Origin of the sequence: Roseovarius sp. CAU 1744 (assembly GCF_039839345.1) — a bacterium.
In the GTDB taxonomy this organism is placed as follows: domain Bacteria; phylum Pseudomonadota; class Alphaproteobacteria; order Rhodobacterales; family Rhodobacteraceae; genus Roseovarius.
Genome location: NZ_JBDOQV010000006.1, coordinates 167,364 through 222,738 on the forward strand (window position 1 = coordinate 167,364; position 55,375 = coordinate 222,738).

At 60.1% G+C, this 55,375-nt stretch carries 59 protein-coding genes, 1 tRNA gene and 2 pseudogenes (2 of these 62 only partly in view); 17 read left to right on the forward strand and 45 right to left on the reverse strand.

Features of this window, described 5'->3' with window-relative positions; genetic code table 11:
* The 13 genes from AAFO92_RS13655 to AAFO92_RS13715 all read right to left on the reverse strand — a co-directional run.
* A protein-coding gene (locus AAFO92_RS13655) for a secondary thiamine-phosphate synthase enzyme YjbQ (RefSeq protein ID WP_347536021.1) crosses the window boundary here: on the reverse strand, positions 1-119 show its start. 295 nt of this gene lie to the left of the window's left edge; only the first 119 of its 414 coding nucleotides appear in the window; the start codon lies at positions 117-119; its stop codon lies beyond the left edge, outside the window.
* 81 nt (positions 120-200) lie between these two features.
* Positions 201-737, reverse strand: a complete 537-nt coding sequence (locus AAFO92_RS13660) for a DUF4166 domain-containing protein (protein WP_347536023.1) — start codon at positions 735-737, stop codon at positions 201-203.
* Positions 734-1,201, reverse strand: coding sequence for a DCC1-like thiol-disulfide oxidoreductase family protein (locus AAFO92_RS13665; protein WP_347536025.1), 468 nt, complete (start codon positions 1,199-1,201; stop codon positions 734-736). The genes AAFO92_RS13660 and AAFO92_RS13665 overlap by 4 nt, the downstream gene beginning before the upstream one ends.
* Positions 1,202-1,288: 87 nt before the next feature.
* Positions 1,289-1,546: a type II toxin-antitoxin system Phd/YefM family antitoxin gene (locus AAFO92_RS13670; RefSeq protein WP_347536027.1), complete on the reverse strand. Its 258-nt coding sequence runs from the start codon at positions 1,544-1,546 to the stop codon at positions 1,289-1,291.
* A gap of 240 nt (positions 1,547-1,786) precedes the next feature.
* A complete protein-coding gene (gene rpoD / locus AAFO92_RS13675; protein ID WP_347536029.1) occupies positions 1,787-3,763 on the reverse strand; it encodes an RNA polymerase sigma factor RpoD in 1,977 nt (658 codons plus the stop codon).
* 121 nt (positions 3,764-3,884) lie between these two features.
* Entirely contained in the window at positions 3,885-5,834 is a 1,950-nt protein-coding gene (gene dnaG / locus AAFO92_RS13680; RefSeq protein ID WP_347536031.1) for a DNA primase, read from the reverse strand.
* A 65-nt stretch (positions 5,835-5,899) separates the two neighbouring features.
* Positions 5,900-6,202 carry a DNA primase gene (locus AAFO92_RS13685; protein ID WP_347536033.1) on the reverse strand — a complete coding sequence of 101 codons (303 nt, stop codon included), beginning with the start codon at positions 6,200-6,202 and terminating at the stop codon, positions 5,900-5,902.
* A gap of 141 nt (positions 6,203-6,343) precedes the next feature.
* Positions 6,344-6,892, reverse strand: a complete 549-nt coding sequence (locus AAFO92_RS13690) for a sarcosine oxidase subunit gamma (RefSeq protein WP_347536035.1) — start codon at positions 6,890-6,892, stop codon at positions 6,344-6,346.
* Positions 6,885-9,815: a sarcosine oxidase subunit alpha family protein gene (locus AAFO92_RS13695; RefSeq protein ID WP_347536037.1), complete on the reverse strand. Its 2,931-nt coding sequence runs from the start codon at positions 9,813-9,815 to the stop codon at positions 6,885-6,887. Before AAFO92_RS13695 ends, AAFO92_RS13690 begins: the two co-directional genes overlap by 8 nt.
* Complete coding sequence (locus tag AAFO92_RS13700; RefSeq protein WP_347536039.1) at positions 9,805-10,083, reverse strand: sarcosine oxidase subunit delta; 279 nt, start codon at positions 10,081-10,083, stop codon at positions 9,805-9,807. Before AAFO92_RS13700 ends, AAFO92_RS13695 begins: the two co-directional genes overlap by 11 nt.
* A 62-nt stretch (positions 10,084-10,145) precedes the next feature.
* Positions 10,146-11,399, reverse strand: coding sequence for a sarcosine oxidase subunit beta family protein (locus AAFO92_RS13705; RefSeq protein WP_347536041.1), 1,254 nt, complete (start codon positions 11,397-11,399; stop codon positions 10,146-10,148).
* Between the two features lie 169 nt (positions 11,400-11,568).
* The gene (locus AAFO92_RS13710; protein WP_347536043.1) at positions 11,569-12,195 is read right to left on the reverse strand and encodes a DUF6151 family protein; all 627 of its coding nucleotides are present in this window, start codon (positions 12,193-12,195) and stop codon (positions 11,569-11,571) included.
* Positions 12,192-13,622, reverse strand: a complete 1,431-nt coding sequence (locus AAFO92_RS13715; protein ID WP_347536045.1) for a Glu/Leu/Phe/Val dehydrogenase — start codon at positions 13,620-13,622, stop codon at positions 12,192-12,194. Before AAFO92_RS13715 ends, AAFO92_RS13710 begins: the two co-directional genes overlap by 4 nt.
* Positions 13,623-13,959: 337 nt before the next feature.
* Here AAFO92_RS13715 and AAFO92_RS13720 point away from each other — a divergent pair, with 337 nt between their 5' ends.
* Genes AAFO92_RS13720 through AAFO92_RS13730 form a run of 3 tightly spaced genes read left to right on the forward strand, consistent with a single transcriptional unit; the run spans position 13,960 to position 16,912 of the window.
* Positions 13,960-15,762: a pilus assembly protein TadG-related protein gene (locus AAFO92_RS13720; protein WP_347536047.1), complete on the forward strand. Its 1,803-nt coding sequence runs from the start codon at positions 13,960-13,962 to the stop codon at positions 15,760-15,762.
* Complete coding sequence (locus tag AAFO92_RS13725) at positions 15,759-16,304, forward strand: pilus assembly protein (RefSeq protein ID WP_347536049.1); 546 nt, start codon at positions 15,759-15,761, stop codon at positions 16,302-16,304. The genes AAFO92_RS13720 and AAFO92_RS13725 overlap by 4 nt, the downstream gene beginning before the upstream one ends.
* Entirely contained in the window at positions 16,301-16,912 is a 612-nt protein-coding gene (locus tag AAFO92_RS13730; protein ID WP_347536051.1) for a TadE/TadG family type IV pilus assembly protein, read from the forward strand. The genes AAFO92_RS13725 and AAFO92_RS13730 overlap by 4 nt, the downstream gene beginning before the upstream one ends.
* Here the strand turns inward: AAFO92_RS13730 and AAFO92_RS13735 are convergent.
* The 4 genes from AAFO92_RS13735 to AAFO92_RS13750 form a co-directional block, all read right to left on the reverse strand.
* A complete protein-coding gene (locus tag AAFO92_RS13735) occupies positions 16,894-17,382 on the reverse strand; it encodes a hypothetical protein (RefSeq protein ID WP_347536052.1) in 489 nt (162 codons plus the stop codon). The genes AAFO92_RS13730 and AAFO92_RS13735 overlap by 19 nt on opposite strands.
* Positions 17,383-17,451: 69 nt before the next feature.
* Positions 17,452-18,396 carry an NAD(P)-dependent oxidoreductase gene (locus AAFO92_RS13740; protein ID WP_347536054.1) on the reverse strand — a complete coding sequence of 315 codons (945 nt, stop codon included), beginning with the start codon at positions 18,394-18,396 and terminating at the stop codon, positions 17,452-17,454.
* Positions 18,397-18,486: 90 nt separating this feature from the next.
* A complete protein-coding gene (locus AAFO92_RS13745) occupies positions 18,487-19,689 on the reverse strand; it encodes a hypothetical protein (RefSeq protein ID WP_347536056.1) in 1,203 nt (400 codons plus the stop codon).
* A gap of 137 nt (positions 19,690-19,826) precedes the next feature.
* The gene (locus tag AAFO92_RS13750) at positions 19,827-20,414 is read right to left on the reverse strand and encodes a TetR/AcrR family transcriptional regulator (protein WP_347536058.1); all 588 of its coding nucleotides are present in this window, start codon (positions 20,412-20,414) and stop codon (positions 19,827-19,829) included.
* A gap of 107 nt (positions 20,415-20,521) precedes the next feature.
* Here AAFO92_RS13750 and AAFO92_RS13755 point away from each other — a divergent pair, with 107 nt between their 5' ends.
* The 5 genes from AAFO92_RS13755 to AAFO92_RS13775 all read left to right on the forward strand — a co-directional run bounded on the left by AAFO92_RS13755 (position 20,522) and on the right by AAFO92_RS13775 (position 25,251).
* Positions 20,522-20,809 (forward strand): hypothetical protein, encoded by a 288-nt coding sequence (locus AAFO92_RS13755; protein ID WP_347536060.1) that lies wholly within the window; start codon positions 20,522-20,524, stop codon positions 20,807-20,809.
* Positions 20,810-20,913: 104 nt separating this feature from the next.
* On the forward strand, positions 20,914-22,200 hold the full coding sequence (locus tag AAFO92_RS13760) for a homoserine dehydrogenase (protein ID WP_347536062.1): 1,287 nt from the start codon (positions 20,914-20,916) through the stop codon (positions 22,198-22,200).
* A 68-nt stretch (positions 22,201-22,268) separates the two neighbouring features.
* A complete protein-coding gene (glpX, locus tag AAFO92_RS13765; RefSeq protein ID WP_347536064.1) occupies positions 22,269-23,234 on the forward strand; it encodes a class II fructose-bisphosphatase in 966 nt (321 codons plus the stop codon).
* Positions 23,235-23,306: 72 nt separating this feature from the next.
* Positions 23,307-25,052, forward strand: coding sequence for a single-stranded-DNA-specific exonuclease RecJ (gene recJ / locus AAFO92_RS13770; protein ID WP_347536066.1), 1,746 nt, complete (start codon positions 23,307-23,309; stop codon positions 25,050-25,052).
* Between the two features lie 124 nt (positions 25,053-25,176).
* Positions 25,177-25,251, forward strand: a tRNA-Glu gene (locus AAFO92_RS13775).
* Positions 25,252-25,271: 20 nt separating this feature from the next.
* Here AAFO92_RS13775 and AAFO92_RS13780 read toward each other — a convergent pair.
* From AAFO92_RS13780 to AAFO92_RS13790, 3 genes are all read right to left on the reverse strand, one after another.
* Positions 25,272-26,342, reverse strand: a complete 1,071-nt coding sequence (locus AAFO92_RS13780; RefSeq protein ID WP_347536068.1) for a tyrosine-type recombinase/integrase — start codon at positions 26,340-26,342, stop codon at positions 25,272-25,274.
* Between the two features lie 175 nt (positions 26,343-26,517).
* Positions 26,518-26,982: a hypothetical protein gene (locus AAFO92_RS13785; protein ID WP_347536070.1), complete on the reverse strand. Its 465-nt coding sequence runs from the start codon at positions 26,980-26,982 to the stop codon at positions 26,518-26,520.
* A gap of 76 nt (positions 26,983-27,058) precedes the next feature.
* On the reverse strand, positions 27,059-27,496 hold the full coding sequence (locus tag AAFO92_RS13790) for a hypothetical protein (RefSeq protein WP_347536072.1): 438 nt from the start codon (positions 27,494-27,496) through the stop codon (positions 27,059-27,061).
* A 307-nt stretch (positions 27,497-27,803) separates the two neighbouring features.
* Here AAFO92_RS13790 and AAFO92_RS13795 point away from each other — a divergent pair, with 307 nt between their 5' ends.
* Positions 27,804-28,106: a hypothetical protein gene (locus AAFO92_RS13795; protein WP_347536074.1), complete on the forward strand. Its 303-nt coding sequence runs from the start codon at positions 27,804-27,806 to the stop codon at positions 28,104-28,106.
* A gap of 118 nt (positions 28,107-28,224) precedes the next feature.
* On the opposite strand, the gene AAFO92_RS13800 is transcribed toward AAFO92_RS13795, so the two are convergent.
* From AAFO92_RS13800 to AAFO92_RS13855, 12 genes and pseudogenes are all read right to left on the reverse strand, one after another.
* Positions 28,225-29,277, reverse strand: coding sequence for a hypothetical protein (locus AAFO92_RS13800; protein ID WP_347536075.1), 1,053 nt, complete (start codon positions 29,275-29,277; stop codon positions 28,225-28,227).
* A complete protein-coding gene (locus AAFO92_RS13805) occupies positions 29,274-29,828 on the reverse strand; it encodes a hypothetical protein (protein ID WP_347536077.1) in 555 nt (184 codons plus the stop codon). Before AAFO92_RS13805 ends, AAFO92_RS13800 begins: the two co-directional genes overlap by 4 nt.
* Position 29,829: 1 nt before the next feature.
* A complete protein-coding gene (locus tag AAFO92_RS13810) occupies positions 29,830-30,150 on the reverse strand; it encodes a hypothetical protein (RefSeq protein ID WP_347536079.1) in 321 nt (106 codons plus the stop codon).
* A gap of 2 nt (positions 30,151-30,152) precedes the next feature.
* Positions 30,153-30,767: an HK97 family phage prohead protease gene (locus AAFO92_RS13815; RefSeq protein ID WP_347536081.1), complete on the reverse strand. Its 615-nt coding sequence runs from the start codon at positions 30,765-30,767 to the stop codon at positions 30,153-30,155.
* Positions 30,767-32,020, reverse strand: a complete 1,254-nt coding sequence (locus AAFO92_RS13820) for a phage major capsid protein (RefSeq protein ID WP_347536083.1) — start codon at positions 32,018-32,020, stop codon at positions 30,767-30,769. Before AAFO92_RS13820 ends, AAFO92_RS13815 begins: the two co-directional genes overlap by 1 nt.
* Positions 32,021-32,023: 3 nt before the next feature.
* Positions 32,024-32,362, reverse strand: a complete 339-nt coding sequence (locus AAFO92_RS13825) for an HNH endonuclease signature motif containing protein (protein WP_347536085.1) — start codon at positions 32,360-32,362, stop codon at positions 32,024-32,026.
* Positions 32,353-33,867: a terminase TerL endonuclease subunit gene (locus AAFO92_RS13830; RefSeq protein WP_347536087.1), complete on the reverse strand. Its 1,515-nt coding sequence runs from the start codon at positions 33,865-33,867 to the stop codon at positions 32,353-32,355. The genes AAFO92_RS13825 and AAFO92_RS13830 overlap by 10 nt, the downstream gene beginning before the upstream one ends.
* Entirely contained in the window at positions 33,864-34,235 is a 372-nt protein-coding gene (locus tag AAFO92_RS13835) for an HK97 gp10 family phage protein (RefSeq protein WP_347536089.1), read from the reverse strand. The genes AAFO92_RS13830 and AAFO92_RS13835 overlap by 4 nt, the downstream gene beginning before the upstream one ends.
* Before the next feature lie 348 nt (positions 34,236-34,583).
* Positions 34,584-35,999 carry a helicase RepA family protein gene (locus AAFO92_RS13840; RefSeq protein WP_347536091.1) on the reverse strand — a complete coding sequence of 472 codons (1,416 nt, stop codon included), beginning with the start codon at positions 35,997-35,999 and terminating at the stop codon, positions 34,584-34,586.
* 618 nt (positions 36,000-36,617) lie between these two features.
* Positions 36,618-37,547: an alpha/beta fold hydrolase gene (locus tag AAFO92_RS13845; RefSeq protein WP_347536093.1), complete on the reverse strand. Its 930-nt coding sequence runs from the start codon at positions 37,545-37,547 to the stop codon at positions 36,618-36,620.
* Positions 37,548-38,017: 470 nt separating this feature from the next.
* Positions 38,018-38,761, reverse strand: a pseudogene (locus AAFO92_RS13850) (DUF4172 domain-containing protein); the annotation flags it as partial.
* Between the two features lie 211 nt (positions 38,762-38,972).
* Positions 38,973-39,905, reverse strand: a complete 933-nt coding sequence (locus tag AAFO92_RS13855) for a LysR family transcriptional regulator (protein WP_347536095.1) — start codon at positions 39,903-39,905, stop codon at positions 38,973-38,975.
* A 126-nt stretch (positions 39,906-40,031) separates the two neighbouring features.
* Here AAFO92_RS13855 and AAFO92_RS13860 point away from each other — a divergent pair, with 126 nt between their 5' ends.
* From AAFO92_RS13860 to AAFO92_RS13880, 5 genes are all read left to right on the forward strand, one after another.
* A complete protein-coding gene (locus AAFO92_RS13860; protein ID WP_347536097.1) occupies positions 40,032-40,673 on the forward strand; it encodes an NAD(P)H-dependent oxidoreductase in 642 nt (213 codons plus the stop codon).
* A 10-nt stretch (positions 40,674-40,683) separates the two neighbouring features.
* Positions 40,684-41,325, forward strand: coding sequence for a glutathione S-transferase family protein (locus AAFO92_RS13865; protein WP_347536099.1), 642 nt, complete (start codon positions 40,684-40,686; stop codon positions 41,323-41,325).
* A 156-nt stretch (positions 41,326-41,481) separates the two neighbouring features.
* Positions 41,482-42,126: a YceI family protein gene (locus tag AAFO92_RS13870; protein ID WP_347536101.1), complete on the forward strand. Its 645-nt coding sequence runs from the start codon at positions 41,482-41,484 to the stop codon at positions 42,124-42,126.
* A complete protein-coding gene (locus tag AAFO92_RS13875) occupies positions 42,123-42,890 on the forward strand; it encodes an SDR family oxidoreductase (RefSeq protein WP_347536102.1) in 768 nt (255 codons plus the stop codon). The genes AAFO92_RS13870 and AAFO92_RS13875 overlap by 4 nt, the downstream gene beginning before the upstream one ends.
* 105 nt (positions 42,891-42,995) lie before the next feature.
* Positions 42,996-43,181, forward strand: coding sequence for a hypothetical protein (locus AAFO92_RS13880; protein ID WP_347536104.1), 186 nt, complete (start codon positions 42,996-42,998; stop codon positions 43,179-43,181).
* A 4-nt stretch (positions 43,182-43,185) separates the two neighbouring features.
* Here AAFO92_RS13880 and AAFO92_RS13885 read toward each other — a convergent pair whose 3' ends face one another.
* The 4 genes from AAFO92_RS13885 to AAFO92_RS13900 form a co-directional block, all read right to left on the reverse strand.
* Positions 43,186-43,845, reverse strand: coding sequence for an SCO family protein (locus AAFO92_RS13885; protein WP_347536106.1), 660 nt, complete (start codon positions 43,843-43,845; stop codon positions 43,186-43,188).
* Positions 43,846-43,892: 47 nt separating this feature from the next.
* A complete protein-coding gene (locus tag AAFO92_RS13890) occupies positions 43,893-44,459 on the reverse strand; it encodes a hypothetical protein (protein WP_347536108.1) in 567 nt (188 codons plus the stop codon).
* A gap of 4 nt (positions 44,460-44,463) precedes the next feature.
* Positions 44,464-44,835 carry a hypothetical protein gene (locus AAFO92_RS13895; RefSeq protein WP_347536110.1) on the reverse strand — a complete coding sequence of 124 codons (372 nt, stop codon included), beginning with the start codon at positions 44,833-44,835 and terminating at the stop codon, positions 44,464-44,466.
* A 278-nt stretch (positions 44,836-45,113) separates the two neighbouring features.
* On the reverse strand, positions 45,114-45,542 hold the full coding sequence (locus AAFO92_RS13900) for a YHS domain-containing (seleno)protein (protein ID WP_347536112.1): 429 nt from the start codon (positions 45,540-45,542) through the stop codon (positions 45,114-45,116).
* Positions 45,543-45,728: 186 nt separating this feature from the next.
* Here AAFO92_RS13900 and AAFO92_RS13905 point away from each other — a divergent pair, with 186 nt between their 5' ends.
* The 3 genes from AAFO92_RS13905 to AAFO92_RS13915 all read left to right on the forward strand — a co-directional run bounded on the left by AAFO92_RS13905 (position 45,729) and on the right by AAFO92_RS13915 (position 48,202).
* Positions 45,729-46,484, forward strand: a complete 756-nt coding sequence (locus tag AAFO92_RS13905) for a hypothetical protein (protein WP_347536113.1) — start codon at positions 45,729-45,731, stop codon at positions 46,482-46,484.
* Positions 46,481-47,305 (forward strand): hypothetical protein, encoded by an 825-nt coding sequence (locus AAFO92_RS13910; RefSeq protein WP_347536115.1) that lies wholly within the window; start codon positions 46,481-46,483, stop codon positions 47,303-47,305. Before AAFO92_RS13905 ends, AAFO92_RS13910 begins: the two co-directional genes overlap by 4 nt.
* A gap of 165 nt (positions 47,306-47,470) precedes the next feature.
* Entirely contained in the window at positions 47,471-48,202 is a 732-nt protein-coding gene (locus AAFO92_RS13915; protein WP_347536117.1) for a trimethylamine methyltransferase family protein, read from the forward strand.
* Positions 48,203-48,282: 80 nt separating this feature from the next.
* Here AAFO92_RS13915 and AAFO92_RS13920 read toward each other — a convergent pair whose 3' ends face one another.
* The 9 genes and pseudogenes from AAFO92_RS13920 to AAFO92_RS13960 form a co-directional block, all read right to left on the reverse strand.
* The gene (locus AAFO92_RS13920) at positions 48,283-48,915 is read right to left on the reverse strand and encodes a LysE family translocator (RefSeq protein ID WP_347536119.1); all 633 of its coding nucleotides are present in this window, start codon (positions 48,913-48,915) and stop codon (positions 48,283-48,285) included.
* Between the two features lie 246 nt (positions 48,916-49,161).
* Positions 49,162-49,458 (reverse strand): hypothetical protein, encoded by a 297-nt coding sequence (locus AAFO92_RS13925; RefSeq protein WP_347536121.1) that lies wholly within the window; start codon positions 49,456-49,458, stop codon positions 49,162-49,164.
* A gap of 2 nt (positions 49,459-49,460) precedes the next feature.
* Positions 49,461-49,745, reverse strand: a pseudogene (locus AAFO92_RS13930) (acyl-CoA dehydrogenase family protein); the annotation flags it as partial.
* Positions 49,746-49,750: 5 nt separating this feature from the next.
* Positions 49,751-51,286: an AMP-binding protein gene (locus AAFO92_RS13935; protein ID WP_347536123.1), complete on the reverse strand. Its 1,536-nt coding sequence runs from the start codon at positions 51,284-51,286 to the stop codon at positions 49,751-49,753.
* The gene (locus AAFO92_RS13940) at positions 51,283-52,305 is read right to left on the reverse strand and encodes a nitronate monooxygenase (protein ID WP_347536125.1); all 1,023 of its coding nucleotides are present in this window, start codon (positions 52,303-52,305) and stop codon (positions 51,283-51,285) included. Before AAFO92_RS13940 ends, AAFO92_RS13935 begins: the two co-directional genes overlap by 4 nt.
* Positions 52,302-52,664, reverse strand: coding sequence for an enoyl-CoA hydratase-related protein (locus tag AAFO92_RS13945; RefSeq protein ID WP_347536127.1), 363 nt, complete (start codon positions 52,662-52,664; stop codon positions 52,302-52,304). Before AAFO92_RS13945 ends, AAFO92_RS13940 begins: the two co-directional genes overlap by 4 nt.
* Positions 52,664-53,104 carry a PaaI family thioesterase gene (locus tag AAFO92_RS13950; protein WP_347536129.1) on the reverse strand — a complete coding sequence of 147 codons (441 nt, stop codon included), beginning with the start codon at positions 53,102-53,104 and terminating at the stop codon, positions 52,664-52,666. Before AAFO92_RS13950 ends, AAFO92_RS13945 begins: the two co-directional genes overlap by 1 nt.
* Positions 53,105-53,107: 3 nt before the next feature.
* Positions 53,108-54,241: an acyl-CoA dehydrogenase gene (locus AAFO92_RS13955; RefSeq protein ID WP_347536130.1), complete on the reverse strand. Its 1,134-nt coding sequence runs from the start codon at positions 54,239-54,241 to the stop codon at positions 53,108-53,110.
* Positions 54,242-54,251: 10 nt separating this feature from the next.
* Positions 54,252-55,375: the 3' portion of an acyl-CoA dehydrogenase family protein gene (locus AAFO92_RS13960; protein WP_347536132.1), read on the reverse strand. 73 nt of this gene lie beyond the right edge of the window; only the last 1,124 of its 1,197 coding nucleotides appear in the window; its start codon lies beyond the right edge, outside the window; its stop codon occupies positions 54,252-54,254.

Genomic DNA, 55,375 nt, shown 5'->3' on the forward strand with positions numbered 1-55,375 from the left:
GTGTGGCGGATGAACAGGGTAAGAAGCCCATCCCCGGCACCTTCGACCCATGCCGACACCCGGGGCGTGAATTCGTAGAGCCCCTGGCCGTGCGTCTCTATGGAAAGGACCGTTTGCATCACGCCGGCACGTTGCGGCAAAGCGGTGCGTTGTGCAAGGGGCCACACATGACAGCAATTGCGCCGCGCAAAACGCGATGGTCAGGTTCTGCGCAGATCGCCCCGGTAGCGGATCAACGGCCCGATGCCCGGTATGCGGCCTGCCACATCGAAAAGAAACCGCCCGTCCGCGCCCTCGGCCTCGGTCGTGGTGCTCACCGGCACCAGCGGCGTCGGCACGGGCAGTCGAAATATGCGCATTGACTCGACGCTGATATGCAATTGACCGTTTTCGGCGCGAAGCGACAGTGTCAGGCTGAACGGGCCGAACGCTTCGATGACCCGCGTGCGGGACGGGTTGCAGGTCAGGCGGGACCGGGTGACATGCCCGCCGAAATCACGCTCCCAGATACTGTGGCATTCCTGCGTTTTCGTGGTCACACGGGTGGGCAGGTTGCATCCGTCACGCGGAAAGCCCGCCACCCACAGCCCCAGGCGCACCAGCGGGTGCCTGCCGCGCGTGATATCGCAGCGACCGCTATAGATGCATGTGCCCCGCCCCGCATGAAACGACAGAACCGCCGGGGCCACATCAAGCTGCTGGGCGTCGATCACCTGCCAGAACGGATCGCCCGTCATCCCCACCCTCCGGGCAGGAAACGCGCGCGCACCGCTGCGTCGGGGATCATGCAGGCCTGATAACGGCCGAACAGGCTGTAGCGGTTGCGGGCAACGGCCATATAGGCCGGATCCTTTAGTGCGCCCGGCAGAAACCGCAGCGCCGACAGGGCGCGCCACGGCCAGCCAAGGGCGCGCATGGCATGGGCAAAGGCGTCCAGCTTTTGATAGATCACGCCATCGACCAGCACCAGATTGGTCTCGAACTCATCCGTAGGCAGGTCCAGCGCGCGATAAAGCCGCGTGCCGAGTTTCGACTGCGCCAGGACGAAGTGGAACCGGCTTTGGCGGTCGTGACGCAGCATGAAACGGAAAAATCCCGAACACAGCACGCATTCGCCGTCGAACACGATCACATGCGATGGCAGGACGTTGCGCAGATCCGCGGGAAGTGCGCTGACATTGTGATTGTGACGCCTTGCCATACCGCTCACCCGTACCCTGCCCCTGAAATGGCAGTTGGCGGGGTCCGGGGCAAGAGGCGCAATTGTCACGCCCGTCACATGCGATTTTCAGGTTGGATCCTTACGGGCTAACGGAAGAAACGCGATCTCGTCCACTTCGGTCAGGGCTTTCAGCAGGTCTTGTGCCGGGTCGCTTTTGCTAATGGGCGCCTTGGGCCGATCCATTGCCTGATAGTCCTCAAGGGAAATGACGACAACCGGTTTGCCACGCCGACGGGTCACGACAAGCGGTTCGTGATCGTTGTTGACGGCATTCAAAATCGTCGAGAGGTTTCTGCGCAGATCAGTGAGGCTTGCCTGTTTCATGCGCTGCATCTACGCAACCAGCCCACGGGCGACAAGTACGGCCCATGGCCTCGGCAGCAACTCGCGCAACGCCTGTGGATAACACCGGGGAATCCCGCCCATCGCGCCTGATGCTGGTCGGATAAGGGGCACATATGTGCGCACAGGCCGGATTCTGCCACGGCCAGAAGCCCGCGAAACAAAACCGCGCCCTCCCGGTCCGGGAGGCGCGGCCAGAAGATCGGGCGTCAGACCGACGGGTTACTGATCCAGGAAAGACCGCAGCTTGCGCGACCGGCTGGGGTGCTTCAGCTTTCTGAGCGCCTTGGCCTCGATCTGGCGGATGCGTTCGCGGGTGACCGAGAACTGCTGCCCCACCTCTTCGAGCGTATGGTCGGTGTTCATGCCGATGCCGAACCGCATCCGCAGCACCCGCTCCTCGCGCGGGGTGAGAGAGGACAGCACCCGTGTGGTGGTTTCCTTGAGGTTGTCCTGAATGGCGCTGTCGAGGGGCAGAACGACATTCTTGTCCTCGATGAAATCGCCAAGCTGGCTGTCTTCCTCGTCGCCGATCGGGGTTTCAAGGCTGATCGGCTCCTTGGCGATCTTCATCACCTTGCGCACCTTCTCAAGCGGCATCTGCAGCTTTTCGGCCAGTTCTTCGGGCGTCGGTTCGCGGCCGATCTCGTGCAGCATCTGGCGGCCGGTGCGGACCAGCTTGTTGATCGTCTCGATCATGTGCACCGGGATCCGGATGGTGCGCGCCTGGTCGGCGATCGAGCGGGTGATCGCCTGGCGAATCCACCAGGTGGCGTAGGTCGAGAACTTGTAGCCGCGGCGGTATTCGAACTTGTCCACCGCCTTCATCAGGCCGATATTGCCCTCTTGGATGAGGTCCAGGAATTGCAGGCCGCGGTTGGTGTATTTCTTGGCAATCGAAATCACCAGACGCAGGTTGGCCTCGACCATTTCCTTCTTGGCGGTGCGGGCTTCTTTCTCGCCCTTCTGCACCTGCTGGACGATGCGGCGGAATTCAGGGATATCGAGCCCGACATACTGACCAACCTGGGCCATGTCGGCGCGCAGTTCCTCGACCTTCTCGGGCGAGCGTTCCATGAACATCTGCCAACCGCGGCCGGATTTCTTGGCCATGTCCTCCAGCCAGTTCGGATCCAGCTCGCGACCGCGATATTCGTCGATGAATTCGCGCCGGTTGATCCGCGCCTGGTCCGCCAGTTTGACCATTGCCGAGTCGATCTGCATGATCCGGCGGTTGATGCCGTATAGCTGGTCGATCAGCGCCTCGATCCGGTTGTTGTGCAGGTGCAGCTCGTTCACCAGCTCGACAATTTCCGCCCGCAGCTTCTGATAGGTGTCTTCGTGTTTCTTGGTGAAAGACCCGTCTTCGTTCAGGGTCGCCGAAATCCGGCTGTCCTGCATTTCGCTGAGCTTCACGTAATCGTCGGCGATACGGTCGAGCGTTTCCAGAACGCGCGGCTTCAGCGCGGCCTCCATCGCAGCGAGGCTCATGTTGGCCTGTTCGTCCTCGTCATCGTCGTCGTCATTGACGATCGGGTTGCCATCGGCGTCCAGCTCGGGCTCATCCGCCTTGTTCTCGGACGGTGCGGTAGAGACGTTGGCGACGACCGGCGCGTCGTCATCGCCGTCACCCATCTGGTTGCCAAAGGTGGTTTCAAGGTCGATCACATCGCGCAACAGGATGTCTTCGCCAAGAAGTTCGTCGCGCCAGATGGTGATCGCCTGGAAGGTCAGCGGGCTTTCGCAGAGGCCCGCGATCATGGTATTCCGTCCGGCCTCGATGCGTTTGGCGATGGCGATCTCGCCCTCGCGCGACAGCAGTTCGACCGATCCCATCTCGCGCAGGTACATGCGCACCGGATCGTCGGTACGATCCAGCTTCTCTTCCTTGCCCGAGCCAAGCGTGATCTCGCCGCGCTTGCCGGTTTCGGCCAGCGCCGTCGATTTCTGCTCTTCTTCCTCTGCTTCCTCGGCCTCGATGATGTTGATCCCCATCTCCGAGAGCATCGACATCACGTCTTCGATCTGTTCGCTGCTGACCTGGTCGGGGGGCAGGACATTGTTCAGCTGATCGTAGGTGATAAAGCCTTTCTCGCGGGCTTCGGCTATCATCTTCTTGACCGCGGCCTGGCTCATGTCCAGCGAGTGTTCGCCGTCCTGATCTTCGTTCTTTTGGTCGTCGGTATCTTTGGCGGCCATCAAGGTCTCCTGCTCAGAAGGGCGGCGTGGTGATTCGCTTAACCCGAATCATTAGCGCGAACCGAAGTGATTCGCACGCACGTTTACCCTGTTTTCTTTACCCATTCCTCACCGAAACACTTCAGCGCCCCGGTTTGGAACTGGTGATCTTGTCCAGAAGCGCGTGAAATTGCTCGCGCTCTCCACGATTGATTCGGGCACCGTTGTCGCCCAGGTCGTACTCGGCCTTGTCCTCCTGCTGGCTTCGGATCGCGCGGTTGCGCGCCTCGGCGGCCTGCTGCAATCGCCAGGTCACCGCTTCGTCGGCCACGCCCACGATATCCTCGGCGGCCTCGGAAATCTCGGCACTCAGCCCGCGTTCGGCTTCGATCTTGGCCAGTTCTTCGGCGATGGTCTGACGGGCAATCCCGGCGTCCCCCGGGTTGCGCACCGGCGGTGCCAGAGCCACATGGGGCAGCGCCCTGAGTTTTTCAAGGGATTCCTGGCCCATCGCCTCGGAAATTTGGGTCCGCAGCGTTTCCGGCCCCGCATCCGCATGGCGCAGGATCAGGTCGCGCAGGCGGGCATGGTCCGGATTGGGGCAGTCCAGCGTCTCGATCGCGGCTTCGAATTCCTCGCAGACCTCCGGCGTGGCAATCAGCGAGGCCAGGATCACCCCGGTACGCAGCTGCATCTGCGCCTCATCCCCGGCCGCGACCAGAAGCGAGGATTTGGTGGCGGGCATGGCGCTGGCCGGAGGCGGTTGCCACCTGCCGCCCGTTCGCCGCGGCGCATGGCTTGCGCGCTGCGGATTGAAGAGCTGCCAGCGCAAATCCTTGATCGCCTGCCCGTAATGGCCGCGGATCGAGGCATCGCGGATCAGCTTGATCTTGTCACGCAGCGCCTTGTCCAGCGCCGCACGGCGTTCCGGGCTGTCAAAGCTGCGGCCCTCGATCTCGTTCTGCCACAACAGCTGCACCATCGGCTGGGCGGCATCCACCAGCTTCTGCAGCGCGGCCGTGCCCTCGGCACGTATTAGATCATCGGGATCCTTGCCCTCGGGCATCAGGGCGAAACGCAGCGATTTGCCGGCCTCCAGCAGCGGCAAGGCAAGGTCGATCACTCGATGCGCGGCACGCAGCCCGGCCGCGTCGCCATCGAGCGCGATCACCGGCTCGTCCGCGAGGCGCCACATCATCTGCAGCTGCGTTTCGGTCACCGCCGTGCCCAGGGGCGCCACTGCGGCGCCAAACCCGCCTTCGACCAGCGCGATCACGTCCATGTAGCCCTCGGCCACGATCAGCGGCTGGCCCTTGCCCGCCGCCTCGCGCGCGGGTCCGTAGTGATAGAGCGTGCGGGACTTGTCGAACAGCTCGGTTTCGGGCGAGTTCAGGTATTTGGCGTTGTCGTTCGGGTCCATGGCCCGGCCGCCAAAGGCGATGCAGCGCCCGCGCGCGTCACGGATCGGGAACATGATGCGGTTTCGGAAGGTGTCGTAGGGTTTGCCGCCCTTGGTCGAAGGCTTGGCAAGGCCGCAGCCAAGGATCAGCTCATCCGCCACATTCCGGGATTTCAAATGGTCCCACAGCCCCTGCCAGGCATCCGGGGCGAAGCCGATCTCGAACCTGTCCTGCGTGGCTTCCTTCAGCCCGCGCCGGTCCAGGTAATCCCGCGCGCCGGACCCGGCCGCGGTTTTCAGGGCCAGACGGAAATGCTTCACGGCGATTTCCATCACCTCGGCCAGTTGCGTGCGGCGGTCGGCCTTGGCCTGCGCCTGCGGGTCGCGCTCGGGCATGGTCATCCCGGCTTCGGCGGCGAGGATCCGGATCGCCTCGATGAATTCTACATTCTCGGTCTCGCGGACAAAGCTGATCGCGTCGCCCTTGGCGTGGCAACCGAAGCAGTAATAGAATCCCTTGCGGTCATCGACGTGGAAACTGGCGGTCTTTTCCTGGTGAAAGGGGCATGGCGCCCACATGTCGCCCTTGCCCTGGTTGGATTTGCGCGTGTCCCAAATCACCTTGCGCCCGACCACCTGTGACAGTGAGGTACGGGAGCGCAGTTCGTCCAGAAAACCGGGTGGCAGACTCATACATCATATATCGGCCGCCCGGGCGTCCGTGTCCAGTGAAGGGCGCCAAATTCCTGGGGGTAAGTCTATTGCGAGAGACAGGCCAGAACGTAGGACTTGGCGACCTCATCCGTCAGCTGCTCTTTCTCAAGCGTATAGACCCATTCCACCAGCGGTTCGACCGCGGGTTTGAAATTGGCCTTGTCGTCAGGCAGCGATTCGATCACGTTTCCGCTGGCCGATTGCTCGTCGGCACCGCCCAGACGCTCGGCGACGGCGGCATCCACGATTTCGCCCGACGTTGCACATAGAGTTTCCTTGTCCTGGGCAGATGCAGGCAAGGCAATCGGGATGGCCAGAAGGCCTAGGATGGCGGTCATTCGGAGCATGTGAACCTCTGGAACGTGAGTGGTGATTTGTTCCTACAATATCCGAGTGGGTTTGTCAGGATGAGCGGGCGGAAATTTCCGCGATGCGCAACATTGGCAAGGGTTTGCCGACCCGGGGCGGCGGCACCTTGTTGTCAAGCCTTACCCTGCGCGCGCCGCGACGCTTCGCATCGCGGCCTTGAGATCATGCACAAGTGTTTCGGCGAAGCTCCGGAACACCATGACCTGATAGCTCCGCGGCCCCAGCCGGGTGATGCTGGACATCATGTGGCGCAGTTCCGTCCGCGCCGTGTGGCCGCGCTTGAACCGGCTGTCGCGCAGGTCGATCGGGGTCAGACGTGCCAGCACGGCGGCTGCATCCGCACCTTCCAGACGGACGACCGCCCAGGCATCCGTCTGATCTGTCAACGCCGCAAACTGCGCCAGCGACGGGTCCGGGTCCGGGCCCTGCAACAGCACCACGTCATTGCCGAACCAGATCGCCCGTGCGCCTTCCTTGCCCGTCGCGCGGTTGGCCTTTGGGGCGGCCATGCCGTTCGCCGATTTCAACGCCGCCGAAAGTGCACCCGCCTGCCCCAGATAGGGCGCCACGCTGGTTAGCGTGCCTTGTTCGACTTCGGAAAGCTCTACCCGGCCAATGGATACCGGCAACAGGCCCTCGCAGGCGGATCTAGAGATCAGTTCAACCACGCAAACGTCCTCCCTCCGGGTCGAAGACAACCGGATCAATCACCTCGCACAGGGTTTCGGATTCGCTCAGGTGGTCGACCATGCGGATCGTTTCACCGTGGCGCGCGCGACCGCCTTTCAGAAAACCCATGCCCAGAAAATGGCCCAGCGTCGGCGAAAAGCCAACCGAGGTTACATAGCCCTGGTCATTGGCACTAACCGGCTCGTCATCCTGGTTGAAGAGGTGCGCACCGGCCAGAAGCTCCTTGACCGCCCCCACCGGTTTCAACCCGACCAGTTGCTCGCGGTTCTCATCCATCAGGCCCGGACGCCCGGCCGCAGGTTTGCCGATACAATCCTTGGCAACGCTGATCATCCCCTGCATGCCGATGTCAAAGGCGGTGACGCGGCCATGGATCTCGGCATGGGTGATGAACCCCTTCTCGATGCGCAGGATGTTCAATGCCTCCATGCCATAAGGCCCGCCGCCCAGCGCCTCGGCGCGGGCCACCAACGCGCGAAAGAGGCTATCGCCATAGCGCGCTGGCACGGCCAGTTCATATCCCTGTTCGCCCGAGAAGGAGATGCGGAAAAGCCGCGCGTGAACAGACCCGATCATGACCTCGCCACAGGACATGAAGGGCCAGGTCTTGTCGTCGATGCTGGTTTCAAGCAACCCATCGAGCAGCTCTCGCGATTTCGGCCCGGCCACGGCGAATTGCGCCCATTGTTCCGTCACCGAGATGAAACGCACATCCAGTTGCGGGCACAGGCATTGATGCACGAACTCGAGATGGCGCATGACCTGGCCCGCCGCGGCGGTGGTGGTGGTCATCAGGTAATGGTCTGGCCCCAGCCGCGCGGTGGTACCGTCATCCATCACGTGGCCATCTTCGCGCAGCATCAGCCCATAGCGCACCCGGCCCTCTTTCAGCGTCGAGAAGGTGTTGGTATAGACGAAATCCAGAAACGCCGCCGCATCGGGGCCCTGCAGGTCGATCTTGCCAAGGGTCGAGACATCGGCGACCCCGACAGCGTTCCGCACCATCCCGACCTCGCGGTCGCAGGATTGCCGCCAGTGGGTCTCGCCCGGCTGCGGAAAGTAGCCGGGGCGATACCAGAGCCCCACTTCTATCATCGGCGCGCCGCGTTCCACACTGGCCCGGTGCGACGTCATGTGACGCTGCGGGGCAAAACCGGCCCCCTGGCTGCCCGCCCCCATGGCCGCCACGGAAACCGGCACATAGGGCGGCCGGAAGGTCGTGGTGCCGGTTTCGGGGATACCCTGCCCGGTCGCGTCGGCCAGCACCGCCAGCGCGGCCACGTTCGAATTCTTGCCCTGGTCGGTGGCCATGCCCTGCGTCGTGTAACGCTTCATATGCTCGACCGAGCGGAAATTCTCGACCGCCGCGTGTTTCACGTCCTTGACGGTCACATCGTTCTGAAAATCAAGCCAGGCGCGGCCCTTTCCGGGCACCGACCAAAGCGCGGTAATGTCATAGTCGCTGTCCTCGGCCTTCGGCAGATCGGGCTGCTGCGGCTTCTTGCCCAAGGCCGCCAAGGCCCGGTTGGCGGCGGCCATGCCCCCTTCGAGGCAGGCGCGGGTCGAGAAATCGCCGCGACATGCGCCAGCGGCCTCAAGACCCGGAACGGCACCCTCCTGCGGCAGGAATGCCGCATGATCGGGGCTCCAAACCGGGCGCGCGCCCAGATGACAGCTCAGGTGCACCGACGGGTTCCAGCCGCCGGACATTGCCAGGCAATCGGCCTGGATCTTGTCGATGCCGCTGACAGAGGCGACCGAGACCGCCTCGAGCGCGCGTCGCCCATGCGCCTCGGACAGTTTGGCGCCCGGATAAAATGGAATATCCAGATCGCTGGTCGCGTGGTGGCGGGCATCGATCAGCGCGCTGACATGCACCCCCGCCGCCAGCAGATCGGCAGCCGTGCGATGGGCGCTGTCGGTATTGCCGAAGACCACCACGTTCTTGCCCGGGCTGACGCGCCAGCGATTGAGATACGCCCGCACCGCCCCCGCCATCATCACGCCCGGACGGTCATTGTTGCGAAACGCCACCGGCCGTTCCAGCGCGCCCGCGGCCAGAACCGCACGTTTCGCCACGATGCGCCAGAAACATTCGCGCGGCGCGCCCGCGCGCATCGCCACATCCGGGGCGATCTTTTCAAGCGCCCCGAAGGTACCCTGGTCATAGGCACCGGTCACGGTGGTGCGCGTCAGGACGCGGACATTCTCCATCGCTTCCAGTTCTGCGGTGATCTCGCCGGCCCAGAGGGCACCGGGCTTGCCGCCCACCTCAAGGGTTTCGGCATTCAGCCGTCCGCCGGTGCGCGTGTCCTCGTCACACAGAACCACATCGACCCCGGCACGCGCCGCCGTCAGCGCCGCGATCAGCCCCGCGGGACCGGCCCCGATGACCAGCAGATCGCAATGAATGAACGCCTTTTCGTACTTGTCGGCATTGTGCCGTCCCGACAGCCTGCCCAGCCCGGCTGCCCGCCGGATGATGGGCTCATAGAGCTTTTCCCAGAAGCTTCTTGGCCACATGAAGGTCTTGTAATAGAACCCCGCCCCCAGGAAGGGCGCGGCCAGGTCATTCACCGCCATCAGATCGAAATTCAGCGACGGCCAGGCATTCTGGCTGCGCGCCAGCATCCCCTCGAACAGTTCCGCCGTGGTGGCGCGCACATTCGGCTCCTGCCCGGCCTCCAGCCCCAGCGTGACCAGCGCGTTCGGCTCCTCGCTGCCGGCGGTCAGAATGCCGCGCGGGCGGTGGTACTTGAACGAGCGGCCAACCAGCCGGATACCGTTCGCCAGAAGCGCCGAGGCCAGCGTATCGCCCGCAAACCCCTCGTACTGGTGGCCGTCAAAGGAAAACCCGATCGGCCTGGACCGGTCGATCAGCCCGCTCCCGTCAACCCGCATCCTGCTGCCCCTTCACCTGGCTGGCAAGCTCGGCCGCCAACATTTCATGCGTCACCGTGTTCCGGGTCACCACGACCCAGGCGGCGCAACCGGCCTCGTGATACCACAGGTCTCGGACCACACCGGCCGGGTTGTCGCGGTTATGCAGGTAATCATCCCACGCCGCATCCCCGGCCCCCGCCTCAGGGCGGTCCAGAATGGTCGCCGCGCCAGTATAGTAAAACTCGCGACGGTCGCGTTCCCCGCAATTCGGACAGGTGATCCTCATGGAAGGCGCCTCATCTTCATCGTTCCAAAAATACTCAAAATACTCACCTCTGGCCACGCGTGTCAGTGCAGGTTGTGCTGTGCGCCGCTGCCTTCTTCGTCCATCAGGCCCTGACCGGTCAGAAACCGGTTCAGCCGGAACCGCGTGGCAGGCGCATGATGGCTGTCGGTGGCGATCAGATGCGCCGTCGAGAAACCCGACCCGGGCACCGCCTTGAACCCGCCGTAATTCCAGCCGCAACTCAGGTAGAGCCCTTGGGTAGATGTCTTGTCGATGATCGGCGCGCCGTCCGGCGACATGTCCATGATCCCGCCCCAGGCGCGCAGAACCCTGGCCTTGCCGATCATCGGCATCAGCGCCATGCCCGCCTCCATCACATGTTCCACCCCCGGCAGGTTGCCGCGTGCGGCGTAGCTGGCATACATGTCCAGATGTCCGCCAAAGACCAGGCCGCCCTTGTCGGACTGGCTGATATAGAAATGCTCCATGCCGAAGCTGACCACATGGTCGATGACAGGCTTCAGCCCTTCGGAAACGAACGCCTGCAGGATATGGCTTTCGATCGGCAGGCGCATTCCGGCCATGGCGGCAACCTGGCTGGACCGGCCGGCCACGATGATCGCCACCTTGCGGGCCCGGATCGCACCGCGGGTGGTCTGAACACCTGTCACCACGCCGTTCGCGATGTCGATCCCCGTCACCTCGCAATTCTGGACGAGGTCGACGCCGCGGTCCGACGCCCCGCGGGCATAACCCCACGCCACCGCATCATGGCGGGCAGTCCCCGCGCGGCGCTGCAACAGGCCGCCATAGACCGGAAAACGCGCATTGTCGAAATCGAGATATGGCAGGTGTTTGCGCACCCCTTCGCGGGTCAGCATCTCGGCGTCGTCACCCTGGTTCCGCATCGCATTTCCGCGCCGTGCCATCGCATCGCGCTGCCCGTCGGAATGAAACAGCACGATCTGGCCACGCTGCGACATCATCACGTTATAATTCAGCTCCTCCTCCAGCCCTTCCCACAGTTTCAGGGAATGGCTGTAGAATTCCGAGTTGCCGGGCATCATGTAATTGGCGCGCACGATGGTGGTATTGCGCCCGATATTGCCGCCGCCCAGATAGCCCTTTTCCAGCACCGCCACGTTGGTGATGCCGTGGTTCTTCGCCAGGTAGTAGGCAGTGGCAAGCCCGTGCCCCCCGCCACCGATGATCACCACATCATAGGCATCCTTCGGGCCGGCATCGCGCCAATGCGGCCCCCAGCCCTTGTTGCCGGTCAACCCTTCCTTCAGGACGCGAAGCGCCGAAAACCGCATGTGATCGCCCCTCTTGTTTCCAGGTCAGAGTGAACCAAGTTATGGAATGGATATCAATGGGCACGGCCGGCGTCCGGGGCCGCGCCGACATTTCCAAAGCACTCCGCGACCGTTCGGACCACCGGCCTGTCATTCCGAGCAGTCGTCGCCGCGCCTGGCCCAGGGAATGCTACTTCAGATGATCGGGCAGCGCGGCCTTGCGCATCTCAAGAGATATGACATCGACCGGCGCGATCGGCGTGCCGTCCGGTTGCCGCAGCGGGCTGCGCCGGGAGCCGCCCCCGAGCCATGAAATCACAGCCCGTTTCAGCGCCAGTGCGCCGGCCCGACGCATCCCCTTGTTCGCCCCGGGGGCATCGGAATGCGGACGGGCAGAAGCGGTGAATGCGTGGCATCGCACCGGGCCCAGCAGGTTCCCGGCCGCTTGCATCTCGGGCTGACGCAGTGCGACGCTGACAAAGGGTATTGCCAGGTTGCGCACGGTGCTGAACATCAGGGTGCCGCAACAGCCAGCATACCAGCGATACCCGCCGCGCGGTGAGAGGCGAGAGATCTGCAGCGTGTCCGCCCCGGCCTCGATTTCAATCAATTCGGGAACGGTATGCCATACATCGGTGCCACCCGCGGGCGACAGGGTATCCTCATCCCGGTCATGCAGCCGCGCCGCGGTCTGGCAATCCCTGCAGTAGCACCGGATATGCGTACCCGCCGCGCGAGAGGGCACCGTGACCGTCAACCTGGTTTTGCCGCAGCGGCAGGCATGGCTGAACGCTGCCGCCGCGGCAGATCGGGTCACAGCCCCAGCGCGCGGTAGCTGTCGGCCACCTTGCCGATCGAAACGAGATATGCCGCGGTGCGCAGATCTTCGACATCGTCGCGGGCATGCCAGACCTCGCGGATCTGCTGATAGGCTACCCGCATCGTGTCATCGAGCCCCGAGCGCACCAGTTCCAGCTCACCGGCCCCGCGCAGGTATTTCTGCTTGAAGCCGGGGGACATGGACCATTTGTCGCCAAGGTGTTCGTCAAGCTTGTGCAATTCGTCCACGATCAGCTGGTGACGGGCCTCTTCCTGGCGGCGCCCGAGACGGCCAAAACGAATATGGCTGAGATTCTTCACCCATTCGAAATAGGACACCGTCACACCACCCGCATTGGCATACATGTCGGGGATGATGACACAACCCTTCTTGCGCAGCACCTCATCGGCACCGGCGGTCACCGGGCCGTTCGCGGCCTCGATGATCAGCGGCGCCTTGATCCGCGCGGCATTGCCCATGTTGATCACACCCTCAAGCGCGGCAGGGATCAGGATGTCACATTCCTCTTCCAGCACCGCCGCACCCTCGGCCGTATGGGTGGCATCCGGGAACCCGGTGATGCCGCCGTGCTTGGTGATCCAGGCCTTGACCGCCTCGACGTTGATGCCGTCAGGGTTAAAGAGCGCCCCGTCACGCTCGATGATGCCGGTGATCACGCATCCATCTTCCTCCTGCAGGAACTTGGCACCGTGATAGCCCACGTTGCCCAGGCCCTGAACGATCACGCGCTTGCCCGCAAGCGTCCCCTTCAGGCCGGCTTTCTTGATATCCTCCGGATGGCGAAAGAACTCCTGCAAGGCATATTGCACGCCCCGCCCGGTGGCCTCGGTCCGGCCCTGGATGCCGCCCGCATTGATCGGTTTGCCGGTCACGCAGGCGCGGCTGTTGATGTCGGTGGTGTTCATGCGCTTGTACTGATCGGCGATCCAGGCCATCTCGCGCTCTCCGGTGCCCATGTCGGGGGCCGGCACGTTCTGGCTGGGGTGGATCAGGTCGCGCTTGGCCAGCTCGTAGGTGAAGCGACGGGTGATCAGCTCCATCTCATGCGCATCCCATTCGCGCGGATCAATGCACAGCCCCCCCTTGGAGCCGCCGAACGGCGCCTCGACAAGTGCGCATTTATAGGTCATCAGCGCCGCCAGCGCCTCGACCTCGTCCTGGTTGACGGCCAGCGCATAACGGATGCCGCCTTTCACCGGTTCCATATGTTCCGAATGTACCGAACGATAGCCTGTAAAGGTGTGGATCTGACCGCGCAGGCGAACACCGAAGCGCACCGTGTAGGTCGCGTTGCAGACCCTGATCTTCTCTTCCAGCCCAGGCGGCAGGTCCATCAAGGCCACGGCACGATTGAACATCAAATCGACGCTCTCGCGGAAACTCGGCTCGTTTGCTACACTCATGTTAAACCTCCCTGAAAATGAAATGGCGATCTTTCTTTGGGCTCTGATGTGGCCGCGCCAAGGTTACTCCATCGTTAAACCATGCGGAAATTTTGTCCACCCACGGTTTTCGAAGCGAACGAGGGGCAACGCCCGCCTCTCGGCGCTCCGCTCAATCGTTAACGGATCACCGACAATCCGCTGACGGCGCAGATATTGTTCTGAAATTGAGACTAATTGCCTGTTAATTAACGGTTAAATTTAGCATCACCGCCATATTCTCGCCACAGAATTTCGCCATCAAGAGGATGGTGCATTGTGTACTTTCGGGCGTTTGGAGGCCCATAGAGGTGACAACATGAGTTACAAAACGAAATTCGATTTTCGGGGGCAATCATCGTGCAACAACATCGTGCGGCACAAGCTAGTGCCGTGGCTCAACCGCTTCCGACAGAAGGAAGATGGTGCCGTTGTCGCGTTCTCACTTTTCCTGATCATCCTCTTCCTGGTGATGGCTGGTCTGGGAATTGACACGATGCGCCACGAGATGCAGCGCACAAGGCTGGCCTCGGTGGCCGACGCCGCGTCGCTGGCCGGTGCCGCCGCGGCCAACAATGATGCCGCCAAGGAGGCCGTGCGGGAATATTTCGCAAAGAACGGCATGGCCGATCAGCTCGACGCCTTTGGACCCGATGACGTTCAGATCACACTGAACACCTCGAAGGTGACGGTGAATACGTCGCTGACTGTTGACACTTACCTGTTGGGCCTTTCCGGGGTCCATACCCTGAGCGCCGCCGCCACCGCGACCGCTGAAAAACGCATCCCCAAGCTGGAAATCGCCCTGGTGCTTGACGTGTCCGGCTCTATGGCGGGGGACAAGCTGGCCGACCTCAAGGTCGCGGCCAAGCAATTCGTCACCACCATTCTGGACAGCGCCGATCCTGGTGATGCGATCATTTCGATCGTTCCGTTCAGCTTTGGCGTGACACCTTCGGACAACCTCTTCAATGCGCTGAATGTGGCCGAAACGCATAATTATTCGACCTGCATCGTTTTCCAGGAAAGCGAGTTCGACAATACGGCGATCAGCCCAACGCAGCAATACGCGCAACAGATCTACACGTCGCGCTATGACGTAAGCGGCAACTTCCAAACGCTGAATTCGTCCTGGCGCTCGTGCTACACGGATGACTATTTCCGCGTGCTGCCCTATTCAATCAGCGAAACCGACCTGCACGCCAAGATCGACAGCCTCGAAGCCGATGGCAACACTTCTGGCCATCTGGGCATCAAATGGGCTGCCGGCCTACTGGACCCGGCATTTCAACCGGTGGTCACACAATTGATCGCCGATGGCGACGTGGACGCCGGTCTGACCAACGTGCCGTCAGAGTATAACGAACTGGCAACCCAGAAGGTCGTCGTGATGATGGGCGACGGCAAGAACACGAGCTCGTATTACTTCAACGACCCTAACAACCTGCTGGACACGAGTATCGCTGAATCTCACGCGATTCCCGATTATCGCGGCCCGGAATCGGATTTGTGGCGTGTCGAATACACGACTGATGTGTTCGACTATGCCTACAGGATCCGTAACCCCTCGCGCACGTCGAATGATCCGTCGAAATGCAGCAGCAGTCGTTGGGAATGTGTCTACACGACCGAGGACAAGACTGCCTACTTCTTGCACGATCCTGACGATTCCCGCTACCGGGACATCGACAACAGTGAGTGGATGACCGAAGCCGAGTTCGCGGCCATCCCTGCAACCCTGGACGGCTACCAGTCTCACGAGCAACTCTCATGGGAAAACGCCTGGGGTCAGATGACGCCCGACTATTACGAGTCGATCACCGGCATCGACGACGCGTTCGACGACTATTCCTACCAGAGCCGGATCGATGGCAGCGACAAGAACACGCGCATGGAATCGTCGTGTAACGCAACCAAAGAAAAGAAGATCATCATCTACACGATCGGTTTCGAAATCACCGCGGGCGGCACTGCCGAAACCTACCTGCGGAACTGTGCGACGACGGAATCCAACTATTACCGTGCAAGCACCGATGGCAACTCTGATGCCGATGATCTGGACATCAGCAGCGTCTTCGGCTCGATCGCTTCGAGCATCCAGAACCTGAGGTTGACGCAATGACACGTCTGCTAGGTAGATACTGCCGGCGTTTCAGGAAGGAGGAATCCGGTAACGCCTCGGTAGAATTCTTCATCATCTTCCCGACATTCATCATATTGATGCTGATGTCGATCGAACTGAGCTTCATCACCTTGCGCCACACCCTGCTGGAGCGCGGAATGGATATCGCGGTGCGCCAGATCCGTCTTGGCACCGGCGAGCCCAGCAACCACGCCGAGATCAAGGATGTGATCTGCGAGGGGGCGGCCTTTATCGCGAATTGCGACACCGAGCTGCGCCTTGAGATGAAACCCGTCGACATGCGCGCCTATGCGCCGCTGGACGAAGAGGTGAAGTGTATCGAAAACTCCGAGCCGGTCGATCCCGCGGTGCTGCAGCAAGATTTCGTATTCGGCGGCACGAACGAGCTGATGATCCTGCGCGCCTGTTATCGTTACGATCCGTTCTTCCCCGACGGCCTGTTGGGGCAAGCGCTGACCAAGGACGAAAACGGCAAAGCCGCAATCGTGACGATGACCGCATTCGTTCAGGAGCCGACATGATGAAAAAGTCATTTCTGCACAGGGTCATCCGCCGTTTCTGTGGCGAGCGCGACGGGTCGGTGATGGTCGAAACGGTCATCTGCCTGCCCCTGCTGATCTGGGCGCTGGTAGCGACCTACGAATTCTTCGAGGTGTTCCGCTACAGAAGCGCGCGCGAAAAGGCGACCTATACCATCGCCGACATGATCTCGCGCGAGACCCCGGGCATCAACGATACCTATGTCGACAACGTGCTGAGGTTGTTTGACGGCATTTCAAACGACGACGGTGTGAACCAGGTGCGGGTGTCAGTCCTGATCTTCGATGCCGGCGCGGACCTGAACTCGACCTCCGACGATGAATATTCCGTGCGCTGGTCCGAGGTGCGCGGAACGGGCGATCTGGTCGAACTGGTCAACAATGACGTGCGCGATGCCTCGCATTCCACACTTCCGACCATGCCCGATGGCGGCGATCTGATCCTGGTCGAATCAATGTCGGATTACACACCGGCGTTCAATGTTGGCCTTGGCGACCGCGTGCCGGTCTATACGCGCCTGTTCACCAAGCCGCGTTTTACCGACCAGGTGTGTTACGAAGGACAATACTGCTACGTACCGCCCAGCTGATCACGCCCGGCAATCATGGCCGAGATGATCTCGGCCATGGCCTTGGTATGCGCGGCGGATGTGACCCCGCCCACGCCGACGCGGTTCCCAAGTGACCACCAAAGCCCCGGCCGCCAGCGGCGCGGGGTTTTTGTCTTGAGCCGCAGCATGAATCCGTTCGAGGGCTTGAAGGCGAACATCCCCCGGTCCAGCGACTGAATGTCGGCGACATTGGCAATCACGATCCCGTCGCTGCTGCGCAGCTGCGTCTCGGTCAGCTCCAGCCGCGCCTGCGTTGCGTCCCACATCCGAAAGGCCCCCCACAGGGCCAGGCCGCCAATCGCCACCAGGAAAACGCCCCAGAACAGGTTGGCGGGTGGCTGCGACAGCGCCACGTAGACCAGGATCAGGCCCAATGTGCCCAGTACCGCCACCCCAAACGTGCGTCGCGGGCGCGAGGCCTGAATTGTCGCCAGAATTTCGTCGTTCATGCGCATATCCCCGTTTCCTGCTCTGCCAATAGCCGGTTTGGCCCGCGGATGCGAGAGGGTGGGCGCGGATCAGATCCTGGGATGCACTTCTGCCCCCGGTTCCTCGGGCTCGTCATCCACCATCTCGGGCGGGAAGCCCGGCGCGGTGATATCGAGGCCGGTGGCCTCTTCGAGGCGTTTGATGATGTTCGGGCTCAGTTCGCGTGGGCCAAAACGCGCGATCCCGTCCCTGAAGATGTCGATCAGCAGCGGGTTCAACTCCAGCGGTACATCGGCCCGGTCCGCGACCTCCTGGAACAGGCCAATATCCTTGGCAACCAGATCCATGGTGAAGGAAATGTCGCGGCTGCCGTTCAGGATCACCTGGCTTTCGGTCTCGTGCACGAAAGACGTGCCCGAGCTGATGCGGATCGCCTCGTAGGCCACGTTCAGATCCATGCCCGCGGCCTTCGAGACGGTCAGCGCCTCGGCGCAGCTGACCAGGTTGGCGGTCGCCAGGTAGTTCGTCACCACCTTGAGGACCGACGCGCTGCCCAGATCGCCGGTATGCAGCACCCGGCGGCCCATGATCGTCAAAAGCGGCAGGATGCGGTCAAACGTGGCCCGGTCACAGCCCGCGAAGATGCTGATATTGCCGGTATCGGCCCGGTGGCAGCCGCCCGAGACCGGGCAATCCACCGCCGCGCCGCCCTTTTCGATGACCATTGCGCCAAGCCGCTTCACCTCGGCCTCGTCGGTGGTGGACATCTCCATCCAGATCTTGCCGGGCGCGACCTCGGGCAGCATGTCTTGCATCACCGCGTCGCTGGCGGCGGGGCTGGGCAGGCAGGTGATGACCGCATCGCAACTGCGCATCAACTCGGCCGGGCCGCTGGCGGATTTGCCGCCCTTGCCCTCGAATGCCCGCACCAGCTCGGTGTTCAGATCGTGAACGGTGATGTCGATGCCGTTGCGCAACAGGCTGCCGGACAGTTTTCCGCCGACATTGCCCAGCCCGATAAATCCGATCTTCACGCGCGTTCCTCCCCTACTCTTTCCGGGCAGGTTACCGCGGGAAAACCGCCGGACTATCCTGCCTGCGACAGGTTTGGCGCAAAAATGACTTCAGTCACCCGCGACGGTGAAATCGGTCTGCCCCTCATGCGGCAGAGGCAGACGCACCCAGATGGGCATGTGATCGGTGAAATCATGCGTATAGCGGGCATAATCCGGCGTGCCGTCCGGCGCCGCCCCCGGCCCCGCATCCAGAAACGCCTGCACGAAATCGAACATGCCGTAATCATATTCATCCGCGCCCAGCGTGCCGGCCAGATGGTTGTGCCGGCCGCGCGGCAACCGGGTGTCAGCGGTGAACCAGGCGATGTGGTCAAAGGTTTCGGTCCGGCGCGCATTGGTGAAATACTGCCCGTCGAGAAACGGGAAATTGACCCGTGCCCTGAGGTTCTTTTCAGCGTTGAGCGTGGTGATGTATTCTTCGAACGCCGCACGCCGCTTGGTGACGTTGGATTTGAAATCAAGGTTCAGATCGGCCATCACCACGAAACTCTTGCCCGGATGATCCAGCATCTTGGGGCTGGCCAGCATCAGCCATTCCACGAGGGCGAAGAATTCCAGCTCGCGCTCGTCCTTGCTTTTGCCCGATACCAGATGCGCGTTGACACAGTAAAACGTGTAGGATCCGCCGGGCCCGTCGATCACGAACTCGATCAGATGCGGCGTGCGGATGAATTGCACGAACCCCCTGAATGTCGCCACCGAAAGCCGCGCCTGACCGCTGATCCAGCTGGTCAGCCGGGCCCAGAACCCTTCCTGCCCCTCCAGTTCGATCTTCTTGGCGACAACCTTGGCCAGCGCCTCGTTGACGTTGTCGAATACGGCCGAGCGGTCAAAAGACAGGTCCGAGGCCAGATCGCCGCGCCTGACCTTGTCGGTGCGATAGAGGAACGCCATGCGTTCTGCCATTCCGGCATAGCCGGGCGCACGCCCGGTCACGTCACTGATAACCACTTCGTAGGGCGCGCCACCGGCCCGCAACCGGTCGCGCAGCTCATAGACACTCTCGCTCTCGGACTGCACTTCCTGGATGGCGATCAGGTCCGCCTGACGGCAGACACGGGTGATCATGTCAAATGCACCGGGGGATTTCTTCAGCCTATCGCCGTCACGGAAGGCGCCGAATTTGCGGATATTCCAACTGAGCAGGACAACCGAGTCATCGCGCCGCTCTGGCAGGCCATAGCGCGCGGGATCGGCATCCAGATGGGCGTTGATCTGTGCCCATTCCTGATCTGAAAAATCTTCTGCCACGGCAAATCCTTGCGGTGCTCTTCTGGTGTTATGATCCTAGCATAGATTTAACGCCGCGCACGGGGTCACGGGAAATAATGCCCGGATGAGGCGCGGATGCGGAAACCGCGGAGATGGGGCGGGTTTTGCGGCAGGTTTCAGGCTGTGACCGTCTTGCGCACCATGGTCCAGTACAGCTCTTCCACCTCGGACAGGCTTAACCGTCCGACATCGCTATACCAGGTGTTGACGCCGGTCAGCATCGCGATCACCGCCATTGCCGTCACCTTCGGTTCAGACACATCGAACACGCCCGCCCCGACCCCGGCGCGCAGAATATCGGCCAGGGAATCTTCGTAGGCGCGCCGCAGACTTTCGATTTCGGTAAAGTTCTCGGGGCTCAGATTGCGCAATTCCATGTAGGCAATGAACACCTCTTCGGGGCGTTTCGAGTGAAAGCGGATGTGAAAGCGGGTGAACTCCTCCAACGCGGCCATCGGACAATCCGCCCCGGCGTGCGCGTTCCAGGCCGCCAGCAATTCATCCATGTGGCCCTTCATCAGGTCAAACAGCAAGGATTGCTTGTCCGGTGTGTAATTGTAGAGCGCGCCGGCCTGAACGCCGACCTCGCTCGCGATTTGCCGCATCGACACCGCCGCAAAGCCGTGCCGCGCAAACAGGCGCAGTGCCGCCTCGCGCACGCGAGGTCCGGTGATATCGGAATGAGAGCCTTGGGTTCTTGCCATGCCCCAGATTTAACTGAACGCGCGTTCAGATCAATCCCCTGCTTGCCCCTGCGCATGTTTAGATGGCAATAAGGAAACACAACACCTTTCCGACGGAACTTTCGCCGATGCGCCCAGCTCATGTCCTCTTTCCGGTCCTTGTTGCCGTGCTGAGCGCGTGTAACGAATTTCCCGCGTTGGATGACACCGTGGACAGTGACGCGCGCAATGCCCCCTATCCCGAACTTGTTCCGATCGAGCAATTGAACGCGCAGGCGCCCGACCCGCGGATCAAGCCCGAGACGGCACCCCAAACGCAGGCCCGGATCGACCGCCTGAAGTCCCGCGCGTCACGGCTGAAAGGCGATGTGGTCGACGCCGAAACGCAACAGCGGATGCGGGACGGTATCGAATAGGCCCGGGGCGTTAGGTGACGCTGCCAAAACCCGCGTTGCAAGGCGCGAACGAACCCGTTACATCGCAGCCTCAGATCATTCCTGAACGCGGATCGGAGAGCCCCATGACCACACCCTTGCGCCTTGGCATCGCCGGATTGGGCACCGTTGGCGCCGGCGTCGTCAAGATCGTCCGGCAAAAGGCCAATCTGCTGGCAAATCGCGCCGGCCGGCCCGTGGTAATCACCGCCGTTTCCGCACGGACGCGCGACAAGGATCGCGGCGTCAACATCGCCGACTACGCCTGGGAGGACGATCCCGTGGCACTGGCGAAGCGCGATGACGTGGATGTCTTCGTCGAACTCATGGGCGGCAGCGATGGCCCGGCCAAGGCCGCGACCGAAGCCGCGATCGCGCATGGCAAGGACGTCGTGACCGCCAACAAGGCGATGCTGGCCCATCACGGCCAGGCCCTGGCCGAGGCGGCCGAGACCGCCGGCCGCGTGATCCGGTTCGAGGCCGCTGTCGCCGGCGGTATCCCGGTGGTCAAGGCCCTCACCGAAGGGTTGGCCGGCAATGACATCACCCGTGTCATGGGCGTGATGAACGGCACCTGCAACTATATCCTGACCCGGATGCAATCGGCGGGCCTGCCCTATGCGGACGTGTTCGAAGAGGCCAACCAGCTGGGCTATCTCGAGGCGGATCCGACGCTGGACGTGGGCGGGATTGACGCGGGCCACAAGCTGTCGCTGCTGGCCTCGATCGCCTTTGGGACGCAGGTGAATTTCGCCGGGGTCGAACTGGAAGGGATCGAGCGCGTCACCATCGACGACATCCGCCAGGCCGCCGATATGGGGTATCGCATCAAACTGCTGGGTGTGTGCCAGATGACCGGCCGCGGGCTGGAACAACGCATGACCCCCTGCCTGGTCCCCGAAACCAGCCCGCTGGGTCAGCTTGAGGGAGGCACTAACATGTGCGTTCTCGAAGGTGATTGCGTGGAACAGATCGTGCTGCGCGGGCCCGGCGCGGGCGAAGGCCCCACCGCCAGCGCAGTGATGGGCGACGTGATGGACATTGCCCGCGGCATCCGCCTGTCGACCTTCGGCCAGCCCGCCGCCGGCCTCAGCCCGGCCAAACCTGCAAAGGTAGTGACACCGGCGCCCTACTACCTGCGCATGGCGCTTGACGACAAGCCCGGCGCGCTCGCCAAGGTCACCACGATACTGGGCGAGGCAGGTGTTTCGATCGACCGGATGCGACAGTACCAGCACGCCGAAACCACGGCGCCGGTGCTGATCGTGACTCACAAGACCACCCGCGACGCGCTGGATGCTGCCCTGAGCGCCATGTCAAGGCTGGACGTGCTGAAGGGCGACCCCGTGGCGCTTAGGATTGAAACCGTCTGAGCCCGCGCTTGCGCCCGGCCACCCCGCCCGATATTGCTGAACGGACCTGAAAAACTGAGGAATTGCTGATGTCTGCCACTGTCGATTTCAACGACCGCATGCTCTCGCTTGGACTGGCGCGCGTTTCCGAGGCCGCGGCGGTGGCCTGTGCCGACATGATCGGTCGCGGTGACGAAAAAGCCGCTGACCAGGCCGCCGTGAACGCCATGCGCGAGCAGCTGAACCTGCTGAACATCGAAGGTGTCGTCGTGATCGGCGAGGGAGAACGGGACGAAGCACCGATGCTGTTCATCGGCGAAGAGGTCGGCAGCGGCAATGGCCCCGGCGTCGATATCGCACTGGACCCGCTGGAAGGCACGACGCTGACCGCCAAGGCCATGCCCAACGCGCTGACCGTGATCGCGATGGCGCCGCGCGGCACCCTGCTGCACGCGCCCGATACCTACATGGACAAGCTTGCCATCGGGCCGGGCTATGACAAGGATGTGGTGTCACTGGACATGTCCCCGCGCGAGCGGGTCGAGGCATTGGCCAAGGCGCAAGGCTGCAAGACCAGCGATATCACCGTCTGTATCCTGGAACGCCCGCGCCATCAGGACATGATCGCCGAAGTTCGCGCCACAGGCGCCGCGGTCTACCTGATCACCGATGGTGACGTGGCCGGTGTGATTCACTGCGCCGAGGCTGAAAGGACGGGTATCGACATGTACATGGGCTCGGGCGGCGCGCCCGAGGGCGTGCTGGCTGCCAGCGCGCTGAAGTGCATGGGCGGGCAGATCTGGGGCCGGCTGCTGTTTCGCAACGATGACGAACGCGCCCGCGCGACCAAGGCCGGCATCACCGATTTCGACCGGATCTACAGCCGCGACGAGATGGTCACCAGCGACGTGATCTTTGCCGCAACCGGCGTGACGGACGGCTCGATCGTCTCGGGGGTGAAACGTCGCCCCGGCTATGTCGAGACCGAGACCGTTCTGATGCGATCGAAGACCGGCTCGTTCCGGCGGATGATCTATCGCAATCCGGTGGATTGATCCTCGGGCGACGGGTGCCCGCGGCGCGGGTATTCGGGCCAGGAAAAAGCGGCACGCATCAAAGGGGGCATTGTGGACGCATATCTTGGCATTCATGCGTCGCTGAGCGGGCGCCGCTGGATCGGACCCGCGCCCGAGATCGAGCGGCTTGCCGAGGCGATGGGACAGCAGACTGCCCTGCCCCCGCCCCTGTGCCTGACATTGGCCCGCCTTGGCGTCGCTACCGAGGACACCGCGAGCTATCTGAAACCGCAACTGCGTGATCTGTTGCCCGACCCGCGCGGCCTGAAGGACATGGCGCGTGCCGCCGCCCGGTTCCTGCAGGCAGTCGAAAGGCGCGAGCGTATCGCGATCTTTGCCGATTACGACGTGGATGGCGGCAGCTCGGCGGCGCTGCTGGTGGACTGGCTGCGCCAGATGGGGCGCACGGCGACGCTTTATGTGCCCGACCGGATCGATGAGGGGTACGGACCGAACGAACCCGCTATGGCCGAACTGGCCGCCGCCCATGACCTGATCATCTGCGTCGATTGCGGCACGCTCAGCCACGGCCCGGTAGCTGCCGCCGAGGGCGCGGATGTGGTGATCCTGGATCACCACCTTGGCGGCGAGACCCTGCCCGCGGCGCTGGCCGTGGTGAACCCGAACCGGCAGGACGAAGACGGCGCGCTGGCGCATCTCTGTGCCGCGGCCGTTGTCTTTCTGATGCTGGTAGAGGTCGGGCGGCAGATGCGCGAGGCGGGTCGCAAGGGGCCCGACCTTCTGGCGATGCTTGATCTTGTGGCCCTGGCGACGGTGGCCGATGTGGCGCCGCTGAAGGGCGTGAACCGTGCCTTTGTGCAACAGGGCCTGCGGGTGATGGCCGCGCGCAAACGCCCCGGGCTGGTGGCCCTGTCTGACGTTGCGCGGCTGGACACGGCCCCCACGGCCTATCACCTGGGTTTCGTACTGGGGCCGCGCGTAAATGCCGGGGGGCGCATCGGCAAGGCGGATCTGGGCGCGCGCCTGCTGTCGACCAGTGATCCGGGTGAGGCCCGCAGCCTGGCCGAGCGTCTGGACCAGTTGAACGCCGAACGCCGCGATGTCGAGGCCGCCGTGCGGGCGGCAGCGATGGACCAGGCCGAAAGCCGCGGGCTGGACGCCCCCCTGGTCTGGGCGGCGGGCGAAGGTTGGCACCCGGGGGTGGTCGGCATCGTCGCCAGCCGGTTGAAGGAGGCCACCAACCGCCCCGCGATCGTGATCGGGTTGGACGGCGATGAGGGCAAGGGATCCGGCCGTTCGGTCAGCGGCGTTGATCTGGGGGCGTCGGTGCATCGGCTGGCCGCCGAGGGGCTGCTGGTCAAGGGCGGCGGCCATCGGATGGCCGCAGGCCTGACCGTGGCACGCGAACGGCTGGAAGCAGCGATGGAACGGCTGTCGGAACTGCTGGGCCGGCAGGGCGCGGGCGAAGCCGGCCCGTCGGACCTGCGGCTGGATGGCGTTCTGATGCCCGGCGCCGCAAGCGTGGAGCTGGTTGAACAGATCGAAGCCGCGGGCCCGTTCGGCGCCGGCGCCCCCGGCCCGCGCTACGCCTTCCCCGACATGGCCATCGGTTTCGCCCGGCGGGTGGGCGACAGCCACCTGAAACTGCGCTTTGGCGACGGAATCGGCGCGCAGATGGAGGCCATTGTCTTTGGCGCCTATGACGGCCCGATGGGCACCGCCTTGGAAAACCACCAGGGCGCGCGGTTCCACCTGGCGGGCCGGCTGGAAATCAACAGCTGGGGCGGCCGTCAGAGCGTGCAACTCAGGCTCGAAGACGCCGCGCCGGCCGATTAAGCCTGCGCCACGGCGCGATCCGCAGACGACGAACAAAAAACCAAAGGCTGCGGCACATTTTTTTGCAAAATGCCTCTTGCGTCATCCCGGCGTTTTGCCTAGAGAACGCCTCACGCCACGGTATGGCCCGTTCGTCTATCGGTTAGGACGCCAGGTTTTCAACCTGGAAAGAGGGGTTCGATTCCCCTACGGGCTGCCATTTCATCTCGCAACACATTGTTATTCATTAGTTTTTCCGCCCTTCTTGTCCAACTTCTCGGATAGGTTGGACACTTTACCCGCTTCAAGTTTGGCAAATCCACTATCTGTGAGCCGAGCTCGATTGGCTTTTTTCGTGTAAACCGCCGCTTGCGTCGTGTCGGAATGAGCAAGAAAGGAAGCAATTTCCCATTCTGTCGCCCCTGCGTTCGCAAGCCTCGTTGCGCCAGCCTTCCTAAGGCCGTGAAGAGATCCGGGAACGTTGGCCTCAGTGCACCTGTCGCGAAACCAGTTACCTAGGGACGCAACGGCGTATGGTTTGTCGTTATTGTCTTGTGTGATGAATAGCATCCGGTCCTTGGGAACATGGCGTAGCTCTTCGGCCAGCTCGGGCAGTATCGGCAAATCAGCGGCAACTTTGGTTTTGTTCCTGCGGTAGATGATCCTGCCCGCCTTAACGTGCTGGTGACCGAACTTAGCAAGATCCTGTCGGGCCATACCTGTATTGAGCGCCAGCAGCATCACAAGACGAGCCTTGGTGCCGGGCCCGTGACGCTCGAGAAAGCGGTTCACTTCGGCGTCTGTCCAGGTGTGGAATCCATCCGGGTTCGTTTTCATCCGCTCGGCATAGCGTGCTGGATTCGGTCCCGTGTAACTGAGCTTCTTAGCTGCGAAATTGAACAGCATAGACATATTTTTCTTGACCGTATTCGCCGCAGTGGGGCCTTTCTTTTTGGCCATGAGTGCTTCAATGTGCCTGACTTCCAGTCGCTCAAAATGGTACTTGCCCGCCTCGCGACGAAGCCAATCCAACTCGAGCCGAATTGTTCTCTTGCGGCTGTCAGAGAGGTTCTGAAAACGCAGGCTGCTTAGGTATTGTTCGATCAGCCATTCAACAGTTCCTTGGACGGCCTTAGACCCGTTCGACGACTTCGAGCCTTCCAGAGCAGCTTCATACGCCGCGAGAAACTCCGCGGAGCCATAAGGGCCAGGAATGTTCGTGCGAAAGTCGCCGCGTTCAAACTTCCAATATACACGCCCTTTGACTACGTTCTTTCGAACACCAGGATATGGGTTCTTGCGCCGCCTCATTTGAGCAACTCATCAGGATCGGGGCCAAGGTTCGACTTGTCGGTCATACCAGCAATGATCTCGTGTGTGCCATCTGGACGCGCTACGACCCTCCACGCCTCTACCCCAGCCGCCTGCATTGCTTTTGCATATCGGGTCAGTTCGCACTGAGTTATGGGGGCGGCGCGATTGGGCATTAATCTCTCGCGGCTTCAGCAGCTTCGGAAAGGAACTTGGGCAAGTCTAGTCTTACGGCCTCTAAATCAACGAGGTCGCCGATAGGTTTGGCTCCAAGATTTTCAATCTGTTCTTGTAAATCGCTTAACTTTTGAGCCGTCAGCAACCGCCGTTTTTTGTCATTGTCGAAATCTGTAAGCAACAAGAAGCGCCGTTTTTCGCGATCATTTGTTTGATCGAAAAGAAATGCCATCGACGCGTACGCGAACCAGAGCGACTTACGCAAATCCATTCCGTTTTCTCGATACATTTCAGCTACTTTCAAAACACAGACGTCGAGCATCGAGTATCTCCAACGTCCATTGAAATCGATACCAACGAAGTCTAGAAACCCGCGTCTGCGCCAATCCCTAAGTCGGATTAAATCTGTTCCTACTAGGCAGCTAAATTCTGCGGCGGTGTATTTCGGTTCATTATTGCCCATATCTAAACTCTGCGTGTGATTGATCCCGCGCTCTTATAGCGTGAGATCAATCACACGGTCAATAGCCTTTGTCAGACTATGCGGCCTTTTCTGCCCGATTCTTTTTGACGATCATGGTGAACTCAGCAAACGCCAATTCGTGCGGCACACCGTGTTTTATAAGAGCGTCTAACATTGCAACGAGGCCTTTTCGTATCTCAGGCTCCATCGCTTCTGTGTATTCGGTTATTTTGAGTTCAGTCTTCCTTGCTCTCGAACTGCTGCAAACCATAGCCGACGGAGAACCAGCAAAGAGCCAATCCCAATCCACACCATGGTCTCGGGCCCACTTTACAAGATCATCGTTCAGAGTTGGTTCTCCATCCTCGCGAGGCCATTCTGGAACGTCCACCTCCATCACAGCACAGAAATGCTCTAGTCGCTCATCGAATGTACCGAATTCATAGTGACGATGTGTTCTTGGCTTTTCAGACATAACCGGATTGTTCGCCCGAAAGGCGTTTTTCTTGGTCATTGTATTGATCTCCTTTTGTGGTATTACATCAAACGTGCAGTAATGCACTTTTAATGCAGATGCACTTTTGATGCAAGAGATGAGAAATGTCACCAGCACAATTACGAGCGGCAAGAGCTTTACTTGGGTGGTCTCAAGGCTACTTGGCACGCGTTGCACGAGTGTCCAAGAGAACGATTGCCGGTTATGAACTTGGGCAAACAGTACCCAAAGAACTTACATACACATCGATCTTATTCTCGCTTGAAGACGCGGGAATCGAATTCATCAATGAGAACGGGGGTGGGCCGGGTGTGAGGTTGAAAAAGTGACTAAATACCGAGGTGATGTGCATGAGGTTCTTCAAGTTTTGGCCGACAAGATCAGCAACTTAAACGAGCAGATATCGGCCACACACCTTTTCGTTCACGTGCTAATTTTGGAACTGGAAAACGAAGGAGCGATTGACGCGAAGAAACTCGACAGCGTCGTGCTTAAAGTTGCAGAAAAATATCGTGCGATGGGTGACACTTTCTCAATCGAAACATCCGTCAAGCTCTTAGAGATGTACCGATGCAGTGGAGAAGAACCACAAATCATTGAGTTCCCCAAAAATCTCAATTCGGACTGACGCATTTAGGATTAGGCCGGAGCGCTGCACATGAAAACGCCCCGGCCCTGCCGCGTTGTTCACCCATGAGGCACGGCCAACCTCATATTGCCGGTCAAAAAAGGAAACCCGGCAATCACTACGTCTCCCAATCTACAATCTTTAGCGCCAATGCAGGATCAACACCGGCCTCCTTTGCCGCTGAGAGCGCCTGGACAACGCCAACTGCGGCACGTGCCCGACCACCTGCATCGTACGCTTGCAACGGTCGCATCACATCAATCTCGATCTGATCTCCAAGCTTCTCGCTGGCCTCTTGAGCAATCATCTTTGCGATCGGTTGCAAAACCCACTGCGAAAGATGCCGCTGGCCCTCTCGGATCATTGGTCCGTTTCCGTTCAAATTCACAAAGCCGGGTAGAATACCGTAGGCAAATAGTATTGAGTTTCGGGCATCTGCCAACGTGTCGCGCGTCATAACCCGTTGAAGGTCTGGCGTAAGATCGTGCGGCTTCCAATCCAGGATTGGCGCAGGACCGCCCGCCGCCGAGACGTTCACAGATTCCCGCACGAGAACCTTACCGCGATTTCTGCGGAAACCTTTTGCAAGCATTTCGAGGTTTGTCTCGGGGCTTTCAGGGAATGGTAGAACCTGGCTTCCGATCGGCGCCAATTCGTAAACCTCGCTAAGCGTGGTCTCTACGGCCTGTAATAGCCCAGCGGTCAGTTGAGACCGCCTAAGCGGCGCCTGACCGACGTAAGGCATCGATGCGTCGCTTCCCACGCGCAGATGCAAGACCTCGCCAGCTAGAACAGTTTCGGATTTTCCACCACCGGTATCTGCTATCCCGACGCGATAAGCGGTTGGCATCGAGAACTTTGTTGAGAGATCCCAATCTGAGCATGGAATAAGGCGATCTTCTCTTATCACAAACAATGCTTCACCGCGAAGTGCCAGTGATCGTGCGGCCAACGAAAGAACACTTGGGGTCAGCAGTTCTGTTCCCTCTACATCGGCAAGCGATATCCCGCCTTCCCAGAGTGTCACGCAAGACTGAACTGTACCGGTCAGCTCTGCCAAGCCAGATTGTCCCGTAATATAGTCTGCTCGCGCGGCCAACACTTGAGTCGTGTATCCCGTGCCGCTTGCCCGTGTTTCTTCAGTTTGCTTTCTCTTGAATGGCCAGATCACGATGCCCTCCGATAACTGCGCAGCAGGTCCGCGGCACCGCTCCACTGGAGCGCCCTGGCGACCCATGCCGGATTACGTTCAATCGTTTCCGAAATGCCCTTGATATCGCCAGTGTGAACCGAAGCCCCAGGGCGACCGGTCAGCATATTGCTCTTATTGGCATCAGCGCTGTATTCGGCCAGTCGGCGAAAAGCTTCTGAAACAGCGGCCGGGACGTTGCCGCCACCAACAGATGCGGATATTCGGTAGGGACCATCGGTCGCGAGACACAACCCATCAAGGGGTGATGTGCTCAATGTGACCGCACCCCAAGTCTCACCGTCCCAAAGTTCGGTTGTGTTAATGGTTGCAGGGGCAAGCGGCGGAGACCAGAAACCCTCCCCCTCCACAATCCAAACCACTTCCCGTGGAGAATACCTGTAGGCGGTATGAGCCTCGATCCTTTCCCAAACCATAGCTTCATCAAGAGCAGCTGCGTTCGCAGATAACCCACTCGGTGCGTCAGGATATGCGGCCGGAACTTCTTCCGTCTGTTTGATCGTAACGCTCATATCAAGCCTCGATCAAAGAAATGGTCGAGCCCGGCGGCATCGGAATCCAATTCCAACTACTATCTAGAGATACATGCGTCATTGGATCGTTGGCGTCTGCATCGCCAGACTGACCAGGTAGATTGATGCGGTAGCGCGTTTCTACCGTTGTTTCGATGCGCAGCAGGTGCGTGCCTGCTGGTGAAGGCGTCGAAACAACCGCAGAACTCGACGTCGTGACTTGCTGGCGCGACACATAAGGCTCAAGTTGGAGGCCATTCGTTTTCGCCAGAGCTTCTTCACCAGTTATCGCTTTGTAGTGCCATAATTTTGCAATCGCCATTTTCAGGCCCTCCATCTTTGGATTGTCGGTTTTGTGCGCGTGGGTGCAGGCAGAGCCCAGGAACGGGCCTCAATTTGAGCCTCATCATATGCGGGGCGCGTTACAGCGCTGACCTCATATAGCAAGGCTTGGTGCACCGTACGGATGATCGCATTGAAAGCCCCATTCTCAGGATCGTTGCCCTCGTCCTCCACAGTCTCAGCATCTTCGACGGCGCGCTTCGGTGGGATTCGGAACCCCGGGGAAAGGCCAACGATCAAACCAGCAAAGAATGATCGTAGGAAATCCGCGACATAGGTAACTTCCTGCATTTCCTCGGTAATCAGTGCTTCAAAGAGGAGTGCTTCTCGCGTGTCCGTAAGCATCAACGTACCCGCGCTTCGGGATGCCAACGGCCTGTCGTAGCTGTGTCCAATCAGAAAATGGATATCTTCGTTCGGATCATTGACACGATAGGCAAACGCATTCGGTGCGATCACCTCTTTTCGCGGTCGTCCAGTGCGGCCCCCATCGCTGAGGACCGCCCGTTTGCCGTAGGGAAACCGGCCTTGCAAGGCCATTGCGCCTGACGATCGCCTGCGAAGCTCGAGGCCACCTTCTGCAAAGCCTGTCAGCATCACTGCACCCCGTTCAAAATACGCGTCTGAACAGCACGGCTGATTGTCACGTCCATCGTCGTGAGTGCCGTGAGGCGGAGTCCGCCCGATTGTGCGTCACTGTAAGGATCCCGGATCAGATCAATTGCGCCCCAGGTGCCGACGTAAAACGGCGCCACACCGCCGGCATTTGTTGTTAGAACGCACTTGCTCACGGCCGGATCACCGCTCGGAGCTTCCAGAGCGTTGCTGGACATAACAACCGATCCAATCTTCTCGCTCATGCGATCCCATTCCGAAACTGCCGTGCCGGATACCAGGTCGCCATCCATGCCGTCCCAGATTTCAGGACGCATCAGAAGCCGAACCGCCGACGGGCCAGCCGCGGCGTTCTGGATCATGAACTGCACGGTCTGGCTGCGGAACACCGCCCAGTTGGCCGCAGCATCAACATCGACTTCCACGATCCCCCAGGTTGCGGCGCCAGCGAAGAGCCCAGTCGGTTCGCCGGCAGATCCGGATCCTTGGAATACTGCCTTGTCCAAGGCTTCTTCGATCGCACCGTTCATGTCACGACGTACAGCTTGCTCGAGTGCAGTGCCGGACTGTTTCAGCGCCTTCCTGGTAATTTTCATCTGGACGCCGAGGTTGTGGTCAGGCTTCAGCGGCCGATCAACAGTGGTGTATGCCGAAGTTCCGGGCACGTTGCCGGTCTCCGATGCGGCCCAGCCAGCAGATACCGCGCTTGTCGCCACCGGGTACTCCATGGCGCCAACTCCGACATTGACCATAGATCCACCCATCTGCGCTGCAACAGAACCGGCAAAAAGGCGTTCAATGATCGGTGCAGTGCGGATCGGATCAGGAGTGCCAGCGGCGACCGTTTCACCGGCGCGAATTTCCAGGGCTTCCCACGGCACGGGCAATCCACGATAGCCGCCAGCGCCACGTAACTCCGTGACCACTTCTTCTGTTTGCCCGGATAGCTTGGCGCCCTCATCAAGAGCCAGAACGACTTGGCGCATCTCAAAGCCGGCCATGACTTCGGCCCATTCCTTTTCGGAACGGGTTTCAAGCTCCTCACCCGCTTCTCGACGCTCTTCGTCTTCAGCGATCAATGCTGCGCGGTACCGTGTTTCATTGTTGCGATACTCAGTATCGAGCGATTCCATCGATCGTGTTTCGTCTTCAGTCGGGCTTTCCTTCCCGACCAGTTCTGCCAGTTCCTGACGGATTTCCGACTGGCGACGGCTGATTTTCACTGAATCAAGCATTGTTTATCCTTTCTGCTCGATAAGGTTACGCTGCATATCGCGCAGCAGGTCGCGCCATTTTTGGCGGTTAGGAGGCAACGGTTTGTGGCCGACCTCCAATCTCGTTTTCCGGGCATGGCAAGAGCCGCAGAGAATCTGCAAATTCGAAAGGGTGAACGATAGATCGGGCCTGTCGCGCACCGGAACGATGTGGTCACATTCCAGCCGTCGCCGTTCGCCGCATTGAACGCATTGCCAATCGTCGCGGTCCAATGCCTGCAGGCGCAGCGCCTTCCAACGTGGCCCGCGTGTCACTTTCTTTGAGTGTGCCACATAGTCTGAGCGTTTTCGGTTCATCCCCATGCGATGCGCCCTCCGTGATGCGCTGGACGGCCCATCATGCGTGCACCCTGAGCAACGGCCAGAACGGTTGCCGCCGCTGCGTCAATCCGGCCTGTAGATCGGGCCTTGGCCAGTTTCAGGTTATTGGCTGGATCACGAAGGCAGACCGCATCCGCAAAAGCAGAGCGCAACAGGAGGCTTGGTGCAGTCTGGACCTTCCCGTCATAGGCCGCGCGCCGGAAGCGTTCGCAATCCTCGCCGCCATTTTTGAACCCAAAGCCGCGCCAGATTACAGGGGCTCGGATACCGGCCTTGTCTATGGCTTCCCCAAGCTCCGATTGTTTGTAGCGATCGGTAACCAGAGCTGCGACGTCTTCACCTTCAACTTGCCGCATTACTTCGATCAGCCAAGGTGCGATCGGAACTGTCTGATCTCCCAATGTGGAAAGTTCACTACGTTCGTGCATTTCGATGTAGCGAGAACCCACGCCATCATTTGCACCCCTGTCCGCTAGTCCAGGTTTGCCGGGAAAGGTGCCCAATGCTTCCAGGCGCCCGGTTTCCGGCCAGTAGAACGCCGCTGCGGTCATGCTGGCAGAACCCCCTAGGTCAATGCCGACAACCACCTGACCGCCCCTGTCCGGTAACTCCCCGGTCTCGCAGGCCAGCCATTCATCCACAGTGATCAAGACATCGCGTGTTTCGCCTGAAACGCGTTCATTGCGGTTGTAGAGCCGGAAGCTGGTCAGGGTGGAGCCGCCGCGTGCAATCGCCCGTCGTGCCTGACCCTGCAGCCATTCCAGCGATGAACCGATACCGGCAATCGCGCCGGGGTTAGCTTCCTTGAGACTGTCGAGATCGTCTGCCGGTAGGCCTGGCGCGGGCCGATGTTCCTGCCGGTAGACACCGGGCGTTTCTTCATCCAACCAGACCGAAAACGGGTGCCCATCATCGGGCGCACTGGTCGAGATGATCAGAGCCCGCCCGCCGCGCTTACCCAGACCGGACAGCAACGCATGCTCCAACGCGTCGCCCTGATCGGCCTGCCAGTGACCGCGCTCATCCATCAGCACCAGCGTCGGTGCCGACCCCAGAGCCGTCTTGCCATCGGCGGCAATCACGCGAATGAAATGCCCGCCGGCATCGCCGTCATACTCGATTTCAAGGCGCGGGCTGCGCCGGATCGTGAACTGTTGTTGCACTTCCTCGGACAGCGAGCGGATGAAACCCACGACGAAATCAAACGCGATCCGCCCTTGGTCGCGCGTCCGGGCCGCGATGATGATTTCACGCCGTGGTTGGTCGTCCCATTTGCCCATACAGGCGCCCAGGGCGATGCCCGCAGACAGCGCGGTCTTTGCGTTGCCGCGCCCGATAGACAACACGGCCACGTTGACACCATCAACCAATGCGCCTTTCACGAATTGCTTTTGAAACGGCGCTAGCTTTAGTGGTTCTCCAGCCTTCGGACCTTCGGGTATTTTCAACGTTTCGAGGAACCGGATTGCCTTGGTGGACGCCTTCATTCCGCAGCCCTCCTGATTGCCTCGGCAACCACTGCATCCCATTGGACAGCGGCACCGCGCACGAAGAAATGGCCCTTCCGATTGTTGCCACCATATTCGACAATCCGCGCGTGATCAGCTTCCCATGTTACCATCACGGTATCACCGAGCGTCAGGTTGTTAACCGCGGTCTGATAGGCAGCTCTGCCTTGCCCAACGAGGCCACCATTGACGTAGACATGCAGGCTGTCTTTGAGCACACCCGTCTCCTCTGGCGCTCGGTCCTGCGCTATCCTGGCAACTGTCTTGGTGCTTTCGATGGCAATTGTCTCCAAATTGGCTATTGCTTTTTCGCTCCAAAGCCGGACGGTCTTTTCGAATTGGCTCATGGTTCAAGCCCTCCGCACAGCGCGAACGCATAACCCCGCCCCGCGTGCCCGGCCCCTCCCAAAAGGCGGACCATTGGGACCAGTCCGGGGACCAGTCCGGCAGTCAATTTACGCAGAAATTCTCTCGCGGTGACGAGTTGTCGAACATCAAAACAAAAAAAGTTCTTCAATTCTGCGGAAACAGAGGGGGGTACCCCCCACCCCCCTCCCCCTTGGTGGTGGGTACGCCCAGCCCTATGGCTACGCACCGTCACACCGTCACACCCCTTAAGGGGTGTGTGACGTTTGTGACGCCTGGATGCGTCCGCACATGCTGTCACTTGTGACGCACTGTGACGGTTGTGACGCTTAGTCATTGACCTTCCTCCAAACCCATTCACCTGCTTCTCCGATGATACCCGCCTTAGCTAATTTGCCTTTGGCTCTGCCAAATGCAGTTCGCTCAGCAGACTCGCCCTCACCCTGTGACAGGCGGCGAAGACGGCACTCTTTACGCCATACTTCTAGCCGCACACCTGACCGGTCAGACGGGCATAGATTGCCGCTCATTGGCTCGGTCTCTCCACGTTCAATGAGGGCATCCAATGCTGACAACGCAATGCCGGCAGCGCCTGCAATGTTGGCTGTGTTCCTGCGCACCTCGGCCGGTTCGATCACCGCTGAGGTGACGTCTTCCCCGTCCTCGTCTTTGCCCAAGGCAACAGTCCGGAGCGAGAATGCGAAGGGCTCGCCCATTTGCATATCGCGCTGCTTGCGCTGCGCCGCGGTCGTAATGCCCCACTCGCCCTGAAGTTCGATTTCGGTATCAACTGCGGCCCGGAGCGATCCACTACCTCGCGCGCCTTTCGTGGTGTCTTTGCCTGAGTGGTGAACAACCATGACATGACAGCCGAGCGATTGCCGCAAAGCGTCAATGTTGGCGATGTACTTGCCCATATCCTTAGCTGTGTTTTCGTCACCTTCACCCATCGTGCGGGCCAATGTGTCGAGGACCACCATACGAACGCCCAGGCCATTTCGACGCGCCATGTCGATCAATGCCACCGCATCCGTTGGCCTGAAAAAATCCAAGGTCGTCGGTAGAAGTTTAAACGCACGTGTGGAAAGCTCGGGCCTGTCGAGCGACAATGCCTTTACCCGGCCCTTGATACCGTGCCCGCCCTCTGCGGCGACATAAATCACTGCTTCCTGTGCAGGGTTTGGTGCTACCGGCACACCATGCCAATCAAGCCCTGCAGCAACATGCGCCGCAAGATCCGTGACAAAGAACGTTTTACCCACATTTGATTCACCATAGACAACCGATGCAGAGCTTGCGTCGATCCAGCCTTTGACCAGGTGCCGAGACGAAAGGCTTGGTTCAACATCCGGCATGTCAGAGAGCTGGTCAAAGAGGCTGTCGGCGCGATCCCTGGCTTTCTCAGGCTCGGGCGGAAATTGTTGCAAAACCCAGTCCCAAGCCTGCCCTTCGTCATCAACATCGAGAGCAAAGGCGATAACATCCAAGGGATCGAGATCGTTGGCATAGTCCGGCCCCATGATCATTCCAAAATCACTGCCGTCCATCAGAAGGGTGTTTTCTCCCTTCTTTGCGTTCCACCTGAAAGGATCTCCCGAGTTCTGGTGACGTTCCTCGACTTCATCCCACGGAAGGCGTGGAAACCAGTCGTCTATATGCTGACGTAGCTGAAAATTTGCATCTCTCGGCACACCCGTAACCGGGCAGGCATGCAAAAATTGAGAAGGCGGGTAACTCATGGACATGCCCGATCCCCCGCGCTATTATGAGCGCAGAATTTCTGAACACAGGCCGTGTCGGGAATTTGGCAATAGACCTCGGTTGCGCCCGCCAGCGCACCGGGGTTTTCGTTGGACAAACCAGAAGTTTCCCCAATGATTTCAATGGGGGTATTTTGGTAAGTTGGACGAACTATGTCATTGATTTTGCTGAATTCTGGCACAACCCTACGGGCTGCCACTTCCCGCAATAACTATTTGTATTTCAAAAGTTTTTTATGGAATCCACTGGTTTAGCTGCCTTACTATTTGCCATCCATTACTGCATTTGCGGCAAAATAGATTTAGGGGCGCTAATTCGTAGCGCGCAAGCGGGCGGAAAGCCGACTTTTGCTGCTGACGCAAAACACCCTTGGGTCATTGGATTTAGCAGACTTTGAGCGACCCTTTTTGGCGAAGCCAGTCAGCTCATGGTCGCAAGCCTGAGAACGGATACTACCATTCACCGATGGCCCATAGTGGACAGAAGTAGTCATTTCCTTGGATCGGCGTAGGAATTTCGCTAGTTTCGCGAAAATCCCTCCCGCCGTCCGATGTCCGAAGTTTGCAGCTAGTCAATCGAAGCGCTGTAACCTCAGATCTCCTTTACCCGATGAAAGACAGCACGTGATCTGCCACTTCTCGAGGTGCGTCTTCTGGGCTGTAATGGCCAGCACCTGGCAGGCATTGAATTTTGCCATTCGGAAAAGCCGCCTTGAACAGTGGGAGAAAGTGCTTCGCGTGCAGCGTCTGGTCTTCTTCACCCCAAAGCGCAAGCGCTGGTTTCGCACTGATCGCTTTGCGTGCCGCAACGCCCGGCTCTTCGAACCTGTGTGCCTCGGTGGCAAACCCCTTGGCCCATCCGATAGCGCCGGCAGCTTCTGCCGGTGTCGGGAATGGCGCGCGATAGGCGTTGAGCCAGGCCTCCGTCACAATCGAGGAGTCCTCGAAACCGTTCAGCTTCAACGTGGACAGGATCGTGTAGTCAAGCTGGCCCAGAAGCGGCTCAAGCGTGCCGTCGTCATGCGCTTTCAGGATCCACTGAAACCAGGGGGCCTCGCTGGCATTAGCGACCAGCCGGTCAATGAGATCGGCCTGGCCGAACGGCGTTGGCCCGTTGACGGAGACAATCCGTTTTACCAGATCCGGGTGGCGACTTTCGAACCCCATGCCCGTCGGCCCGCCAAAGTGATGCATCACAAGGGTCACGTCGCGCAGGTCGAGAGCGAGAGCGATCGCCTCCAGATTATCGACATGATCCTGCAGCCAATAGGTTCGATCACCAGGCGTTGCACTCTTGCCAAAGCCCATATGGTCAACCGCCACAACCCGATGATGGCGCGACCACGCGGCGATCTGGTGCCGGAAGAGATAACTCCAGGTGGGTTCGCCGTGCAGCAGAAGCAGAGTCTCGGGCCCCTCACCGACATCAATGTAATGGGCGGCGTATCCGGGCGCATCGGTGTAGCGTGCGGGAAAAGGCCAGGTGCTATCAAAAGTGGCATCGGCCGGCACGGCGGGTGTCGGTAGGGTCATATTGTACTCTCAAAAGCTCGGGGGATGGTCGTCCGCCGCCTTCCGAAAACTCAGAAGCCTCGCAACGGCTGAAAAAGCGCGAAGCGACAGAAGCGGAGGAAGGTTCGGGCTTGAGCGCATACAGTTGGCCACATATTCCTCGGTGGGAGCACCTCAAAGCAGCACAGCGCGTGACTGCCATGCCCGCAAGCCCATGCGGTACTTAGCTGCCATCGCCTACCGGCCCTTTCCTGCCGTTGACCACTGCCGCTCAACGCTGCCCCCGCGGCCCGCATTGCCGGCATTTGTGCATTGCGCAGCATTTCTGCGTTATAAGAGCACCAGCCCTTACAAACAAATTCTAGAGTAGCCATTTTCAAGAAGTCTCGGTGAATCTGGCTTCAGAAGAAAAGAATAGAACGGTGATGCAAGACGTTGACTTTGTTAAACAGCTCTTGGTGTCCGTTCATTGGACGCACCTTCCAACAGATAAACCACGCCAGCCAGGGCGTGACATCAAGTGTCTTCTGGTGGCGTTCCAATTGGTCATAACACGCCTTGCGGTCGCGCTCGATCGTGAAGCCAAGCGCGATGAGGCTGGGTTGGCCGATATTCTGAGCCATGGATTTTTCGGCCAGGGCGCGCCCCAGCCGACCATTCCCGTCCTCAAGAGGATGGATGCGTTCGAAATAGAGATGAGTGTTACCGGCACGGGTCACTGCAGGCAGCGCGTTTGCAGCATATGGCGCCGTTCCATTGAACCACTCCACATAGCATCCCATCCCATCTAGGACCTGATCTGAGGGCGGTGCCTCACAATGCACTGTCGGGCGGTCGTGGCGGCCGGAAATGATCTGTATTGCATCCTTGTGCCACCGGAACAGTGTCTCGTGCGCCAGCGGCTCGGCATAGGTGGAATAGACATCGACCATCATCTCGGCGACCCCCTGCTCTCGCGGCTTTGCCGGATAGCTGTCCGGTGCCAGGCCAAGATGGCGACGCAGCGAGGATTGCACACTGAGCCGGTCCAGCATCTCGCCTTCGATGGCACTGGTTTTTATCGCTTCGTCGCTGAGCAGGTCGATGCGGGGTTGATCACGTTCTGACGCGCCTAAATGACGGATGGCACCCAGGATTGCACCAGAAGAGAGCAAGAAACTCTCTTTCAATGGCGCGATTGTCGACGCATCATACCGGAAATCCGACCATCCATTTATCTGCAGATTCCACGGCATGAGCGATAGAAGTCCTTTCTATAACTCACATATGACGAGATTCTGAGCTATAGAAGTCAATCCTATACCTCAGACAATTGGTTAACTGTTTGCAAACCTGTTTCACCTGCCCCGCCACAAGATGACATCCGCAGAATGTCGCGAACTCCGCACCGCTGCCATGGTTGCGTGGCGTGATATCGCTCACCCCCGAGCCGCGTGAGTTTCGCAATCAGCCCAAATTTCGGGCTCGGTCAGTTGATTTTATAGTGCCTCTCCTGCTTCTTAGATGGTCGATGAAGACGCGCAGTCGCGCAGGGACATAGGTTCGGCTGGGGTAGACCACCCAAGCGGCGGTATCGAACCCGGAGATGCTGGCCTCCCAATCCGTGAAGAGAGGGACAAGCGCTCCGTCATCCACATCATCGGCAATTGTCCAGTCAGCGAGCAGCGCGAGGCCCAGCCCGTCGAGCGCGGCCCGCCTGAGCGCAAGCGCGTTCGAGATTGTCAGCCCGGTATTGGGTGACGCGATCCGGACCGCTGAACGTTCGTTTTTCCGGAACCGCCAGTCCGGCGGGACACCTGGCAGCGAGAAGAACAGGCCAGTGTGGCGCTGCAATTCCTGTAAGCTCTGTGGCGCACCGTGTTGTTCAATGTAGGAAGGTGCGGCCACGACCTGATAGCGCGTCTCGAACAGCTTAGAGGCGACAAATGCTCCGGATATTGAGGGGCCAAGGCGTAACGCCATGTCGATGCCTTCCGATGCAATATCCACCACGGAATCGGTCAGCCTGAGATCCAGAATGATCTTTGGATACGCGTCCCGGAAGGAGGCAACCCGCGGCATCAGCCACCTCTCGCCAAAGGCAACCGAGGTTGTCACGGACAAGACACCCGACGGATCGTGCACGCTGTCATGCGCAGCATCCCGAGCCACAGATAACTCCTCCAAGAGCGGCGCAATACGATCAAGATAGACGCGCCCGGCCTCGGTTAGGGACAGGCGGCGGGTCGTGCGTTCGAACAGACGCACGCCCAGTTCTTCCTCAAGTGCTGCGATCTGGCGCGACACGGAAGAGGGGTCCGTGCCTTTCTCACGCGCGTGGCTGGCGAACGAACCACTGCGTGCCACACCTGAGAAGGTAGAGAGGCTGTCTACATCCATCACAATCTCCAGCGAGCACCAATTCATGCGAATTTAGCACGACAGAAGTTCCATATGGGGCATTTATCTGTCAACACGCATTTATCATCTTCCTCTCAACACATCTCAGTTGAAGGAAAGATCCCAATGACCCGTATCCTGCGCATCGACGCCTCCTCACGGCCCGCAATTGATCTGGCAGGCGGAGAAGGCTCCTACAGCCGCGCGCTCGCCGATCGCATCGTGTCAGAGCTTGAGGCAAAATACCCGGGCGCGGATGTCGTGCACCGTGACCTGGCAGTGGATCCCATCCCGCATATCGCGGAGGCGACCATCAAAGGGTTTTACACCCCGGTTGATGCGCTCACGGACGACTTGCGTGACGCATTGGTCCTGTCCCATCGGGTCATCGCAGAGGTCAAAGCCGCCGACGCGATTGTCATCTCGGCGCCGATCTACAACTTTTCCATCCCCTCCGCGCTCAAGGCCTGGATCGACCATGTGCTGCGGATCGGGCACACCTTCGCCTATGAGGATGGCCAGTTCCAAGGCCTGGTCGAAGACCGCCCGGTCTATCTTGCGCTGTCTTACGGCGCGGGCGGGTATGGCGATGGTGGCCCTTTGCAGAGCTACGATCAGATGAAGCCCTATCTGACGATGATCCTGAATTTCATCGGCCTGACTTCCGTCACCGCGCTGAGCATCGAGGCCACCACCGCGGACGCCGCCACCATCGCTGCCGAGCGGGAAAAGGCGTTTGCGGCGACCAGGGCCGCGCTGGCGGCGTGAGGGCGGTCTGATGACGCCACCGGTGCTCTATTGGATCTCTGGCAGCCCGCCCTCCTGGCGGGTGATGCTAGCCCTAACGCTCAAGGGCATTCCGTTTACGTCCAAGCGCCTTGACCATGGTGCCGGTGAGAACAAGCAGCCTGCGTATCTGGCACTGAACCCCAAGGGGCAGGTGCCCACCCTTGTCGATGGTGATGTGGTGATCCGAGAGAGTCTTGCCGTTCTGGCTTGGCTTGATCGGGCTTATTTGCACCGTCCGATCTGGGGGGCCGATGCAGGCCAAGCTGCGCAGATCTGGCAGGACGTGATGCTGATGGAGGGTGATCTGCGCCCTGCGGTGACAGTCACAGCACAGTCCCTTTTGCGTGGGATGCCACTGCCCGATGCGGAGCGGGATGCGCTTTTGGTCGGGGTGGATGCCCTGTCCAAAACCCTTGAAACGCAGCATTTTCTGGGCGGCGGGACACCGATGGCCAATGATATCTGGCTCTATCCCGCGCTGCACTGGATCGCGCGCGGCGTGGTGAAATCGGGCGCGGCGCCTTTGCCCATCGCGCGCTTGACCGAGGACCGGCCCGCCCTTGCCGCCTGGATGGCCCGCATTGCGGCGCTGCCGGGCGTGGCTGAGACCTATCCACCGCACTGGAGATAGATCATGACATCCGCCGCTCTCCAGCCGATCACATGCGGCCCGCCACCGAACAGCGCGGTCGCCCATCCCGTACCCAGAAATCCGGCCAGTTCTCTGGATTGCACCCACCCGGCCCACCGGGCCACTCACCCTCGCAAACCTGGGAAAGGAATCGCAATGTTCCGCACTCTGGCTTTTGCGCTGGCCGCGTCCACGGCGCTCGCCACAGCAGCCACTGCCGAACAGGTCGAATGGACCCTCGACCTGGGCCATGCCCATATCGGATGGGAGATCGACCACTTTAACGTTGCCAACACGGTCGGCCGGTTCAATGACTTTGACGGCACCTTCATGATCGACGAAGCCGACCCGTCCAACTCGCAGATCAGCTATACGATCCAGGCGGCCTCGGTCGACTCGAACCATCTTGGCCGTGACAACCACATCCGGCAGGCCGACTATCTGAATGTCGAGGCGTTCCCGGAAATCACCTTCCCCTCGACCGAGGTACAGATGCTGACCCCGACCACGGGCATTCTGACCGGTGATCTGGAGATGCTGGGCGTGATGGCATCTGGCGGCGCATTCACGCTGCCTGGCACGCCGACCTTTCGGGGGGTGATTCACCCGGTCGCCCTGTCTGGAACCATCGTCATCAAGGGCGACACCGCAACGGTTGCAGCCGCGACAACCTTCGAATGCGCCCTATTCCAAACCGACAACGGACAGAATGCCGTCGCGCAAGAGGCGCACGTCCGTGTCAATCTTGTCGCCACGCGTGCCAAAGGAACCAACCCGCTCAACGAAAGGATAACGTCATGAAATCCATCTCTAGAACCGCCCTCATCACCGGTGCCAGCCGCGGCATCGGCGAAGCCGCTGCGCGCCACCTCGCCACGGCCGGCTGGACTGTCGTGCTTACCGCGCGCAGCACATCCGATATCGACCGTATCGCAGGCGAGATTCTGTCTGACGGCGGGAAGGCGATTGCCCGCACACTGGATGTGGCGGACCACAATGCCGTCGCCGCAACCATCGACCAGACAGTCGACGCGCATGGCAGCCTGGATCTCTATGTGAACAATGCCGGTCAAATGAACCCCATCGCCCGCATCGCCGACAGCGACCCCGAGGCCTGGGGCAACATGGTCGACGTGAACCTCAAGGGCGTCTATCACGGGCTGCGCTATGCCATTCCTGCCATGATCAACACAGGCGGTGGGACCATCGTAAACATCAGCTCGGGCGCCGCGAACTCGTTCCTGGAAGGCTGGTCACACTACTGCGCCACCAAGGCCGGTGTCCTCCGCCTGACCGGCGTCGCGCATAAAGAATACGGCGCCCAAGGCGTGCGCGTCGTCGGCCTCTCGCCAGGCACCGTCGCCACCCAGATGCAGCGCGAGATCGCCGCCTCACGCATCAACCCCGTCAGCCAGATCCCTTGGGAGCGTCACATCTCTGCCGATTGGGTCGCCAAAGCCATCGAATACCTGACCACACCAGATGCTGACCCGTGGCTTGGAACCGACTTCTCCCTCAAGACCGAAGAAGGCCGCGCTGCAATCGGGATGAATGTGGACGCTTAGGATATTCGTTGCAGACGACGCGCAGAGCACCGCGCAGGCCACGTGATGGCCTGTGCCGAAAGCCGGGCGGAACCCGGCGACCGATGCGCCCCGAGGAGACCTGTCATGCTGACCGGCATCCCGAAAGACGATTCAATTGAGCAATACAAGCGCATTCTCGAACACGCCAAAACTGATCGCCAACCCGTCGTGCGGTTGCAATTGACAGGATTGGCATTGATCTTCTTCTGGCCGCCACTGGCAACGTGGCTTCCGTCGCTGGCGTACCAAGATGCGTCTGGCGGGCGCTGAAAAGTTATTGTGTCAATGGTGCAGCCAAGACGTAGGCACGCACAATCTCGGCCACCCGTTCCACATCGAGGATAGGCGGTACAATTGTAAGTACCTCTCCACGAGGCGAAAGCAGAAAAATATGGCTACCATGCGCATAGATTGGTCCTAGTTCCGGATCGACAAAAGCAACCTCCCGTTCAATCCCGAAGGCGGCCCACGCAGATGCAAGATCTGCCAAATCGCCCGTCAAGCCGGAAAACGCAGGATGGATCGACTGCAAGGGGGCATCGATAGACTCTTGGGTATCGCGCTCTGGATCGATGGTGATCATCACCGGGCGCAAATCGATGTCTTCCGCCGCCAAAGCATCGACAGCTTGCCCCATGATAGGAAGGGCAACTGCGCAAATCGAGGGACAATTTGCGTAGCCGAAGAACAACAGCTGATGCTTGCCATCGGGGTCAACCTCGGTGCGCGGAGTGCCCGCGCTTGTGACCAGTTCGAACGGACCGCCAACATCAAAGGGCAGTGGTGAGGCCGTAACCGGCGGGCGTGCCACAGGCTGGATTTTGCGGGTTTCTTCCAGATGGGCCTTCGCCTCGGCGGGATTCTTGTGGACCACACCATCGTGCGCTGCCACGGACGTGCTGACCGCGATCAGCAGGGCTGTCAGTATTCGCATGTTATCCTCTCGTTGCTGGCATGCCTCCCGTGAATCGAGGCAGAAGGTCAGAACCAGTCGGCGATGAAAGCTTCGTCAGCTTCTGCCCCAAGCCCAAGATAGCCTTCCTCTGCGATCTCGGCCTTGATGTCGGGATCGCGGCGGAACCAAGGTCCTTTGCCCTTGGCTTCCGGGTTGGCGGCGGCCCATTTCTTGGTCCATGTGTCGGCTTTGGTCCACTCCTCCGTGCCCGAGAGCCGGATCTTCTGCACAAGGTACACGTTTTGCGCCCCGAGTTCGGGATCTGTAATCATCAGACCATCCACCTCGACAGTTTGGCCGCAGAAGGGCAGCAGCTCTTGCACGGCACCGGTGAAGACAGGTTGACTGTTCTTCAGGGGGAACACCATCACGTTATCGACTGTGCGCACCAGTGTCAGTTGCAGCGCGCCACCTCCACAGTTTTCGGCGCATTCCCCAGTCAACTCGCAGAGCGGATCGGTGACACGCGCCTCGAAAAAGGCCGGTGCCTCACCGTAAAGGTTCCAGGCACGTGCGGTGGATCGTTCGGAAAAGTCCTGTGCGGCCAACGGGGCCGCAAGGACTGACATGATCACAGCCGTCAAACGTTTCATCGGTTCACTCCTTCGGCTCTGGAATGGCGAAACCAGGGACTACGCCCCAATCGCCATGATTGGCATTCGTGATATCAAGATCGGCGACGACCTCTTCGACCACGATGTAGTTGATGCCATCACGCTCATAGAACATGCCGTCGGCGGTCAGTGTATGAGACGCAACCTTGAGCACCGTTTCATCAGAGGCGACCCCCGCCGCACCGGGGTATTTGAGCACCATGTAGACCGTTCCGTCTTCGGTCAGCAGACCCACCGGGATGCCCCCGGCGGAGCACCACAGCGCGCAGGTATGATGCGCCGATCCCACGACAGCCTCTGGTCCGCCCATGACACCAGAGAAGTAGCACCATGTATCAATGGCCTCTCCAGTCACCTGGATCCGCTCTCCGGTTTGGGCATTTGAAGCGGAAGGAAAAAGAAAAACCGCCGCAAGAACCGCGGCTACGGATGATGATCGGTGCATGACATTCCTCCATTAGCAGGTATTGAACGTTAGCAAGTCTTGGACTGGCCGGCCCGTCCCAATTTCATGAGCACTAGTCCCTGTCAGAGGTTTTGCCAGCCACCTTTCCGACATTGAGAAGAGTGAACGGCTTTATGCTCATGGTGAAGCAGCGGCCCAAACAGCCGCCGCCTGATCTTGCTTTCTACCTAGAAAGGTTCGATCTGTGTCCAGTTGGATTCGCCATCCGCGATGTGCTTGGTGATGTCTGCACGCCACTTGTCCCGTGCGCCTTCATGGACAAATGTATAGAGCTTGCCGTCCACCATTTCCGTGACGCGCGGGTTACCCGGACGCTTGTAGCCTTGGGACGCTGCCCATGCACAATAGGCGTCAAATTGCGGAGCATACGCCTCCGGCTCAGACTTGAAGGCGTCCCGGTTTTCTTCCGTGCTAAAGGTCCAAAGCGCGCCGTCCCAAAAGGTGAAGAACTTTGCTTCGCCAGGAGTTGGTGCATCCTGGAAATAGGTTACTGGATCATAGCCACCGAAAGCTGTCCCAAGTGTGTTGCCAGCCAGTGCCGGCATGGCCATTGCAGAGCAACCGGCAAGAGCGATTGCGGCGATTGTCTTTTTCATATTTCAATCCTCAGTTTGAGGCAGAAGGGGGGATTGATCGGCCAAGCCCCCTCTCTTCAGCCAAGGTTTCAAGCATTAGTTCTCGTATCATCTCAGACACATCAAAATAAATACTGGGAAAAATTCCCATTGTAAATAAATGTGAGTTCACAAAAGCTTGTGTCTGCCGTATAGACTTTTAACCTGATGGATGAGCAGGAAAAATCACCTTCAGAGCAATTGCTGTTTGCTCTGCTGCAACCCGTAGCCAGGCTGATGATCGACAGCAGTATCGGCCTTGCGGGCGCTGTGGAGATGCTCAAGATCGCGTTGGTGAACGAAGCCTACAAGAACGCGCCGGAAGCCTCTGCCAGTCAGGTCAGTTTGATGACCGGCGTTCATCGAAAAGACATCAAAAGGCTCGACGGGGGAAGTCAGCCCTATAGCAAAACGTCAGCTGCTGCCCGGGTGCTTACCTTATGGCAAAATGAGCCCGACTACTTGGAGGCGGGAACGCCCCGTGCACTCGCTCGACAAGGCGAGGTTGGGTTCGATGCGTTGGTCAGTTTGGCAAAGGTGGACGCCGCCCCAGCAACTGTTCTTTCGGTCTTGCTCGCTTCCGGAAATGTCGTGGAAGAAGACGGTCTGATCCGGTTTGTCACGGCATCCATGGTTCCTCACGACCGCGATGAGAAGATTCGCGCAGCCATCGCAACGCTTGTGCCGCACCTCGATACAACGGTCGGCAACCTGGTTGGCGATGTCGAGCTTTGGGATCAAGCATTGCGTTACTCTCATCTTTCGCAGGCAGCGGCTGAGGAACTGGCGAAAGACGCAGCCAATATGGCGATGGACATGCTGCAGGCCTTGAACACAAAAGCGATCGCTCTCCAGGCCGAAGAAGAGGGCACAACCCTATTTGTCGCCGGTACTTATGTGAACAAGAAGGCTCAGCAGGAATGATGCGGATTTTATTACCAATCGCATGTCTTTTACTGGCCTGGCCCTTGTTTCCGCTGGCCGAGGAAAAGGAGGGCGGGATTATTGGAACTGGTGTTATCGGCCAAATCACCGCGCTCGACCGGTTCGAGGTCAGTGGTATGGAATTTGGTTTTGCGCCTGATTTTGAACTTGTCGGCGTGGGATCAAGGGATGACCTGCGTCTTGGAATGACACTGGTCTTGGCCACTGGCCGGAATGGTGCGGATTGGCAGATCCATACCTTGCGATATATGCCGCTTTTATCTGGTCCGGTAACAGCGCCGGGCGAAGTCATGGGGGTGCCGATTGTTGGCAGTTTGCCAAGTTCTGGATCAGTGCAGATAGATGGGTTCTGGACAGAAACCGGGATCGTCGCTTCGCGCATCACCGAGTATTCGGAAGAAACGGCACAGGTCTCCGGCATCTACGATGGGAACGGCCGTGTCGGTCACGTTCCGGTACAAAGTGCGGACCTTTTCGATTTCACCGCCGGTCAGACACTCACCGTCACTGGCCAGTTTCTGGACGGTAAGATTAAGGCCGTGTCAGTGACAGACGGCCTGTTCACCGGTCCATCGCCTGAACTCGTGCTATTGGAAGGGTTCTACCGGTCCATGAAATCAAGCGGCGAACTCAATCTGCATGGCATAGCTTTCGCAAGTGCGACGGTTGAGCAGGATGTCGGCTCTGGGGTTTTGGTGCGTCGCTGCGCCTGGAAGGGCCGCACGGACTTTTCGCGCAGCGCGCTGAGCGAAAAAGATGAAGAAATGGTGAGCTCGTTTTGCGTAAGCGCATCAAATTAGAGATCGCCAACTCGCTGCGCGCGTTACCCGTGTCATCGACGCTGCCTTCAGCACGGGAGGTCAAGGTCGGCAGGCCTTTGCGGCATCTGCGATGCTTCACCGGCAATCGACAGCACCGGCTTTCAGCTTTGCATCGCCCACGAGGGGGACGCGCTTGTGCCCTAGATGGTGCTCGCCCGCGCCCATCTGGAGCTTTCGGATAAGCCGAAAATGGCCACCGTCCTGTCCGAGGACGCCCTTCGCGAAGTGGCGAGCGCGGCTGGGGTCAAGGATACGGACGAAGACTGTCGGTTGCTTCATCTGACCAACCTGACGCCCCCTTTGGTCTTTCAGGCCAATCCCCGACGCTGCCTGCGTGCGTCGGCCGAATTGGGTCAGGCCGGCCTTGTTGCCTCTTACATGATGATGGGGGCCACGGCGCCGGTGGCCGTTGCCGGGGCGCTGGCGCAGGGGCTTGCGGAAATCATGGTGGGGCTGGCTTTGACGCTAATCTATCGCCCCGGAGCTCCGGTGGTTGGTGGGATATTTGCTACCCCGTTTCCGATGCAGTTCATGGGCCCGATCTTTGGAACACCAAAATCTCACCTGGCACAATTGGCCTGTTGCCAGCTGGTGCACCGACTCGGGGTTCCCTGCCGTGGCGACGGATTGGTAACTTCTTCCAAGATCAATGACGCTCAGGTCGGATATAAAGGCGCCAGCGCCTTCGCAGCACCTTTGACCGGAGGAGCCGACCTGATCCTGCACGCGGCGGGCTGGCTGGAGTCTGGGCGGGCCATCGGTATTGAGAAGTTCAATTCTGAAGAGGCGATCCTGGAGGCGCAACTCTCAAATCTCCACGGCCGCCATTCATCAGGACCTTCTGAACGACGGCTGTGGGCCGCAAGCTGCTATTAACAAAGATCTCCGCCAAAGACCGCTCTGCGGACGGAGCGCGCTTTCGCCGCGGCTGCTCCGATGACTGCTCTACGATCTGCTTAGAGCTGAGGACGTTTCGAAAGCAACGTCACAAAACCTGCTCCAATGATCGTGAGACCGGCCACCCTCGAAATCCCAACTTGGAGCTTCGGCGTATTGATGGCGTCCCCCGCTTTGCTCGCAAGAAGTGCGTAACCGGTGTCGACAAACATTCCAGTCAAAACGAACAACGCTATGAGGACTCCTGCCTGCGATACATACGGGAGGGTTGGGTCAATAAACTGAGGCACGAAGGCAGCAAAAAACAGAATCCCCTTGGGATTGAACAACATCACGAGAAAGCCATCCCGGAAGGACTGAAAAGGAGTCTCAGTGTCGTCCACGTCCGTCGCCGAGAGCACTTTCGGCTGTGTCATCAAAAGCTTAAAGCCAAGATAGAACAGGTACAGCGCACCCGCGATCTTGAGGGCCTTGAACGCCGAGGATGAGGCGAGCAAGAGAGCTGACACGCCCGCGAGCGCCAGAGTTGCGGCAACGGCACCACCTATTGCGATGCCAGCAATCATCGGCAGCGCAACCTTCCGTCCTTGAGCAACGGACTTTGAAATAATCAGCGCGATTGTTGGACCGGGAACGACCAAGAGTACAAAGGTAGCGCTGAGGAAAAGGAGCAAAGTCGTCAATTGAGGCATCAAGTGGTCCAATCTGCACTTAGTGTTTCATGCAGTTTCGCACGCACCGCACCAGATTCCCAGCTCTGTCGAGAGAATGTGAACCGTCTGCCCTTGCGGTCGTTCACACACGTCGCAGCATTCTGCACATTGGGCTCGAAGCAGACAATTGCCGCAGTTCTCTCGAACGACTGGTTACTGCGGGAACACTGGCTCGAGTGCTACTTTTCCCGCCCGGTTTTGCCGGTCGGAGCAGACTGGCATCTTTCAATCGACTACGGAAAGTGCCCGGTCGATGCTGCTGAGGACGCGCTCGACATCGGCAAATTCACCGCGGATGATCTCGCGGATGCCTTCATCCTCTTGCGCTTCCAGATCCGCCTGGTAGGCCTCCAGACCTTCCTGCCATCTGGCGCGCCGCGTCCGCCACATTTCGAGCTCTGCGGCCTCTTCCTTGGTCATCGGGCCCGCCACCCAGGCCTGGCCGGTGATTGCGCGCCCGAGGATCAGCGCGTGGATATTACGGGTGCCTTCATAGGTGTTCATGGTTTCAAGGTTCAGCATGTGCCGAATGACATGAAATTCTTCGGATATACCGTTGCCGCCAACCCGCCGTATTCCTCGGGACCAGTGACACCAAACAGGCCGGCCTCGCCCATCTCGCGGAATATGCCGGGGTCGGTGCTTTCTTCGCAAAAGGCCTTCATCACGCGGGTTTGCAGCCGATCCTGGGCGAAGCCGTGGGCCGCGCTGCGCAGCATGCGCTCATCCTGGTCCAGCTGATCCTCGATGCGGAACGCATCAACCCAATCGAAAAGGCCGGGGCCAGAGCCGTTCATGTCATTTGCCATCTTGGTCATTCCTCTGTTGCGGGTCGGGCCAGTTGATCCGCGAAAACGGAAGGCAGCTTGTGTTTCAGTATCTTGCCTGTCGGCGCAGCCGGAAGTTCGGTCGTCAAGATGATGCGGGACGGGCGCTTGTAGCCCGTGAGCCGCTCAGCGGCAAAAGCGGCAAGCTCCTCTCGGTCCAGCGCCGCCGGATCCGCGCATTGAACAAAGGCGAGGATTTCCTCGTCGCCATTAGTGGTATTGCCGATCACCGCTGACTGAATCACATCGGGATGGTCGTTCAGCGCGGCCTCGACCTCGGGCGGGTAGACGTTGAATCCGCCGCGAATGATGAGTTCCTTGCAACGCCCGACAACGTGTAGATTGCCCGCCTTGTCGATTTTGCCAAGGTCACCGGTCCTGAGCCACCCGTCTGCGTCAAGGGCGCGGGCGGTTTCCGCCGGATTCCGGAAATATCCCTTCATGACCTGCGGACCGCGTACCTGAATTTCACCAGCATCCGGATCACCCTCCGCGCTCACGGAGGTGTCGAGCCGGATATCAGTCTCGGGCAGCGGCAAGCCCGCGCTGATATCGGCTGAACCGATGGGATTGCGGGTGCCGCAGACACCTGCGGTGCTTTCCGTCAGGCCGTAGCCGTTTTGCAGGGGCAGGCCATAAAAGGCCTCGGCCTTGCGCTTCCATGCCGGGTCAAGCGGGGCAGCCCCGGAGGAAACATAGCGCAATTTACTGTTCTTCAGGCACGTAAGCCCCTGATCCTTGGCATATTGCATCAGCAGCGCGTGCATTTGCGGCACGGCGGGCAGAACGGTGGCTTTGTCCATCAGCGCCGCATACAGGGCGTCGGGACGGAAGCGGGGTTCAAGCTGAATGGTCGCCCCGATACCGTTGGCGGCCATCAACATCGACGCAAGCCCGAAAACATGGGTCAGCGGCAGCACGCCGTAAATCCTGTCGTCCTGTCTCATGCCGCGCAGCTCGGCCGAGGTCCTGCCCGCATAGCGCAGGTTGGCGTGGGTCAGCATCACGCCCTTGGGATCGCCAGTGGTGCCGGTCGTGTAGAGCAGAACCGCGGTTTCGTCCGGACCGTCCTCCACCGGTTCCGGGGCGCTGGTGCCTGTGACGGCGATGGCGAAACTTCCAAAAGATGTTTTCTGCGGGTCCGCGTTTGCGGTCGCCGCATGTGCTGCCGCTTCCTTGGACGCTTCGGTCGTGAAAACGGTAACGCGCGGCGTTGCATGGGTCATCACGCGCGCAATTTCGTTTGCGGTCATCCGCGCGTTGATTGGCAGCGCGTAGGCCCCGACGGTGCTGGCGGCAAAGATGAAAACGGCAGTGGTGATACAGTTTTCGGCCACAATGGCCACGCGGTCACCAGGCTGCACGCCCCGGTTTTGCAACAGGGCTGCAGCTTCGGTGATCGCGGCCAGGTATTCGGCATATGTGACCTGATGGCCGCTGCCATCAATCAGCGCAATCGCATCGGGATAGGCACGCGCGTTTTCCTCGACAAGATGATGAATCCGGAAGCTGTTTTCGGTCATGACACCAGCACCTCTGTGCGTTGTGTTGCAAGGGGTTGGGGGCGCAGGCGCGCCAGGGCGACACCTGCCTCTTGTTCCAGTTGGGCGACAATGTCTGCCAGCGGGGCAATGCCGTCGGTCAGACCCAGAGCCTGTCCTGCGGACAACATCCCGCGCGATACGTCGCCGGTTTCATAGGCTTTGCGGCCAATGGCCCCGGATACATATGGCATCAGATCAGCAATGCCGACATCGAGGTTGTCAGCCTCAATCTGTCGCACGATCTGGGTGGTTTCGTTGCTGAGGGTGCGAATGGTGTTGCGCACGCTGCTCATCGTCAGCGTCGTGTCACGTTCACTGGCCGCAACCAGCGCCTGCTTGTATTGCGGATGGGCCGAGATTTCCTCGGCCACCAGAAAGCGCGTTCCGATCACGACACCAGCTGCGCCAGAGGCCAGCGCCGAGACGATCTGACTGCCGGCACCGATGCCACCGCCGATCAGGAACGGGATGTCGAGACGACGTTCGGCGAGCGCCTGGTTGACCATGCTGCCGATCAGATCGAGCCCCGGGTGGCCGCCGCACTCCGCACCGACGATTGAGACCATGTCGACCCCGACCTCCTGCGCCTTGACCGCGTAGCGCACGCTTGGCACCTTGTGCAGTACCTTGATGCCGGCGTCCTTGAGGATCGGCAGAAAGGCCTCGGGATTGCGCCCAGAGGTTTCGACGAAACGCACGCCCTCATCCGCGATCAGGTGGAAGGTGTCCGCGATCCTCTCGCCCTCGACCAGTTTGGGCAGCATGGACACGTTGACACCAAACGGGCGATCCCCGCAGAGCGCACGGCATTTCGCAATCTCGGCGCGCAGGTCGGTGGGTTCGGGAAGGCTGGCCGCCGTGATGAAGGACATGATGCCCGCATTGGCGCCGGCAGCGACATAGGACGCGTTTGACAGCCACATCAGGCCACCGGCGACGATGGGCAGACGGCATCCATATGTGCGTGTAACGGCGGTGTTGAAGGTCGGGTCTGTCACGTGCTGCCTCGTGCTTTGGTGAAATCCGGACGGCGCTTTTCGAGGAACGCGGCGATCACGGGTTTCGGGCAGTTCAGCACGGCGCGGATCACACCATGCAGCTTTTCAATCCGGGCGAGGCGCTGATCGCGCGCCATGTCCCGGCGGGCCGCCAGCAGGCCAAGCTCGCCACCGGCGCAGAAGTAACCGCCTACGCCCCGCAGGATGACCGAGGTGATGCGTGGCTCCCTCGCCGCAAGATCCATTGAATCGATCAGTACGCGATAGAGGTCCGACGACAATGCATTGCGCTTTGTGGTGTTCGAATTGACGACGATCAGGCGGTCGCCATGATCTTCGCAACGGGCAAGCTTTTGCATCAGTGACCATCCCGTTTCGATGCGTCCAGTTTGTCCGCAGGAACGCGCTTGAATACACCTGTTGCCGTGGCGATCAGCCGATCCGACCCGTCCCGCAGTTCTCCATCCACGAACATCAGCGCGCGGCCGCCGCCCACGATCTGACCGGTTGCGACCAACTTCGATTGCCCGGTCGCTGCCGCGATGAACTGGGTGGTGAGCGAGATGGTCAGGAACGGTGCGCGGCCGCTTGGGTCAACCGACAGGCTTGCGGTCGCCCCCATTGCGCTGTCCAGCATTGTTGTGGCGATACCGCCATGCAGGACATTGTGGCGATTGAGGTGATGATCCGTCACCGACAACACACAACGCGCACGCTTGTCGGGCTGCCTGACGTCAAGAACATAGCCGATCAGCCGCTGCGTGCCGGTTTCGTTTTCTATCAGATCGCCCGCCGCCATGGGTCAAGCCACCGCCAGGGCAATAAAGCGTTCAAGATGGTAGATCGCGTCGCCAAAGCGGTGATCGACCATGATCAGCCGTTTGGCGAGATGCCCAAGTTCGTATTCGTCGGTCATACCGATGCCGCCGTGCATCTGAATGCTTTCTTCGGTGACAAGTTTCGCCGCATTGCCGATCAGGTTCTTGGTTGCGCTGACATGCTTTTCGCGGATCGCCTGAGGGTGATCAAGGTGCCCGGCAAGGTTGATGACAGCCGAGCGCGCCTGCTCGATCTCGATCAGGATGTCGGCCATCCGGTGTTGCAGCGCCTGAAACTTGCCGATCGGTATTCCGAATTGCTTGCGGGTCTTGAGATAGTCGTTCGTCAGTTCCCGGATGCTTTCCATAAGGCCCAGCGCCTCGGCCGAGATCGCCAGCGTGGCGCGCGCATGAGCGTAGGCGATGGCCTCGAAAACATCGCCTTCGTCACCCAGCAGGGCCTCATCGCCAAGCCGGATGTCTTCCAGAAGGATTTCGGCGGCCTGCCCACCGGACACAAGCGGGTAGCTGCGCAGCGTCATGCCGGGGGTAGACGCCGGAACGAGGAACAGGCTGATGCCATCCCGGTCAGCCGCCTCACCCGAAGTGCGGGCGCTGACAAGGATATGATCGGCGGCCGGCGCGTTTACCACCACGGCCTTGCGCCCGTTCAGGACGAAGCTGTCGCCATCGCGGACAGCCGTGGTTTCGACTCGGGACAGGTCATAGCGGCTCGATGGTTCGCCATGCGCAAAGGCAAGCTGGGTCGTGCCCGCGATGGTGTCTGCGATCATCTGCTTCTGATCGTCGTTGCCAAGTGCGGCGATCAGACCCCCGCCAAGGATGGCAGTGTCCAGCAGGGGATCGACCGCGCCGGCTCGGCCCAGTTCCTCGAACACCAGCGCGATGTCGAATCCGGCCCCGGCGAAGCCGCCGTCGTCTTCGGAAAACAGCGCGCCGATGACACCCATTTCCGCAAGCCCGTTCCAGACATCGGCGGAAAAGCCGCTTTCAGCCTCTGCAAGTTCGGCCCTCAAGGCGGGGGTGTACGTGTCCCGCAGGAAACGGCGCAGGCCGTCCTGCAGCATCTGGCGTTCTTCTGTCAGTTCAATGTTCATGTTCTGTCCCTTACAGTTCCAGAATGGCCTTGCTGATGATCGTGCGCTGGACCTCATTCGATCCGCCGTAAATCGACAGCTTGCGGTTGTTCAGATATTGCGCGGTGGCTGAAGCGGCGTAATCGGGGCCGACTGGTTGCTGGTTGCTGCCGTCCTCCAGCGCTTCGGACGCGAAGGGCATCGCGTAGGGGCCAACGGCAGAGCGGGTCAGCGCGTTAATTTCCTGGCGGATCACAGTGCCCTTGATCTTCAGCATCGAACTTTCGGCGCCAGGCGCCTGCCCCGCCGCGGCCTTCGAGACAACGCGCAGGTTGGTGGTGGACATCGCCATGAGGTCGATTTCAACCCGCGCGATCCGCGCCGCAAAATGGGGGTTTTCAATCAGCGGGCGCCCGTTTGCCTGTTCGGCCCGGGCGATGCGCTTGAGGTTTTCCAGACCGGCATTTGCAAAGCCTACACCCGCAATATTGGTACGTTCATGGGTCAGCAGGTATTTCGCGTAGGTCCAGCCCTTGTTTTCTTCGCCCACACGGTTTTCAACCGGAACCCGGACGTCATCGAAGAACACCTCGTTCACCTCGGGTTCACCGTCGATCAGCACGATCGGGCGCACCTTGACGCCGGGGCTGTTCATGTCGACCAGCAGGAAAGAGATACCCTCTTGCGGCTTGCCTTCCTTCGAGGTGCGCACGAGGCAGAAAATCATGTTGGCGTGCTGGCCAAGGGTCGTCCAGGTCTTTTGCCCGTTGACGACGTAGTGGTCGCCATCACGTTCCGCCGTTGTGCGGACCGAGGCGAGGTCCGACCCCGCGCCGGGTTCGGAATAGCCCTGGCACCACCAATCGTCACCGTTCAGGATACGCGGCAGATAGTGGTCCTGCTGCGCCTTTGAGCCGAATTTCTGCAATACCGGGCCAAGCATCGCGAGGCCGAAAGGAACGATACGGGGCGCCGCCGCCCGGGTCATCTCATCCTCGAAAATGTGGCGCTGGACCGCATCCCAGCCGGCACCGCCAAACGCCTTGGGCCAGTTCCCGGCAAGCCAGCCTCTTTCGTTCAGGATCGCGTGCCATTCCTCGTGATCCTGCTTGGTCAGGGTCTTTCCCAGTCTGACCTTGTCCGCGAGTCTGGCAG

Excerpts from the sequence above, each read along its gene's own strand:
- AAFO92_RS13660 (WP_347536023.1), bottom strand. The coding sequence starts at position 737 with ATGACGGGCGATCCGTTCTGGCAGGTGATCGACGCCCAGCAGCTTGAT.
- AAFO92_RS13665 (WP_347536025.1), bottom strand. The coding sequence starts at position 1,201 with ATGGCAAGGCGTCACAATCACAATGTCAGCGCACTTCCCGCGGATCTG.
- AAFO92_RS13670 (WP_347536027.1), bottom strand. The coding sequence starts at position 1,546 with ATGAAACAGGCAAGCCTCACTGATCTGCGCAGAAACCTCTCGACGATT.
- rpoD (WP_347536029.1), bottom strand. The coding sequence starts at position 3,763 with ATGGCCGCCAAAGATACCGACGACCAAAAGAACGAAGATCAGGACGGC.
- dnaG (WP_347536031.1), bottom strand. The coding sequence starts at position 5,834 with ATGAGTCTGCCACCCGGTTTTCTGGACGAACTGCGCTCCCGTACCTCA.
- AAFO92_RS13685 (WP_347536033.1), bottom strand. The coding sequence starts at position 6,202 with ATGCTCCGAATGACCGCCATCCTAGGCCTTCTGGCCATCCCGATTGCC.
- AAFO92_RS13695 (WP_347536037.1), bottom strand. The coding sequence starts at position 9,815 with ATGCGGGTTGACGGGAGCGGGCTGATCGACCGGTCCAGGCCGATCGGG.
- AAFO92_RS13700 (WP_347536039.1), bottom strand. The coding sequence starts at position 10,083 with ATGAGGATCACCTGTCCGAATTGCGGGGAACGCGACCGTCGCGAGTTT.
- AAFO92_RS13705 (WP_347536041.1), bottom strand. The coding sequence starts at position 11,399 with ATGCGGTTTTCGGCGCTTCGCGTCCTGAAGGAAGGGTTGACCGGCAAC.
- AAFO92_RS13715 (WP_347536045.1), bottom strand. The coding sequence starts at position 13,622 with ATGAGTGTAGCAAACGAGCCGAGTTTCCGCGAGAGCGTCGATTTGATG.
- AAFO92_RS13720 (WP_347536047.1), top strand. The coding sequence starts at position 13,960 with ATGAGTTACAAAACGAAATTCGATTTTCGGGGGCAATCATCGTGCAAC.
- AAFO92_RS13725 (WP_347536049.1), top strand. The coding sequence starts at position 15,759 with ATGACACGTCTGCTAGGTAGATACTGCCGGCGTTTCAGGAAGGAGGAA.
- AAFO92_RS13730 (WP_347536051.1), top strand. The coding sequence starts at position 16,301 with ATGATGAAAAAGTCATTTCTGCACAGGGTCATCCGCCGTTTCTGTGGC.
- AAFO92_RS13735 (WP_347536052.1), bottom strand. The coding sequence starts at position 17,382 with ATGAACGACGAAATTCTGGCGACAATTCAGGCCTCGCGCCCGCGACGC.
- AAFO92_RS13750 (WP_347536058.1), bottom strand. The coding sequence starts at position 20,414 with ATGGCAAGAACCCAAGGCTCTCATTCCGATATCACCGGACCTCGCGTG.
- AAFO92_RS13755 (WP_347536060.1), top strand. The coding sequence starts at position 20,522 with ATGCGCCCAGCTCATGTCCTCTTTCCGGTCCTTGTTGCCGTGCTGAGC.
- AAFO92_RS13760 (WP_347536062.1), top strand. The coding sequence starts at position 20,914 with ATGACCACACCCTTGCGCCTTGGCATCGCCGGATTGGGCACCGTTGGC.
- glpX (WP_347536064.1), top strand. The coding sequence starts at position 22,269 with ATGTCTGCCACTGTCGATTTCAACGACCGCATGCTCTCGCTTGGACTG.
- AAFO92_RS13780 (WP_347536068.1), bottom strand. The coding sequence starts at position 26,342 with ATGAGGCGGCGCAAGAACCCATATCCTGGTGTTCGAAAGAACGTAGTC.
- AAFO92_RS13785 (WP_347536070.1), bottom strand. The coding sequence starts at position 26,982 with ATGGGCAATAATGAACCGAAATACACCGCCGCAGAATTTAGCTGCCTA.
- AAFO92_RS13790 (WP_347536072.1), bottom strand. The coding sequence starts at position 27,496 with ATGACCAAGAAAAACGCCTTTCGGGCGAACAATCCGGTTATGTCTGAA.
- AAFO92_RS13805 (WP_347536077.1), bottom strand. The coding sequence starts at position 29,828 with ATGAGCGTTACGATCAAACAGACGGAAGAAGTTCCGGCCGCATATCCT.
- AAFO92_RS13810 (WP_347536079.1), bottom strand. The coding sequence starts at position 30,150 with ATGGCGATTGCAAAATTATGGCACTACAAAGCGATAACTGGTGAAGAA.
- AAFO92_RS13815 (WP_347536081.1), bottom strand. The coding sequence starts at position 30,767 with ATGCTGACAGGCTTTGCAGAAGGTGGCCTCGAGCTTCGCAGGCGATCG.
- AAFO92_RS13820 (WP_347536083.1), bottom strand. The coding sequence starts at position 32,020 with ATGCTTGATTCAGTGAAAATCAGCCGTCGCCAGTCGGAAATCCGTCAG.
- AAFO92_RS13825 (WP_347536085.1), bottom strand. The coding sequence starts at position 32,362 with ATGGGGATGAACCGAAAACGCTCAGACTATGTGGCACACTCAAAGAAA.
- AAFO92_RS13830 (WP_347536087.1), bottom strand. The coding sequence starts at position 33,867 with ATGAAGGCGTCCACCAAGGCAATCCGGTTCCTCGAAACGTTGAAAATA.
- AAFO92_RS13835 (WP_347536089.1), bottom strand. The coding sequence starts at position 34,235 with ATGAGCCAATTCGAAAAGACCGTCCGGCTTTGGAGCGAAAAAGCAATA.
- AAFO92_RS13840 (WP_347536091.1), bottom strand. The coding sequence starts at position 35,999 with ATGTCCATGAGTTACCCGCCTTCTCAATTTTTGCATGCCTGCCCGGTT.
- AAFO92_RS13845 (WP_347536093.1), bottom strand. The coding sequence starts at position 37,547 with ATGACCCTACCGACACCCGCCGTGCCGGCCGATGCCACTTTTGATAGC.
- AAFO92_RS13855 (WP_347536095.1), bottom strand. The coding sequence starts at position 39,905 with ATGGATGTAGACAGCCTCTCTACCTTCTCAGGTGTGGCACGCAGTGGT.
- AAFO92_RS13860 (WP_347536097.1), top strand. The coding sequence starts at position 40,032 with ATGACCCGTATCCTGCGCATCGACGCCTCCTCACGGCCCGCAATTGAT.
- AAFO92_RS13865 (WP_347536099.1), top strand. The coding sequence starts at position 40,684 with ATGACGCCACCGGTGCTCTATTGGATCTCTGGCAGCCCGCCCTCCTGG.
- AAFO92_RS13870 (WP_347536101.1), top strand. The coding sequence starts at position 41,482 with ATGTTCCGCACTCTGGCTTTTGCGCTGGCCGCGTCCACGGCGCTCGCC.
- AAFO92_RS13875 (WP_347536102.1), top strand. The coding sequence starts at position 42,123 with ATGAAATCCATCTCTAGAACCGCCCTCATCACCGGTGCCAGCCGCGGC.
- AAFO92_RS13880 (WP_347536104.1), top strand. The coding sequence starts at position 42,996 with ATGCTGACCGGCATCCCGAAAGACGATTCAATTGAGCAATACAAGCGC.
- AAFO92_RS13885 (WP_347536106.1), bottom strand. The coding sequence starts at position 43,845 with ATGCGAATACTGACAGCCCTGCTGATCGCGGTCAGCACGTCCGTGGCA.
- AAFO92_RS13890 (WP_347536108.1), bottom strand. The coding sequence starts at position 44,459 with ATGAAACGTTTGACGGCTGTGATCATGTCAGTCCTTGCGGCCCCGTTG.
- AAFO92_RS13900 (WP_347536112.1), bottom strand. The coding sequence starts at position 45,542 with ATGAAAAAGACAATCGCCGCAATCGCTCTTGCCGGTTGCTCTGCAATG.
- AAFO92_RS13905 (WP_347536113.1), top strand. The coding sequence starts at position 45,729 with ATGGATGAGCAGGAAAAATCACCTTCAGAGCAATTGCTGTTTGCTCTG.
- AAFO92_RS13910 (WP_347536115.1), top strand. The coding sequence starts at position 46,481 with ATGATGCGGATTTTATTACCAATCGCATGTCTTTTACTGGCCTGGCCC.
- AAFO92_RS13915 (WP_347536117.1), top strand. The coding sequence starts at position 47,471 with ATGGTGCTCGCCCGCGCCCATCTGGAGCTTTCGGATAAGCCGAAAATG.
- AAFO92_RS13920 (WP_347536119.1), bottom strand. The coding sequence starts at position 48,915 with ATGCCTCAATTGACGACTTTGCTCCTTTTCCTCAGCGCTACCTTTGTA.
- AAFO92_RS13925 (WP_347536121.1), bottom strand. The coding sequence starts at position 49,458 with ATGCTGAACCTTGAAACCATGAACACCTATGAAGGCACCCGTAATATC.
- AAFO92_RS13935 (WP_347536123.1), bottom strand. The coding sequence starts at position 51,286 with ATGACCGAAAACAGCTTCCGGATTCATCATCTTGTCGAGGAAAACGCG.
- AAFO92_RS13945 (WP_347536127.1), bottom strand. The coding sequence starts at position 52,664 with ATGCAAAAGCTTGCCCGTTGCGAAGATCATGGCGACCGCCTGATCGTC.
- AAFO92_RS13950 (WP_347536129.1), bottom strand. The coding sequence starts at position 53,104 with ATGGCGGCGGGCGATCTGATAGAAAACGAAACCGGCACGCAGCGGCTG.
- AAFO92_RS13955 (WP_347536130.1), bottom strand. The coding sequence starts at position 54,241 with ATGAACATTGAACTGACAGAAGAACGCCAGATGCTGCAGGACGGCCTG.